This window comes from Candidatus Omnitrophota bacterium, from assembly GCA_026387175.1.
GTDB lineage: Bacteria > Omnitrophota > Gorgyraeia > 2-01-FULL-45-10 > 2-01-FULL-45-10 > CAIMPC01.
Map to the genome: position 1 here is coordinate 115,344 of JAPLME010000008.1, position 57,671 is coordinate 173,014.

Genomic DNA, 57,671 nt, shown 5'->3' on the forward strand with positions numbered 1-57,671 from the left:
CTTGGAAAATATCCGGCTCTTTGCGGGATAGACATGACGATCGAGAAGGGCCAGAAAGCGGTGATCATCGGCGCAAACGGCTCCGGCAAGTCAACACTTCTGCATATGCTCGATGGGCTCATATTCCCCAACAGAGGCACCATTACGGCTTTCGGCAGGGCGATGAGCGAAGAGGTGTTTAGCGATCAGGAGTTTTCTCGGGATTTCCGCAAGAAGGTCGGATTTGTATTCCAGAATCCCGATGTTCAGTTATTCTGCCCCAGCGTAAAAGAAGATATTCTCTTTGGGCCGCTCCAACTTAAAGAAGATAAAAAAGAGATCGAAAAGCGCCTTGAGAGGCTCATCGACATTTTGGACATTAAAGAGTTGCTCGACAGGTCGCCTCATCAGTTGAGTGTCGGTGAAAAGAGAAAGGTTACGATAGCCTCGACCCTGATCATAGATCCTGAAGTGCTCCTTCTGGATGAGCCGACGGCCGGACTCGACCCATTGACCACCAGGCATATCATGGATTTTCTTATCAATGAGAACAAAGCCGGAAAGACGATAATCACATCCACGCATGACCTGCATATCGTCGAAGAGATAGCGGATAAGGTCCTTGTATTCAGCCGAGATAAAAAGATAGTGAAGTCCGGATCCCCCGAAGAGATATTGAAGGATATGGCGCTTCTTCAGGAGCATAACCTGGTGCATATACATGCGCACAGGCATGACGGCCGGACACATGTCCACCCGCACGAGCACCCCAGCCATGATCATACTCACTGATCATCTAGTTAAATTATAAAAAAGTTATATTTAGGCTATTGCTATATGGTAAATTGTACTATATACTATATAGTACAATAAAAAGGTAAATCATGTATGATTATCCATTCTGTCAATAAACAGACCATATTAAATAAGATAATATCCCTCATAATGGTAGGGATATTTTGCTTTGCCAATGTCACCAGTTGGGCTGACCAGGCTTCTGACTCGACACTGGCACCCGCTTTATCTACCCAGCGACCGGAATTCCGTCAACGATTCTCCACAGCCGGAGCGCTTTTATCAGAAAATGCAGCTAACGCATACATTAGAAATCAGATAAAGAAGTTGAATATTAAGCCGGAGCTATATAAATATGAGTTTGAGACAAAAGAAGAAGTTTTGCTTGTGGTGATACCCGAGTTATTAGTAAACACCGGACAGTTTGCTCATATCGGCCTGGGCAGGTATTATGGAGAACCCGTCATATACATCGACAGTGAAGTTAATAATTATGAAGAGGACCGTAATGTTGTCCTGAAACACGAAATAGAAACTATACGAGAATTCGAAAAGATAAGAAGAATGATATCTCAGGCTACTGATTCAGAGATAAGGGCCAACGAAATGAAGGATGAGATCATTAAGTATCTTGATTTGCCGGATCCCAGGTTGGCAAATACAGAATATGAGGGCCGAACTTATCGCGAGATAGAAAGAGAGGTTCACGCTAAAGCAGAACCACTTGATAAAGTATGTGAAAAATATTCCCATAAGGTAAATATCAATACTGAAGATATAGCGGGCCTATTGTCGTTATACGGAGAGGATCCCGCCGATATATATTATGATCCGAAAACCAGCGGATCCCTAAACATAGCTGCCGGGCCCAGGGCAGTAGCCGAAGATAAGAATTTCTCAGTTCAGGATACAAATACTAAGGGGGGCTTGGGCGCTTACACCGGAGACAAGTATGAGGGCCTCTCCGCTATGAATGATAAAGGGAAAGAACCCGATGGCAGGAGTTGGATCATGGATAATGCGCCTGACTTGAGGGGAAAATTTCTCGTGACGCTTTCGATGGAGGGGAATATTCCTGAGGCCGGAGATGACGATGAAGCTGTAATTCCGGAATATGATAATCCGGACGTGGAAGGTTTTCTGGCAATGGGGATACAGCCCGGGTATTCTCACGTTCTGCATGATGGTAAAAAGATAAAGACCGATTACAGGCATCTGGTCAGGGCAGGAGTGTTGGAGCCGGTATTTGTAGGTAAAAATTCCATAAAGGTCCGGGCCTGGGAAGAGGATCCTAATGCTTTAACCTTGGATGAGGCAGATAATGATCCTAATAATCCGCTTATAAAAGTGGATGTATATAAGATTAATAGAGGCGGTACATGGTGCTATCTTCTCATGTCCGAGGTCTTCGATATACTGTACCCGGATCAAAGCTTATACGAAGGTAGCGGAGACGAGAAGATGATGAGGGGCAAGAGGCACAGATTTACGCAAGAGGTCGTCTTCGGTAAAGCCGCATTTGAGATAATAAAGAAACTTGACCGAAGACCCGATATACTTCATCTGAATGAAGCTCATACGGTTGTTGCCGCCGCGCTGATGCGTGCCGATAAGTCCTATGATAATACGGCGATAGTATATACTAACCATACTCTGGTCCCCGCCGGCCTGGAGAGATTCTCTACAGGAGTGATGAATACGGATGTAGACAGGATGACATATGTGCTCGGCTTTCCCGACGACAAAAGGGAGAAGAAAAAATTTGAAAAGTTCAGGTCCATGTTTGTCAAGACCGACAGACAAGGGCATGTCTACGTAGATTTTTGCCATGCGGCATTCCAGCTCGCCGATGTCATTAATGCCGTCAGTAATGAACATGCCAAGGCGACAGTAAAACTGTTCAAGATGATGTATGGCGACGAATTCAATAAACCCGTTATAGGGATATTGAACGGCTCCGGCGTGAGTTGGAAGTCAAAGGCTCTCAGCGAGTGGGAAGCGAAAGCCCCTCCTATTGCCGAAGCAGAAGATATATGGATGGATAAACTATGGGATATCCATGAAGAGAACAAGGCAGAAGCATTTGAAGAGATCAAGAATAGGACAGGTATATCGTTCGATCCCGAAAAACTGACGTTTTGGGCTGTCCGGCGGCTGGTAGATTATAAGAGCCAGTATCCGATGCTGAAATTCCTGGTCCATCTTATGACAGCGGACAGGAATGTTAGTTTCACTCGCGATGAACTGAGGGATACGTGGTTTCGGGACATAAGCGATCTGGAAGAGAATTACAGGAATAATGATTTTAACACAAAAACCATTGTTGATACTACCCTGGACAAGATATTTAATTACGGCGCGCGAAAAACGGTCAATGGATTGGGTGCGCAGGTTGTTGTAGGATGGCCGCCTCCCGCATACGAAGAGTTCTGGGCAAGTGAGTTCAAGAGATGGGAGAGCTTGCCGGACCTCGCTGGCCGATTTGCGGCAGTTGTCTCGGACTCGAAGTTTCTGAAGATGCAAGGGACATCGTCCGATGTCACCATAACGTCTCCCCGTCCGCTTGAAGAAGCCGCTGGCACTTCAGATCAGCGGACAGCCCTGAACGCAGGAGTCAATATATCGATAAAGGGTGCCGGGCCGGTAGAATGGATGGAGGACTATGACGAAGTAACCGAAAAAGGGAGCGGTTTCTTCATAGGCGCATATGTTAACGAAACAGGCGATGGGTTATCGGCGGATTCTAGGAAATTCTATCATGAAGCGCCCGCTGATATATTTGAAAAATCCGAAATAGCGTCCAGGCTGTTTTATGAAGATGGTAAAAAGAGATGGCGCCGCTTAATGTTAAATTCCTACAAGCGTGCCAATAAAATCGTTACCGCGCGTGCTATGGAGGAGAGATATGCGCTGGATGCGTATGTGCCCGCGATCATGGCAAGGCAGAATACCAGGATAATATCAGAAGTGGCTTTGAAGAACTACCGCGATGAAGAGCATAATCTATCCGGTCTCAAGGCCTTGCAAAAAGACCTGCCATTTATGACGGCGGCCGGTGTCAAATATGTGTATTTACTGGGCCTTATGAAGAATAACGGTCACCCATTTGAAATATTGGATCCTAAGAATATCGATAATCGGGTGGGATCAGTTGCCGACCTGAAAGAGTTCATAGATATGGCGCACCAACCCCGTCATGGCATAAATGTTATTATGGACTGGATCGCCAATCAACACGTAGCTAAAGACAGTGACATTTGCCGGGAGCATCCCGAGAGATTCTTATATACGAATGTCAGTGATGGCAATTATGGTTTGGATAGGGAAGTAAGGCCCTATCGAGGAAGCTCTATGCCTAAGGATGAGTTACTCAGGCGCATAGAAGTCGGAAGGAAGCTGAATGAAATAATATCAAGTATGACACCGGATGAACTGGCGGAAGAGGGGTCGATCGAGATCGACGGTCGCACTATATATTATAAATTGGGGGATGAGGATATAAGAGAGAAGGTAGCCGGCGCGAAGACGCCCTACAGGCCTGTCATAGTTTCCGGAGGAGATGCGCTTTTCCTAGTCTCCGCGACCGACCTGGTATCGTTAAAAGATAAGTTTCCGCGCAGGTGGAGTGCGCTGGCACAGCCGGACCTTTCCAATTCCGATGTGATACGGGAGGCGATCGAGATAGGCCGCTATTGGCTGAAGATGGGAGTGGACGGTTTTAGGATCGACGCGGCTATGGCTACATTTGCCGATAGAATAAAAAAGAATTGGGGAATAGATGTCCCGGTAAACCTTATAGCTACTTTCGTAGCCGAGATGCGTAAAATAAAACCCGATTGTTACTTAATGATGGGGGATCTTGAGAGGCAGCGGGAACTTCTTGAGCTCGCTGATAACAAGGATTGTTCGGCCTATTCAGATGAATGCAAAGGTTGTATGACAGATGCGCTTACGTCTTATGATAAGACGGCCGCGCTTCTTGCTTACTTGCGGAGTTTGGAAAGCGTGCCACGCGAGGTTCGAGAGAACATGATATATCTTGGCCCGGAGCATGATGCGTTTACTTTTGGAGACGCATGGTCCAACCTGAGCTACCAAGACAGTAATATTATCCATTTTCTCTGCACCTTTCTACCTGGCTACCAACTGATCTTAAACGGCGAGATCTACGGTTCCCGGAATTATCATAACGGTGAAGCGCTTAAAGAACCCCATATTTTGCGCCCGGAAGAAGCGGATCCCGTAACGAGAGAGGTCAGGAAAAAGATATTTTCTCTGCCCAGACAGTATAGGCAATTATTGGATGGAGAATATCACTATTTGGAGACCGATGCCCCCTGGCATGCTCTGGGCATAGCGCGTTTTGACAATGATACGATCGTTATAGGAGCGTTCAACACTACCGCAAATGACGGGTGGGCTACATTTGACATGAAGAGGGTCATCAATATACAGGTTAATCCTCTGGAGATAGATAAGGTGGAATACATTAAGGAGGGAATGCAGCTTAAAGGGGACGGAAAGACGTGGGTAACCGTAAGTTCGAAAAAGATTAAGGCGTCAGACTTGTTCAATGATGGTTTTGGCGTGAATGTGGGACCTAAGGGATGCGAGGTGATACGACTCAAAAAACTGCCAATTAATGCAAGCGTAGGAGCGGTTTCGAAAGAGCCAGTTAAGCCTGAGAGGAAAGGGTCACTCTCAAAGGGGCTGAGATCTTTAGGGGGGGCGGATGCAGAGAGCCGTATATTCAGGGAGAATGCCGTTACCGCCAGGACATTCGCGGAAATGAGAGGCTACTCCTTGACCACTGTGCGTTCAGAATTGAATGATCTGATCACACTGGGCATTGCCAGCGTAGAGAAGAAGGGCAATGCTAACCTATATTATCTGTCGGATCGGCTTGCAATGGCTCCTCCAGGGGCAGCAAATAAGGCGATTAGTAAAATTATAGATCTTTTAGAGACCGGCCTCCACATTAAAGACCCCGCCCGTATACCTGAAAAGAAAATGCCGCTAGTTAAGGCACGGGTAAATAAGATATTGGACTCCTTACCTGCGATAGCCGGAACCAATAGCCTGGGTTCTCAAATGGCCCAGGTTAAGGATCTTCCTGTGAGTGCGCCAAGTCCCGTTGTCAAAAAGTCCATCGAAGAAGATGTTGGGAGAGTTCTCTCGCTATTTTCGGAACTTGCCAAAAAATTTAATGAAGGCATGACTTACGAAATACGATATGACGAAAATAGGCTTTCAGGGTGCCCTCATAGCGAAGAGATACTGGACGCCTATAAACGATTGATCGAGAGACGAATGGGACGCGAAAATAAAGTAAAGTTGATTCCGTCGTTGGGCATGGAGGCGCTAATATCCGTTAAATGCTATAAAGATGAAAAATTGGCCGGAGAAGGTGCTGTCGATATTAATCATGATGTCGACCTTGCCATGCATCCTGTGCGTATCGTATCTCTACTGAATATGGCGTTTGCGGAAGCGCATATAAGGGGAGGCATTACTTACGACCAGATGGACTACTGGGAAAAAGGCCTCATTGCTTTAATTAAATCTGAATGCAAAGCTGTTACAGGTATGGATATATCCGAAGATACGGTGCGTGAATTTATCAAAAACCTGCCGAGAGTAGAGGCCCTTCCAATTGATAGCATAGAAGAATATAACCGCCTTACGGTGCTTAAGCTGCAGCAGTCCGCTTAACGTATATCCCTGATATATAGACTAATAAATTTTTTTCTTGACATAATGATACTAAAATGGTATCATTCTGCCATGAAACTTTTAACAAGAAATGCCGACTATGCTGTGCGCGCGATATGCTGTATGGCATCGAAGCCCGGAAGAGCGGTTACCGTTACGGAATTAACAGACGAACTGAAGATGCCCCGGCCGTTCTTAAGGAAGATACTGCAGAGATTAAATAAAGTAGGAATGGTTAGGTCGGCCAGGGGCAAGGATGGCGGTTTCAGGCTTGCGAAGGATCCTTATAAGATAACCCTCGCTGATTTTATAGAGACGTTTCAGGGGCCGTTCCGCATTAACGAGTGTGTATTTAAGAAGAAGGTGTGCCCAAATACAAAGATATGCTCTCTAAAGCGCAAGATAGACGAAATTGAAGATTATGTTGAAGCTAAATTAAGGTCGGTATCGATAGGCTCCATCTTAAATAAGGAAGCGTAGGATAATGGCAAAGAGGAAGATAATAAAGATAGATGAGGCTAAATGCAATGGCTGCGGGAAGTGCATACTGAATTGCCATGAAGGGGCGATACAGATCATAGATAAGAAGGCGCGCCTTATCGGCGACTTATTCTGCGATGGGCTTGGCGCCTGCATCGGCCATTGTCCACAGGGCGCTATTACTATAGAGGAAAGAGAGGCCGCGCCGTATGATGAGAAGAAGGCTATGGCAAATATTGTTAAGCACGGGTTTTCCGGATGTCCCGGATCGAGAGTTATCGATATGAATAAGGCGGCTGAACTCAAGACGTGGCCCGTCCAGATCATGCTTGTTCCGGTCAATGCGCCGTATTTTAACGGGGCAGACCTGTTGATAGCCGCGGACTGCGTGCCGTTCGCATACGCCGATTTCCACCAGGATATATTAAAAGGCAAGGTGCTTCTCGTGGGGTGCCCGAAGCTGGATGACCTTGCGGTATATAAGGAGAAAATCTCCGCTATAGTAAATAATAACGATGTTAAGTCCATAACATATGCCCACATGGAAGTACCTTGTTGTTACGGTCTCATCAATGTAATAAAAGAAGCGATCGAGAAATCGAAGAAGGCAATTCCTTTTAAGGATATAACCATTACGATAAGAGGCGAGAAGAGAGAATGATATTCAATTGTCCGGGTTCAAGTAGATTCAAACAGCCGAAGGCTGAGATCGTGAAATGCCCGTTTTGCGAAGGAGATGTGGAGATATGGGACGATGAGGCCGGCGCTTCATGCCCGAAGTGTAAGAGAACCGTTTCCCGCAGCGGCGTGCAATGCTGTATAGACTGGTGCAGGCATGCCCGGGAGTGCGTGGGCGTAGAAACTTATAAAAAGTATATGGAGAATAAAAAAGGAAAAGGAGGCGTATGATGTTTTGTTACCAGTGCGAACAGACAGCGGGAGGAACAGGCTGCACAAAAATGGGAGTATGCGGAAAGAATGAAGATGTTCAGAGCCTGCAGGATATATTGTTGTACGGCCTTAAAGGCATAGCGGCTTACGCTTATCATGCCAGAGAGCTTGGAGCAAAGAATGACGAGGTCGACGCGTTCATGCATGAGGCGCTCTTCAAGACCGTTACGAATGTGAGTTTCGACCTTGGCCAGCATCTCGATATGGTGCTTAAGTGCGGAATGATGAATCTGAGAGTGATGGAGCTCCTGGACAGGGCCCACACGCAGAAGTTCGGAAATCCCGTTCCGACAGAGGTCGAGACCGGAACCAGAAAAGGGCCGGGCATACTCGTCACAGGCCACGATCTCCTGGATTTATATGAGCTTTTAAAACAGACTGAAGGAACTGGCGTTGATGTATACACTCATTCCGAGATGCTTCCAGCCCACGCATATCCGGTGCTTAAAAAATTCAAACACCTTGTAGGAAATTATGGCGGAGCATGGCAGGAGCAGAAGAAGGAGTTTAAAGAGTTCTCCGGGGTGCTCCTGGCCACTACGAATTGCGTCCTTATCCCGCCGGATAACACATATCTTGACAGACTTTTCACTATAGGCATTACGGGAATTCCCGGAGCGAAACATCTGAAGACGAGGGACTTCTCGGAGGTCATCCGGAAAGCAAAGTCGCTTCCACCTTTACCGGAAGCGTCGGGTAAGAAGATCATGACAGGGTTCCATCATACCGCCATACTTGGCATGGCGGACAAGATAGTCGCGGCTGTCAAAGCGGGGAAGATAAAGCGTTTCTTCCTCATAGGCGGATGCGACGGCTCAAAGCCCGGGCGCAACTATTATACGGAGTTTGCCGAGAAGGTGCCCAAGGATTGTGTGATACTGACGCTCGCGTGCGGCAAATACAGGTTTAACAAGCTGGACTTCGGGAGCATCGACGGTATTCCGCGCCTGATCGATGTAGGCCAGTGCAACAATGCTTATTCGGCGATACAGGTTGCGCTCGCGCTTTCAAAAGCGTTTAACTGCGGCGTGAACGACCTGCCGCTATCGATGGTGCTGTCATGGTTCGAGCAGAAAGCGGTTGCGATACTTCTGACGCTATTGGCGTTGAACGTTAAGGGCATACGCGTTGGCCCTACGCCTCCGGCATTCATTACGCCAAATGTCTTTAAGGTGCTTCAGGATAAGTTCGATCTTAAATTGATAACCACCGCCGAAAAGGACCTGGACGATATATTGAAAAGAAGCGCTGATATAATAATCTGAAAGAGAGGATGCATATGGCACGAACCGTGATGTTCCAGGGTAACGCGCTCACTCTTGTGGGCAGGATAGCGAAGGTCGGAATGCGGGCCTCTGATTTCAAAGTCGTTTCACAGGAGATGAGAGATGTTAGCCTGTCCGATTTTAAGGGCAGGATAAAGGTGATATCCTCATTTCCTTCGCTCGATACTCCTGTCTGCGATCTGCAGGTGAAGGAATTCAACAAGAGGGCTTCGGCGTTTTCTCAGGATGTAGTCGTTATAGGCATATCTAAGGACCTGCCTTTCGCGCAGAAGAGGTTCTGCAGCGAACATAATATAAATAACGAGCCGGTCCTATCCGATTACAAGACGTCCTCCTTCGGTATAAATTATGGGATGCTTATAAAAGAGCTGAATCTGCTGGCGCGTTCTGTGAGAATTATAGATAAGAACGACATCGTCCGCTATATCCAGTTAGCACCCGAGATCACCAAGCCTTTAAATTATGATGACGCTGTCACGGCGCTTGATGAGGTCATGAAGAACCCGGCATCTGCCGTAAAGGAGGAACTGCCGTCTAAGTGTAAGCCGTGCGAGGGCATAGCGGCGCCTATTCCGAAAGCTGAAATCGAGAAGCTGGCTGCCCGGAACCCTTCCTGGGAGGTAATAGAAGGTAAGAAGATAGTGAAAGAATTCAAATTCAAAGATTTCCCGGAAGCTAAATATTTTCTTGATACCATTTCAGTGATTGCGGAAGAACAGGGCCACCATCCTACGCTTACTTTGATGTATAATAAGCTTAAAATTACGCTCACGACTCGAGCCGCGGGAGGACTCACAGAAAATGATTTTATAATGGCCGGTATTATAGACGGCATGCTTTGATCCGTGTAAATTGTCGAAAAATCCTGAAAAATCTGATATAATGATGCCGTTGCAAAAGTCTAAAATCTTAAGGAAGGAGGGATCGATAAGATGAAAGTAAAGATAGACGCTGATACCTGCATAGGTTGCGGCCTTTGCGTCAGCACATGCCCGGAAGTTTATAAGATGGAAGATGATAAGGCGGTAGTATACGTATCTGTTATCCCGAAGGATGTCGAAGATACCTGTAAAAAAGCTGCCGATGATTGCCCCGTAACGGCAATATTGGTGTCATAAAGGATATAGAGGCGCTTGATGAACGAGTTTTCAGTTCTTATAGGCGGCAAGGCTGGCTTTGGTATAGACAAAGCCAGCCTTATTATTGCCAGCCTTCTGGGCCAGCTGGGATACAGGAGCTATATATATCGCGATTATCCCTCGCTGATCCGCGGCGGGCACACTTTCTCTATCATCAGGGCATCGACAGAAAAGGTGGCTACGTACAGAGATCAGATAGACGCGCTTCTGGCTTTAAATCAGGAGACGGTCGACCTTCATAAAGCGAGACTGAAAGGAAGCGGCATTATCATCTATGATTCCGATTCTGTGAATGCCGGAACGGTTTCCGGCGTCAAGAACGCGATAGGCTTGCCGCTGACAAGCATTATCAAAGAAGAGAAGGCCGGAGAAATAATGCGCAACACCTGTATTATAGGCGCCTTCGCGAAGTCCATATCCATCGAGTGGAATACCCTTGACGCTACGTTCAGAAAGAACTTTTCGAAAGAACTGGACCAGAATTTGAAAGTGGCCAGGAGGGCCTTCGATACCTCGAAAGAATTTACTGCATTGAAGAAATTAGCAAAGGAGAGATTGCCGTTAGTCACCGGTAATGAGGCGGTTGCCCTCGGGCTTGTGAGAGCAGGGCTTAAGAGCTATATCGCATATCCGATGACGCCGTCTTCGCCTATACTGCACTATCTCGCGAACCTGGCGGAAGAGTTCGATCTGAAAGTCGTTCACCCTGAGAGCGAGATATCCGTTATAATGATGGCGCTCGGGATTGTCTATTGCGGCCATAAGGTCGCTGTAGGGACATCCGGCGGCGGTTTTTGTCTGATGACAGAGGGGCTCAGTTTCTCAGGAATGGCGGAGCTGCCTGTAGTGATAGTAATGGGGCAGAGGCCGGGACCGTCGACAGGGCTGCCCACCTATAGCTGTCAGACCGAACTTCAGTTTGTCTTAAGCGCCGGGCAGGGTGAATTTACGCGTTTTGTGATAGCACCCGGTGACGCCGAGGAAGCTTATTATGCTTCACAGCTGGCTCTGCAGATATCATGGAAATATCAGATCCCGTCTATAGTGCTTACCGATAAAGCGATGGCCGAAGGGACTTATAGTTTTGATATAGGTTCGTGCGATGAGATAAAAGAAGAGGCCGCGGCATTATGGGACGGCCGGCCGCCATACAAGCGTTACTCTAATACCGATAGCGGCGTATCGCCTCTGGCGTTTCCCGGTAAGCCCGGCGTGGTGATTAAGGCCAATAGTTATGAACATGACGAGGCCGGTATCTCTACGGAAGATCCGGCCGTTACGGTTAAGATGCAGGATAAGAGGCTTCGCAAAGAGAAATATCTGGCAGCGGAGCTGGAGAATTATGAGTCTGTGAAGGTCCACGGCAATAAGAATTCCGCTACGGCGCTATTATGCTGGGGATCTAACAAGGGTGTCTGCGTCGAGATCGCGAATATGCTGAATTTGAAAGTCATACAACCTGTTATTATGTCGCCTTTTCCGGCAGGGCGGTTCCGCAAGGCGCTCGAAGGCGTAAACAAAGTTATAGCGGTGGAAAATAACGCTATGGGACAGCTCACAAAAGTTATTAATACCTATGGGTTCAATGTCAATGCATCCATATTGAAATATGACGGCAGGGATTTCAGCCTCGAAGAACTGGAAGACAGGGTGAGGAAGGTGATAGGGTGATACTAAACACTAACGCGAAGAACACCTGGTGCATCGGCTGCGGAAATTTCGCTATCTTAAACGCGATCAAGGCCGTTATAAATGAGCTTGTGGCGGAAGGATTGCCTGTCGAGAATATCGTGCTGGTATCCGGTATCGGATGTCATGCGAAGATAGTTGATTACATTGATGTAAATAGTTTCTATTCTCTCCATGGCCGCGTTATCCCTCCGGCGACCGGCATCAAGATCGCAAATCCTCATCTCAAAGTGATAGGCCACTCAGGTGACGGAGACGCTTACGGGGAAGGCATCGAACACCTTATATTCGCCGCCAAGCGCAATATAGATATCACGGTTATCGTGCATAATAACAGGGTATACGGACTGACGACGGGACAATACACGCCGACTTCGCCTGAAGGATACAAGGGGCGATCGACGCCTTACGGCACGAAAGAGATGCCGATGAATCCTCTCGAGATAATGCTGGCCTCCGGTGCGACATTCATCGGCCGGGGCACATCGGGCGCGATGGAATCACTCAAGAAGATCATCAAGGAAGCGATAGCTCATAAAGGTTTCTCGATAGTCGACGTCCTCCAGACCTGCGTCACATATTACAATATGTACGATTACTACGATAAGAGAGTTTACGAATTAAAGGACCACGACCCGTATAATTACGATCAGGCGATAGGTAAGATAAGGGAATGGGACTATAATAAAGACGCCAAGATCCCGATCGGCGTATTTTATAAGAGGGAATCGCCGGTATTCGAAGAGAGCTTTAAGCCTTCCGGCGCCGAGGGCCGCGACAGAAGCAATGGTATAAAAAAGATATTGGCGGAATCCGTCTAATATGGATCCTAACGTTCTGCATAATTTAAGTTACGGGATGTATATAGTTTCGTCCAGTAAAGGGGACCTGTTGAACGCCCAGATAGTGAATACCGTATTTCAGATAACGAGCGACCCCGTGACGATAGGGATAAGCGTTAATAATAAAAATCTTACACATGAGTATATCGAGTCGAGCAGGCGTTTTGCGTTATCGATCCTGGATGAGAAGACGCCGCTGTCATTCATAGGTAAGTTCGGATTCAAGTCCGGCAGGACCGTGGATAAATTTAAAGGCACCAATTTTATTAAACTTACCTCAGGGTGCCCTGTGGTATTGGACAATGCCCTATGCTACATAGAGGCTAAAGTTATTAAGGAGCTGGACTGTTTTACGCATACCCTGTTTATAGGCGAGATGACGGACTCGAAGATGTTAAAGACAGGCAGGCCGATGACGTATGATTACTACCACCAGGAGAAACGCGGAACGACGCCATCGTCCGCGCCGACTTTTATAAAAGAAGAGATGGTTGGAATAAAAAGGGAGGTTACCATGCAGAAGTACAGATGTACCGTGTGTAATTACATATATGATCCGGCTATAGGTGATCCCGACAGCGGCGTGCAGCCCGGGACCGCATTCGAGAAATTGCCGGACAATTGGGTCTGCCCTGTATGCGGCGCGGATAAATCAGAGTTTGTGAAGGAGGGTTAACCGATGGTGCCGGTCGAAATAAAGAAAGGCATCTACTGGGTCGGCGTGATCGACTGGAATATGAGAAGTTTCCATGGACATACTTTCGCGACGAAACGCGGCACCACCTATAATGCCTATTTGATCGTCGATGAAAAGATAGCCCTGATCGATACTGTATACGGGCCATTTGCGAACGAATTAATAGAGAAGATACGGGCCATAGTGCCGCCTGAGAAGATCGACTATGTGATCGCGAACCACGTCGAGACGGACCATTCCGGAGCGTTACCTGCGCTTATGAAGTTATGCCCGAAGACTAAGGTATATGGCACTCAGAAGTGCAAAGAGGGCCTCTATAAGAACTATTATGGCAATTGGGACTTTCAGGTTGTGAAGACGGGCGATACATTGAAACTCGGAAAGCGCACCCTTACATTTATCGAGGCCCCGATGATCCATTGGCCGGACTCGATGTTCACCTATTGCCGCGAAGAAGAGCTTTTGATGCCGAATGACGCGTTCGGCCAGCATCTGGCGACGAGCGAGCGATTCGATGATGAGGTGGACCAGTGCGTGCTGATGGATGAAGCTGCCAAATATTACGCGAATATACTTATCCCGTTCGGAGCTATAATTTCGCGCAAGATCGATGAGATATTGAAGATGAATGTGCCGGTCAATATGATCGCCCCGAGCCACGGTATAATCTGGCGCAAGGATCCGGGGAAGATAGTCAAATCGTATGTTTCATGGGCGGGCAATGAGACGAAGAAGAAGGCTGTGATCGTATACGAAACTATGTGGGGATCGACCGGGAAGATGGCCGTTCGTATTGCGGAGGGGTTGAGGGACACAGGGGTAGAAGTGAAGTTGTATGATATAGCGCAGTCAGACCGGACAGAGGTGGTAAAGGAGCTCCTGGACGCGAAAGGATATATCATCGGCTCATCGACGCATGATAATGACATGCTGCCGTCGATAGCCGCATTTATGTCATTTCTTAAAGGCCTAAAGCCTAAGAATAGAGTCGCTGCCGCGTTCGGTTCTTACGGATGGGGTTCCGGTGCTGTCGCCTCGATAGAAAAAGAGCTTAAAGAAGCCGGTATAGAGATAGCTCAAGCGCCAATAGCTTTTAAGTACGTGCCGGACGACAACGAAAATAAGAAGTGTTACGAATTCGGCGTAGAATTCGCTAAAAAGTGCGGTTAACGGGTAAATAAAAAGGGAGGTAATATGGGTAAGAGAGCCAGAGAGATAACGGGATTGGATGTGAAAGATCTGATAAAGGATCTCGATAAAGCGTATTGCGACGAATGGCTTGCGTATTACGCATGGTGGTACATGGGCCAGGCTGTCGATGGCAAGGGATATGAGGATATGCAGGAGTTCCTGCTGGATATCGCTAAAGACGAGCTCGAGCATGCGACGGAGCTGGCGGAGAGAATAATAGAGCTCGGCGGGCTTCCGACTAATATCCCAACGCTCCTTGTAAAGGGGTCGAACGGCGGTTATCCCGGGGTCATGAAGAGCCTGAGCGATTACGATGAGATCATAAAGATCGTGACCAAAGCCGAGGCGGGCGCGATAGATGTGTATAATAAGCTTGCCAAGAAGACTTTCGGCAAAGATCATGATACATATCAGCTTGCTGTGCATATCCTAGGCGAGGAAATTGGACATGAAGAAAAATTCGAGAACCTCATAGGTAGTAAGTAAATTTTTAAGGACGAGAGAGGGTAGGCGAAAATATCTCTTCTGTATCGTCAGATGGCGGAACTTTCGGGCGATGCTGGAGCGACTTTCTGAAATTCCGATACCTATAGGCGGTTTAGGCTTCACCATCGGAATTTTAGCAACAGCGAGCGAGGAAGCCTATTCCGAGCGAGCGGCAAGCGGAAGCATTGACCGAAAGTAAACGCCGGATTGAGGTGCTTATAAGATATTTTCGCATTAACGAAGGAGGATGATATGGCAGAGCTTAAAGACTTGTTGCAGAGCGCTGACTGGAAGAAGGAGAAGCACGTTCCGGTTATAGATGCCCCGGACAGCGCGAAGAAGGGTGACGTGGTGAAGATATCGGTGACCGTGGGCAAAGAGATCGCCCACCCGAATACGACCGAGCACCATATAAGATGGATCGAGGTCTATTTTATGTCAGACGGCGAGAAGTTTCCGTGCCAGATAGGACGCTTCGACTTCACGGCCCATGGTGAATCGGCTCAAGGTCCCAACACGAGCACGATATTTACGAGCCCGGATGTTGCCCTTAGTTTTAAGACCGAGAAGAGTGGGGTCATAATGGCTTCGTCTTATTGCAATATACACGGCCTCTGGGCGAGCTCAAAGAGACTGGAAATTAAATAGCGCGTGGCATCGTTCGATACCATATTATTCGATGTCGACGGCACCCTCGTTGACGCGACGTCCGACATTGCCAATGCGATGAACCATGCTCTGCGCATGCTGAAGCTGCCAGAACTACCTAAAGAAACTATAGTGTCATACATAGGTGCCGGCGTTAAGTATCTGATAAGGAATAGCATTGGCACCGACGATGATGCGATCATCGAAAAAGGCACGAAACTTTACGTCGACCACTATCTTGCCCATGCGGCTGACGAAACCGTCCTTTATCCGCATGTGACGGATATTCTGGAATATCTAAAGGGCAAGAGAAAATTTATATTTACCAATAGATATGCGTCGTTCGCCGATGTGGCGCTTCGAGCCCTGGGCGTGCGTAATTATTTCGAGGCGATAATAGGCGGGGACGATGAGAACTGCATTAAACCTTCAGCCTGTTCAGTGGACAGGATAGTGAAAAAGTTCGGTATCGATAAGAGCAAGTCTTTGATAGTGGGCGATATGGATATCGACGTAATGACCGGAAAGAATTCCGGCATAAAGACATGCTGGGTTACGTACGGGCTGGGCAAGATAGAAGAGGTAGGCCCTCTGAGGCCGGAATATATAATAGATGATCTGATAGAGCTGAAAGATATAGTAAAATGAGGCCGATATCGGGGATATCGGCACTTAGCCTACGATAAGGCTGAATAAACTAGGAGGGGACTATGGCAAAAAAAGTGACAGTTTACTCGACGCCTACATGTCCGTTCTGCATAAGAGCGAAGCAGTACCTGAAAGATAATAATATCCAGTTTACCGAATATGATGTCGGCTCGGATCCGGCTAAGGCGCAGGAGATGATAGATAAGTCGGCCCAGATGGGAGTTCCGGTGATCGAGATCGATGGTAAGATCGTTATCGGGTTCGACAAAGAAAAGATAAATGAGGCATTAAGTCTATAATGGTCTACGACCTTATCGTGATAGGCGCGGGTCCTGCGGGCATAACCGCCGCTGTATATGCCGCGCGCAAAAAGCTGAATTTTCTGGTAGTAACCGGGGATATAGGCGGCCAGACCGCCTGGTCGGGCGACATAGAAAATTATACAGGTTATCAGTTTATCACGGGCCCGGAACTTGCCGCTAAGTTTGAAGAGCATATGCGCACATATGGCATATCGGTCAGGGAAGGCGAGGAAGTACGCGAGATCGCCAGGCGCGAGGACTCTATTTATGTCAGGACCGATAAGGCCGAGTATTTTGCTAAAACAGCTATAATAGCTTCCGGCAAGGCTTCAAAAGAGCTCGGTGTTCCGGGGGAGAAAGAATTTAAGAACAGAGGGCTGACATATTGCGCTACCTGCGACGGCCCGCTATTTTCAGGTAAGCAGGTGGCGATAATAGGCGGAGGCAATTCGGCGCTGGACGCCGGCATGCAGCTTATCAAGATAGCTAAAAAGGTCTATATGATCAATAATACCCCTCAACTTGGCGGAGATGCCGTGATGCGCGAGAAGATCGAGGCGAGTCCTGTAGTTCAAATCCTGAATGGCGCCGAGGTCCTTGCGATCGTCGGAGGCAAGATGGTGTCGGGCATAAGGGTGAAGAAGGATCTTAAGGAAGAACTGATACCGGTAGAGGGTGTATTCGTCGAGATAGGGCTCACCCCGAACTCAAAATTCGTTAAAGGCGTAGATAAGAACGAACGCGGCGAGATAAAGATAAATTCCAGAAATGAGACGAATGTCGCCGGCGTCTTTGCCGCGGGCGACGTTACGGATGTTCCCGAAAAACAGATCGTCATAGCGGCCGGCGAAGGATCGAAGGCCGCGCTCTCCGCATTCAAATATATAAGCCGCAATAGATGAAAAACTTTTTACCGTTTCCCGTACCAAGGCCCCGCTCGCAGGAAGATATCTCCCCCAAAGAGCTCATCGCGCATTATAATAAGATCAAACCCGAGATAAAACGGCGCATAGCGGAGTTCCGCAGTATAATAAAAAGCGGCAGCGAGCAGGATATTTTCGCGGAACTATGTTTCTGCATACTTACCGCGAACGCTAATGCCGTCAAATGCCATGAGGCCATAAAAGAATTATCCGGCTGCGATCTTTTAGCAGGCGCTCCGGCTTGCAGGATAAGGCCGAAGCTTAAAGGGCGCGCCAGATTCCACAATAAAAAAGCCGATTATATCGTCGGCGTCAGGAAGACCTTTATAGACCCCGGGGGTCTAGGCGGTCTGTGTATTAAAGCCAAGCTGGATAAGAAAGATATAATAGGTACCCGCGACTGGCTTGTAAACAGTATAAAAGGTTACGGATATAAAGAGGCCAGCCATTTTCTTCGCAATATAGGCCTCGGCTCGGACATAGCTATTCTCGACCGGCACGTATTGAAGAACCTGAAGAGATACAGCGTTATAGATAAGATACCTGCTTCAATGGGCCCGCGAAAAGTCTACATCGAAATAGAAGAGAAGATGCGCTCTTTTTCAAGGGACATCGGAATACCGATGGATGAACTAGATCTTCTATTCTGGTCGATGCAGACCGGATTTATATTTAAATAGGAGCGTTATGCACGGCGTTACATTGTTTACCGAATACGATATCCATCTATTCAGGGAAGGTAGCCACTTCCGTCTTCATGAAAAACTTGGATCACATATAATGACCGTGAATAAGGTCACAGGCGTATATTTTGCCGTATGGGCGCCTAATGCGGAATACGTATCGGTAGTCGGAGAATTTAACGGGTGGGACACGCAGTCCCATGCGATGGAAGTCAGGTGGGATGGTTCCGGGATCTGGGAGGCTTTCATCCCCGGTATAGGAAATGGGACCCTTTATAAATATTATATACGATCGAAATTCAATAATTATACCGTTGAGAAAGGGGACCCATTCGCGCTTCGCTGGGAAACTCCGCCGAAGACCGCCTCGATGGTGTGGGATACTACATATGAATGGGGCGATCGTTCCTGGTTAGATGAACGCCCAAAGCGTAACGCGCTATCTTCGCCTATATCCGTCTATGAGGTACACCTGGGGTCATGGAGGAGGGTTCCCGAAGAGGGCAACCGTTCCCTGGCGTATAGAGAGATTGCTCCTCTTCTCGCTGACTATATCAAAGAGATGGGATTCACTCATGTAGAGTTCATGCCCGTCATGGAACATCCATTTTACGGTTCTTGGGGATATCAGATAACCGGATTTTTCGCGCCGACTTCCCGTTACGGTACGCCGCAGGATTTCATGTACCTTGTAGATTACCTTCACCAAGAGGGGATAGGGGTGATCCTGGACTGGGTGCCTTCGCATTTTCCCGATGACCAGCACGGATTGATATATTTCGACGGCACGCATCTTTACGAACACGCGGACCCGCGTAAGGCCCTCCAACCCGAATGGAAGAGTTTCATATTTAACTATGGCCGCAACGAAGTCCGCAACTTCCTGGTCTCAAGCGCGATCTTCTGGTGCGACCGGTATCATGCCGACGGCATTCGCATCGACGCCGTCGCGTCTATGCTCTATCTGGACTATGCCCGGAAAGAGGGCGAATGGATACCTAACCAGTTCGGCGGCCGGGAGAATCTCGAGGCGGTGAGCTTTCTTAAGCATCTGAACGAAAGCGTCTATAAGGAATTTCCTTCCGTGCAGATCATTGCGGAAGAATCCACTGCCTGGCCGATGGTCACCCGTCCCATATATGACGGAGGCCTGGGGTTCGGCATGAAGTGGAACATGGGATGGATGCACGATATGCTCGAATATATTTCAAAAGATCCCATATTCCGAAAATACCACCATGGCTTGCTCACGTTCAGTCTCTTGTATGCCTTTACGGAGAATTTCATGCTGCCGTTATCTCACGATGAAGTGACGCACGGCAAAGGGTCCCTTCTGAATAAAATACCGGGAGACTTATGGCAGAAATGCGCGGGGCTTCGCCAGCTGCTCGGATACATGTGGACGCATCCGGGAAAGAAGCTTCTCTTCATGGGATGCGAATTCGGCTCTACGGGAGAATGGAACCATGATCAGAGCCTGGACTGGCACATGTTGAGCGATCCCGGGCATCCGGGTATTCAGCGCTGGATGCGCGATTTGAACCATTTTTATAAGAACGAACCGGCTCTGTATGAGATAGATTTTTCATATGAAGGGTTCGAATGGGTCGATATAAAAGATTACGAAGAAAGCGTTATCTCTTTCCTCAGGAAAAGCCGCTCCAACCCGGCCGATACGCTCCTCATAGTCTGTAATTTTACGCCTGTGCCGCGTTATAATTATCGTGTCGGTGTGCCCGCAGAAGGTTTCTGGAGAGAGGAGCTGAACAGCGATGCTCTGGAATATGGCGGAAGCGGCCAGGGCAATCTCGGCGGAGTCCTGTCCGAGTCCGTATCCTCCCACGGAAGGAGCCATTCCTTATCATTGATTCTCCCACCGCTTGGAATATTGATATTTAAAAGAGCATAATTTCTTGAACCAGCTTCAAGAAGGTAGATGGGCGTATATGAAGCTGGTTCAAAAGCCCCAAAAATTAGGCAATAAAAAAGTTAAATATTGTCTCTTGATTTTTCTGAAAGTCATGATATGCTTGATATGTCACTCTTTATTAACCTAAAAATGGAAATTCAAGTAACAAAAAGGAGGTGTGCCATGAACTTCTTAAAAAATTTAAAGATATACAGAGTAATAGCATCCATCCTTACAGTCGTGTTTTTTCTCTCCACTATCAACATAGATTTTGGCTATGGTTTACAAGCACCGCTTGGGACAACCGTCCCTGCTATGCAGCTAGACTATCAGGTACACTATAACATTGAACTCCTACGTGGAATCATAGATTTGCTCGAACGTAACCAATTTGGCGAAGCAACAACCATTCAGGAGATACGAAGTAGAGAAGTATTAATAGTCAAAAAACTGACGGGGTTAGAATTTGAAGTTACTGATGACGAAGTGATTGTCAAAGCTGCGGGAGGCAATATAATACTTAGATATTATAATCCAATCCAAGCACAGGCTTATCTTAACGACACTGTTAACGCATCACACTTGGGGCTTGATGCGAGATTGAATAATAACTTGGCACGGCAAGTTTTATATTCCAAAAGTCTTAACCAGCGCCTCTTGAATGAAGCAAAAGCCTTGCCGCCGGCAATAGAGCAAGAGAGCATAACACCGCCTGCTATAAACGCAGAAGAAAAGACCCCTGTTAATGAGGTAACTCCGAAGAGTGAGGAGATAGGTAACGCATCGCTGGAAATGCTTATTAGGTTATGCGGTATAAGTTTTGCGACGGCATTATATGGAATGGGGTATACTATTACAGGCCCTGTTGTGGGGGTGATAATTGTTGGTGGACTTGCCCTGCATAAAAAAATATCGTTTAATGAAATAGCTGCTTTGTTGGCGTTAGTATATACTTTATTTTTGCCCAGTGGGGTAACCAACGCGTCTTTAAATAAAATTGCAACACAGAGACATGTTCCTATGGTTTATAGTGTGGACAATGGGGGCACCCACTCTATAAAGACTGTCGACTCAGCGGGTAGGATAGATTCGGCTTTACCCCAAGTTCCAGAGGGGTGGAAAGCCACATCAAACCCTTACTATGCATACCGCGTAACGTCATCGACCCAAGGATATTGGACTACACATACTATTGAAGTTATGAACCTTAGTACCCAAGAGACGAAGGTTATAGATCATGCCTATTCCCCAGAGGATAGTTTTGAGGGGACACCAGACATATCTCCTGGAGATGATCCATATATTGTTTATGGGAGGTGGGATCACGTATCCAGTGGTAATAATCATCGCCATACACTCATTGTAAACATTGCCGATACCACCAAACAGTTTTGGCTTGATATTTATTTCCGATCCGTGAAATTTATACCAAACACAAATTTTGCTGTTATTACTGATATAAAAGGCACCAAATACAAGGTAGACGTTACCACAGGCAAGATACTTCCAATTTTGCCACCTGCTGTCATACAGTTGTTGCTTTCAAAAGGAGAGCCGCTGCCTGAATATGATAATTCGAGAAAATACGCAAGCTTGCCGGTTGGTAAAAAACTTTCTATTGATGATGTTCTTGCGCTATCCATGGCCACGACGCTTATTCCAAAAGGAACATCAGCAATAAATATTGGCGGTACAATTAGCGCTTACTTAACTGAAAACATAGCGCTTCTAAAAGACATGGCCAAGGATGATAATCCCATATTGATAAGGTTGCCCTTGGAGGTTTTAATCAAATCGGATGCTGAGTTGGTTTCAGCTTGGTTGAATAAGCTAAATAGCACACCCAATGTATATATTGAATTATATTCGGTTGAAAGCCCTGACATTATTGCCAGTGAAGAATACTATTCGCGCCATGGCTTGTCAGGCGTATACAATAAAAGATTCCCCATTGACAGGACAAAACAAAATACCCTTACATTGTATGCTGTATCTGCCGATATAAAGAAAAGCGATCTTGCAACGGCGTTGCAGATCAGCACAAGCCTGAAGAGTTCAGTAGTAGTGCCTATAGGAATGCAGGACGATGCTACAGGCTTGGTAAGGGGTACGTTATTTGGCTTCAGGCTAATATATATAGCAAGGCATAAAGATGACGTTGACTTTATAAAGAGTACCGTGTCCAATTATAGGGATTTGATCGCTTCCTATGGCATAAACCCGCCCGATTTAAAAGCGGACAATATCCTGGAGTTGTTTGGGGCGAACATAGTGAAGATTGTCGCAGTATTGATGTCGATCATAAGGTCATTACCTATAAGGCCTGTACCTACGGAACAGATACGCGCGGTGAGAGACCATATATTGCAATCGGCATAAAATTTATAACTTGCCGTAGGATCATTGACGATAGAGCTAAAAACCTGCTATTTTATTTAACCCGGAATTTGTAATAGGATTTCGGCGAAACGCTTCTAAATCTTTATCAATACCGCGTTATACTCGCAAAATCCGGGTTGAACGGCTCGTTATGCGATGATATAATTATCTGGTGGCCAAGCAGATTATAAGCGTCAGCAGGCGGACCGACATACCGGCATTCTATGCAGATTGGTTCATGGAGAGGGTGCGGGCGGGCTACTGCATGGTCCCGAACCCGTTTAACCGAAATCAGGTCTCCCGCGTAAGTCTTAAACCTTCCGATGTTACGGCTTTTGTTTTTTGGACGCGCAACCCGAAACCGCTTATGAAATACCTTCCGGAACTTGATCGGATGGGGTTTCATTACTATGTTCAATATACGATTATCGGTTATGCCCGCGAAATCGATCATTATTCGCCTCCCGTAGAAGAGAGTGTGCAAACACTGAGAGACCTGAGCTCAATGATCGGCAGGGAGAGGGTAATTTGGCGATACGACCCGATTCTCCTATCGGACATTACCCCATACGCATGGCATGAAAAGCGGTTGTCGTATTTAATCGGCAGCCTCAAAAACTATACAAATCGGCTCGTCATCAGCTTTGTTGACCCATACCGGAAGAATCGCATTCGCCTTGCCCCGGATGCCTTTGAGACGGAGTCGTATCGCGGCCTTGCGGAATTTATCGGTAAAGAAGCCTCCGGTTCAAATCTAGAGGTCCGAACATGCGCCGAAGCGACGGACCTTTTACAGTACGGCATTCACAAAGGTAAATGCATCGACGATGAATTGATAGGCGCCATTACCGGTGGTGCATTGAAATTAAAGAAAGACCCATCCCAGCGTAAGTTGTGCGGCTGCGTTGTCTCGAAAGATATAGGGGTCAATAATACGTGTCTATTCGGGTGCGAATATTGCTATGCGACATCGAATATCGGCGCAGCCGAAATAAATTATAAAAAACATGACCCTGCGTCGCCATCGCTTATTTAAAAGGAGGGATTATATATGAAGATAACAAAGATAGGTGTGATATTGATCTTATTGGCAGGAGCGCTGCCGGTTATCATCATGCCGCAGCGGCTCCGCGCTGACGACGCGGCTAAGGTTCGGACCGCCGGTTTTAAAAGAGAAGACGACGCAGTGAAGATCGCAATCAGGGCGGATAAGGCCAAGATAGACGATGAAAGGAACGCGATACTGGAGGACGGTAGGCAAATACACGAAGCAAAGAAGGCCGGCGATAAAGAAAAGGTGGAGCTGTTAAATCAGGATATTAAAAAACGCAAGGCCGTTATACGAACGCTTAAAGACGATATCAATCAGAAGGAAGGCGGCGGTATAGATTATGGAAGCGGCGTCAGGCGAAGAGCTCATTAACATTATGAGCGATTTAGTGAAATGCCAAAAATGCGGAAAAGAGACTAACAAATATTCGCCGGTTTGCGAGCATTGTCTTCAGCCTATAAAGCGGAATGATACGAAATCACCGCAGGCATCCGAAATCAAGGGACCGTTAAAAGAAGGAGAGCCCGCCGGCATAGAGGGGCAGGGGAGGGCTCTGTTTGAAAAGCTGGGCAAATATTCTGACAGTTCAATGAAGAGATGCCCTTTCTGCGCGGAATATATACAGGCCGAAGCAATTAAATGCCGATATTGCGGAGAGTATATTAAAGGCCCTGTTAAGGCTGCGGGAGGACATAAGAAGCTTCTCCCGCCATTATTGGCTGCCATAGGAATATTTATTGCCGTGGTATTAATATATTCCGCTACCACTTATATTTCAAAGGGAGGCTTTGTTTCTAATATAAAGATCAATGAATTAAGCGATGAATTAAAGAGCGACCCCGTTAAGGCAGATTATGTTAAAAAGTTTATCATGCTTACAGATGTCGGATCGCTTGACGAGGCCGATCCGAATTCTATCGCTATAAAGAAGTATATTTATGGGAGCGTTAAAAATACCGGAACGAGGCTCATTGTTAAATTAAGGGTCACCGTCTATTATTTGGATAAAAACAGCAAATGCATAGCCGAGGGTTCGATATGGCCCATTTTAGGGAATAAGGCTAAGCACGATTCGTTAAAGCCGAACGCCTCCAAAGATTTCAAGCTTGAAGTTACGAATATCAGTCCTGAATGGTCCCGCAGGATTAAAGCGAAGGTCTCCGACATTGAATTTCTGGAATAGGGGAACATGTAAATTATGCCTCGCTACGGCATTGATCTTTGCTGGAGGGGCTTATCGTTTATCTTCTGCGTCCGAAGAAGACGCTGATATGATATATCTGAATACAGGCGGAAGCATAAGCGGTATTATAACCAGGGAAAGCGCGACAGGAGTTGAGGCGGAGATCGGCGCCGGCACCATTGTGATAAACCGCGCCGACATAAAAAGCATGCATCATGCTTCAGCCGAAGCGCTAGCCGACTTACGCGATAAGTGGGCCGAGGAACGCTCAAGGCTTAAGTTACAGGAGAAGAGCTCCGAGGAAGACCGCGGCAGGCGGCTAAAGGCATATGAGAATTGGGTGAATGAAGAGGCAAAGAGTAAAACCGGAAAAGCGAGAGAAGAGGGCGAAGTCAAAGTGGTCCGTGACCCGGATTCGCAGGCTATCCTTGTCAGCGCGATTTTAGACGGCGAAGTGAAGGCGCTGCTTGAGCTCGATACCGGAGCGTCTCTGGTTATCTTATCGAAACATATTGGCGATAAGCTGGGAGTGGACATGTCTTCCGAGACGAAGAGGAATATCGTGGGATTGCGTTTGGTCGGAGGGCAGATAGTTAAAGCCAGGACGGTCATATTAAAAAGCATAGCCATTGAAGGAGTGGAGGAGAGAGATGTGCTCGCGGCGGTGATGCTTGAAGACGCCGGGCCCGCTGATTTGAAAGACGGATTGCTCGGAAGGTCGTTTCTGGGACGGTTTAATATCAGGCTTGATATGCAGAAGATGAGCATGTCGCTGCAAAAATTAAAATAGGAAATCATCCGGAAAATATATTAATGGCAAAGATCACAGATAGCCGGATAGTCCGGTCAAGGCGCAGGACGCTCGCGTTAGTTATTACGCCTGACGCGCGCCTTGAGATACGGGCGCCGCTACGCATGCCGGCAGAATTTATCAAAGCTTTTATAGATAAGAAGAGTCTGTGGATCAGCCGAAAGCTTGCCGAAGTCTCTGCCCGGCCAAAACCGCCTGTCATAGAATTTACGGACGGTGAAGAATTTCTGTATCTTGGGAGCGCTTACCGGCTATCCATTGTCGATGATGCCGATCTTCCTTTCTCATTTGAGCGGGGATTTCGTCTTGCCAGACCGCATCAGGCGTTTGCGAAAGAGCTCTTTGTTCAGTGGTACAGGCAGGAAGCCCTTATCACGATAAAAGAGAGGCTGGCCCTGCGCTCCTCTTCAAGCGGGATCAGATACAATAGTTTTAGTATTACAAGCGCCCGCAGCAGATGGGGGTCCTGCTCCGGCAATGGGGACTTGCGATTCAGCTGGCGCTTAATGATGGCTCCGCTTCACGTGGTCGATTACGTTATCGCGCATGAGCTCGCGCATATAAACAGGAAGGACCATTCGAAAGAGTTCTGGAAGAGAGTTGCGGACTTATTCCCGGGATACGGTGAAAGCGCGAAATGGCTTAAAGGTAATGGACATTTGCTTACAGGGATATTATAATATCGGTAAAAATAAGGATAAGGAAAAATGGCAAAAGAGAACTACTCATTCGATATAGTATCTGAGGCGGACCTTCAGGAGGTGGATAACGCCGTTAACCAGGCAAAGAAAGAGATGGCGCAAAGGTTCGATTTCAAAGGAAGCAAATCTTCCATAGAGTATAACCGCGCCGAGAAGAAGATAACGTTAGTGGGCGACGACGATCTCAAGTTAAATTCTGTAAGAGATATGCTGGCCAATAAACTCGCCAAAAGAGCGGTTTCGATAAAGTTTCTCACTTTCAAGGATCCGGAGCATGTTTTTGGAGGTTGTCTTCAGCAGGTGGCCGATCTGGCATCCGGGATACCCCAGGATAAGGCCAAAGAGCTCGTCAAAGTAATAAAGGGATTAGGTCTTAAGGTGCAGGCCCAGATCGAGGGTGAAAAGGTGAGGGTCTCTTCGCCGAAAAAAGACGACCTTCAGATGGTGATCTCGCATTTACGGAAGATAGATTTTCCTATCGCTATCACTTTCTGCAATTACAGGTAATCGGGACTACCGATTCTGTGGCATTATGGTATTTGGAGAAAAGGGGGAATGATGAAGAGTTTGTGCGCGGCATTGATGTTGACGCTAGCTCTAGCTTTTTTTGCTTTGCAAGCATCCGCGGTGGAGATGGCCATACAGAACGGCAGTAAAGTTGCTTTTGACTATGTGCTTACGGTCGATGGCAAAGTCGTGGATAGCTCACAGGCCAAAGGGCCGCTCGAATATACTCAAGGCGAGGCCAAGCTGATACCGGGGCTTACGAAACAATTGGAAGGCATGAAGGCCGGGGACGAGAAGACCTTTTCGGTAAAGCCTGAAGATGCCTACGGTAATCCGGATCCTGCCGGGATCAAAGAGATACCGCTTTCATCGGTGCCGAAAGATGTAAAGCCCGAAGTCGGGATGATGCTTAAGATGCAGGACCAGAGCGGCCAATCGTTTCCCGCGAAAATCATAAAGATAACCGAAAGCTCTGTCGTGATAGACCTTAACCATCCTTTAGCGGGCAAGACATTGACATTTAAAGTAAGGATAGTTTCAGTAAAATAACCGGCAGGCTTAATGGGGGTGTTACATGGTGAAAAGAGTAATGTTCACTGCATATGTGCTTTGCTTTATGTGCCTTGGGCAGGCCTATGCCAAAGGCATTACGATCGGCCATCTGTTTGAGGGGAAGTCCCCGGTCAAGGTACATGTCAGCGCGGTCACGAATGAATCGGGCCAAAGCCAGATATCGGCGGAAGTCTTCAAAAAGGCCCTCGAAGACAGCCTCAACAATAGAAAGGCTATGGATTTTGACACTGTGAGCGATCCCGCCGCAAGCGATATTCAGATAACAGCTGTCATTAAAAAGTATCAGTATCTGAATAGGGGACCCCTTAACCCAAATCCGGGAATAGCTACGATGCTTGCGGATGCGGCGGCTACAGCTACTTTAAATTACGTAGAGATGGATGTGTCATATACCATAACCGATGCTAAGAATAATAAAGTATTATGGGTGGATGACGTAAAAGAGTATATCAAAAAAACAATGACGCCCGAAGAGAGCATCCCTCTTATATATGACAAGGTCACCAGGACATTCTTATCACAATGTTTCGGAGAAGCGCATAAAGAGCCGGTAGTTAAGGATGCGATGTAATAGGTTAGACATTTGCCTATAATCCTATTGACATTATTATAGGCCGCTATTATAATTATGCTTTCTTAGGTAAAATAACAAAAAGAAGGATTGAAATGGACAAGAAGACTATCAAGGATGTTGATTTAAACGGCAAAAGAGTGCTTATGAGGGTGGATTTCAATGTTCCGCTCGATGAAGATCTTAATATAACCGATGATATAAGGATCAGGGCAGCTCTTCCTACAATAAAATACGCTATAGATAAAGGGGCCAAAGTTGTGCTGATGAGCCACCTTGGAAGGCCGGATGGGAAGGTGGTCGAGAAACTTAGGCTCGCGCCTGTGGCGAAGAGGCTGGAGAAGCTACTAGGTAAGAGTATCATTACGACTAAGGATTGTATCGGAGACGATGTAAAGAGGGCCCTTGCAGGCATGAAGAAGGGCGATGTAGCGTTATTAGAGAACTTGAGGTTCCATGCGGAAGAAGAAGCTAACGATCCCGGTTTTGCCAAGGAGCTCGCTTCGCTTGGCGATATATTCGTAAATGACGCGTTCGGCACGGCGCACAGGGCTCATGCTTCTACGGAAGGCGTTACTCACTATCTTCCTTCTGTTGCCGGATTCCTGCTCGAGAAAGAGATCCAGTATCTGGGTAATGCCGTCGATAATCCAAAGAGGCCGTTTGTAGCGATCCTGGGTGGGGCCAAGGTTAAGGACAAGATAAAGGTTATAGATAATCTATTGAATAAAGTCGATGCGCTCATTATAGGCGGCGGCATGGCATATACATTTCTTAAGGCCCAGGGTAAGGCCATCGGCAATTCCAAGCTCGATAAAGACGGTTTCGACACAGCCAGAGCCGCGCTGGATAAAGCCAAAAAAAAGAAGATTCCGATACTGCTGCCCATCGACCATATTGTAGCGGATAAGTTCGATGCCAATGCCCAGACACAGCTTGTCGGCGAGAACATACCGGACGGCTGGATGGGACTCGACATAGGCCCCGGTACGATAAAACTCTTTGAAGGTACGCTTAAGAACGCAAAGACCATAGTCTGGAACGGCCCGCTCGGAGTGTTTGAGATGGACAAGTTCGCCAAAGGCACGGAAGATATAGCGAAGTTTATCGCCGGCCTTAAAGGCGTCATCTCGATAATAGGCGGCGGCGATACGGCAGCTGCGATGGCGAAGTTCAAGGTCGAAGATAAAATGTCGCATATATCGACCGGCGGCGGTGCATCGCTGGAATATCTGGAAGGTAAGGGCCTGCCTGGAATAGATGCCCTCAATGATAAGAAATCGAGCTGCTGCTGTTGCGGGGACAAATAATGAGACGCGTCATAATAGCCGGCAACTGGAAGATGTATAAGACGATCAATGAGTCGATCGAACTTGTTAATTTACTGAAGAGATCGGTGGTCGATATAAATGATGTAGAGATAGTTGTCTGCCCGCCGTTCACTTCTTTGAGCGATGTGCATGAAGTGATCATGGATACCAATATTAAACTCGGCGCGCAGGATTGCTATTGGGAGAAGGAAGGCGCTTTTACAGGCGAGGTCTCCTGCTCCATATTAAAGAGCGCGGGATGCGAATATGTTATTATTGGCCACTCCGAAAGACGCCAATTTTTCGGCGAGACCAATGAGACTGTGAATAAGAAAGCAAAGGCGAGCCTGAAAGAGGGATTGAGGCCCATTATCTGCGTCGGCGAAAAGCTTTCCGACAGGAATTCCGGCAAGACATTCGATGTCGTGAAGGATCATGTGATGAATTCGCTCTCCGGGCTCACGAAAGAGGATATGTTGAAGGTCGTCATCGCTTATGAGCCGGTATGGGCCATAGGTACGGGCGTCAACGCGACAAAAGAGCAGGCAGAGGAAGTCCACAGATATATAAGAGGACTCTTGAAGGAGATGTATGATGCCCAGACCGCCAATTCCGTCCGTATTCAGTACGGCGGAAGCGTGAAGCCCGAAAACATAAGAGAACTTATCGCGGAAGAGGATGTGGACGGGGCCCTTGTGGGCGGGGCCAGTCTTAAAGCGGATTCGTTCGCTCAGATAATCAAGGGTTGTTTGTAAACCATTAAAAGGACGGGACTATAAATGATACTGTACGGATTGGTTATAGCTATACATGTGATCGCTTCCCTCGTGTTGATAGCCGTAATCCTGCTTCAGGCAGGCCGCGGCGGAGGTTTAAGCGAGTCTTTCGGCGCGAGCTCGACGCAGAGCATCCTTGGTACCAAGACATCGGTATTCTTGAAACGCGCAACGGCGGCATCCGCGATAATATATATAATCACCTGCCTCAGCCTGGCGGTAATGACGAGCCATAGAGGCAGGTCGCTTGTTGCCAGAAGCCTTGTTACGACGCCGGCTGGCGCTCACGGCCAGGCGCCTGCGGGTCAGGCCCCATTTGCCAATGAACCCGTAGATTATTAAGAGAAAGGTTTTGATGAAGACCAAGATACCGCTAATATTTTTAGCGGTATCTTTTTTGTTTGTAAGCGCAATAATCCCCGCCGAAAATTCAGACACCCCGTATGGCGACGCTATCGTCGTAAGCTCTATCGCAGACGCCCGTACACTTATTCCCATACTTTCCTCAGACTCATCTTCAAGCGACATATGCGGAATGGTCTTCAATGGCCTCGTGAAATATGATAAGAATATAAATATAATAGGGGACCTTGCCGAAAGCTGGGATATCCTGGATGATGGGCTCGTAATAGTATTCCACCTCAGGAAGGGAGTGGCCTGGCATGACGGGGCTCCATTCACCGCGAAGGACGTCGAATTCACATACAGAAAACTAATGGATCCGGCTGTCAAGACGCCTTATAGCGGAGACTTTGACAGGATCCGGAAGCTGGAGATACTGGACGACTATACCGTCAAAGTCACTTACAAAGAGCCGTTCGCGCCGGGGCTCTCCAGCTGGGGCATGTGGATCATGCCGGAACATATTTTAAAGAACGAAGACCTGAATAATACCGCGTTCAGCCGCCATCCTATAGGCACGGGGCCTTATAAATTTAAAACATGGAAGACAGGAGAGAAGATAGAGCTTGTCTCGAATCACGGCTATTTTGAGGGCCGCCCATATATAGACAGGTATATTTACAGAGTTATTCCCGACGATGCCACGGTATTTTTAGAACTTCAGACACAGGGTGTAGACCTGTCGACGCTATCGCCGTTGCAGTATACGAGACAGACGAATAATGGTTACTTTAAAGAACATTATACGAAATTCAAATATCCCGGTTTCGGCTTTACGTATATGGCCTATAATCTCTCTGATCCGAAGTTCGGCGATCCGCGGGTCAGACAAGCGATGAATTACGCGGTCAACAAACAGGAGATCGTGAATACAATATTTTTCGGATTAGCCAGTGTAACGACAGGGCCGTATATGATGGATTCCTGGGCATACAATAAGGATGTGATGCCGGCGCCGTATGACCTGCTCAAGGCGAAGTCGCTCCTGGCTGAAGCTGGATGGGAGGATGGTAACCGGGACGGCTGGGTAGAGAAGGACGGCAAAGATTTCGAGTTTACGCTTATCGTGAATCAGGGAAACGCCGAGAGACTGAGAACCGCGGAGATGATCCAGAAATATTTGAAGGACGTCGGCATAAGGATGAAGATAAGGGTCCTTGAATGGAGCGCTCTAATAAACGAGTTCATAAATAAAAAGAGATTCGAAGCGGTGCTGATGGGCTGGTTTTTATCGCGGGATCCGGATAATTATGACATATGGCATTCTTCGAAGACCCGCGAAGGCGAGTTCAATTTTATCGGATATAAAAATCCCGAGGTAGACAGGCTTCTTGAGGAAGGTAGGCGCACTTTCGATCAGGCCAGGCGCCAGGCAGCGTATCATGGGATTCATCAGATACTGTACGAGGAGCAGCCATATATGTTTTTATATTCCGGAGAAACCTTGCCTATAATAAATAAGCGCTTTAAGAACGTCGAAGTATCGCCGATAGGGATCGGGTATAATTTTATAAAGTGGTACGTTCCAAAGTCGGAGCAAAAGTACAAATGATGCTGACTTACATAAGTCGACGATTGCTGGGATTGCTTCCGGTCTTTCTGGGGATAACGCTCATTTCGTTCTTCGTTATACATTTGGCCCCCGGTAAGCCTACTGATATACAGACGAGCCTGAATCCGAAGGTTTCGTACGAGGCAAGGGTTAGGCTCGAGAAGCTCTATGGCCTCGACAAGCCTGTATATATCCAATATCTTAACTGGCTTAAAAGATTTACGACATTCGACTTCGGCAGGTCTTACGTAGACGACAGACCCGTCTCTGAAAAGATCGCCGAACGCATACCGATAACCATCCTTATCAACGTTCTTGCGCTCGTAATGATATTGGCTGTGGGCATACCGCTAGGTGTCCTCTCGGCGGTGAAGCGCGGCTCGTTCTGGGACAGATTCACTACCATCTTTGTATTTATAGGGTTTTCGACGCCTGAGTTCTGGCTGGCGCTTTTATTGATGAGCCTCTTTGGAATCAGCCTGGGTTGGCTGCCGGTCTCCGGAATAAAATCGCTCGACTTCGAATATTTCGGATTCTTCGGTAAGGTCTTCGATGTCGCGAGACACCTTGTATTGCCGGTCTCGATCTCCGCCTTCGGCGGTCTTGCCGGCATCTCCCGTTATATGAGGACCTCTATGATAGGTGTAATACATCAGGACTTTATACGGACCGCGCGGGCCAAAGGGCTTAGCGAAGGGGCCGTTATCTATAAGCACGCGTTAAAGAACGCCATGCTTCCCGTCATCACGCTTCTCGGCCTTTCCGTACCGGGCTTGATCGGAGGAAGTGTCATATTCGAATCGATATTCGCGATCCCGGGGATGGGCAGGCTCTTCTATGAATCGGTCATGTCGCGCGATTATCCGACTATAATGGGAGTGCTTTCGATAGGCGCTATCCTCACGCTTTTAGGGAATCTTCTTGCGGATATCGCGTACTCTTACGCTGATCCAAGGATAAGCCTTGCGGGTAAGGAGGAATTGTAGCGTATGATAAAGGAATTTGCCAAAAATAAAATGGCAGTCGCGGGGCTCGTCTTTATAATAGCGATCCTCGCCTTTGCGGCATTCGCGCCGTTCATCGCGCCGTATGACCCCGCCCATATCGATATGAAGAATATACTGGCCGCTCCCTCGGGCGCGCATATCTTCGGAACCGATACGCTGGGACGCGACATATTTTCGCGCATCGTTTACGGGTCAAGGATATCTCTCTCGATAGGCTTCATCGCTGTCGGTATCGCCATAATGATCGGAATAATCTTTGGGGCGATTGCCGGATATTACGGCGGGCGCGTGGATTCTATCATGATGAGATTCGTAGACATAATGCTCTGTTTCCCGACGTTCTTCCTGATACTCGCGGTTATAGCGGTACTGGAGCCTTCGATATTTAATATAATGGTCGTGATAGGAGCGACCGGCTGGATGAGCGTCGCCAGGCTGGCCAGGGCGGAAGTCCTATCGCTGAAAGAGCGTGACTATGTCATATGTGCGCGTGTGATGGGCGCAGGCGATATATGGATAATAGCCAGGCATCTCATACCTAATGCCATAGCGCCGGTGCTAGTGAGCGCGACTCTCGGTATAGGAGGGGCCATCCTGGTAGAATCGGCCCTCAGCTTTTTAGGGATAGGAGTACAGCCGCCTACGCCGAGCTGGGGTAATATACTGATGGACGGCAAGTCCACGCTGGGTGTTGCCTGGTGGCTTACCATATTTCCGGGCATATTTATAACGCTTACAGTTCTTGCGTATAATCTGTTAGGGGAGGCCTTAAGAGATATGCTGGAGCCGAGGCTTAAGGAGCGCGCGTGAAAAGCGAAAATGTGCTGGAAGTAAAAGGCCTCGAGACATATTTTCACACGCCCTCAGGAGAGGTGAAGGCGGTGGACGATATCAGTTTCGATCTGCGTAAAGGCGAGGTCTTCGGCCTTGTCGGAGAATCCGGATCGGGCAAGACACTGACAGCGCTATCAATATTGAGGCTCATAGCGCCTCCGGGGGAGATCGTCTCCGGCAATATAATATTTAATGGAACGGATATTATGCGTATGGGTGATGATACCTTGCTAAAGATAAGGGGCTCGAAGATCTCGATCGTTTTCCAGGAACCCGCGAGCGCATTTAATCCGGTCTTCACTGTAGGATATCAAATCGCGGAATCCGTAATGGTCCATCAGAGATTGGGTAAACCGGAAGCCGCCTACGCCGCGTTAAAATTTTTAAGAAGAGTGCATATTACAGACCCGGAGAGAGTCTATCATAGTTATCCGCACCAGCTTTCGGGCGGGACAAAACAACGCGCGATGATCGCCATGGCATTGGTGAATTCTCCAGAGCTCCTTATCCTGGACGAGCCGACGACCGCGCTCGACGTCACCATACAGGCTCAAATTTTAGATCTGCTCAAGGAGCTTATAGATCGGAATAAGATGTCGGTCCTGTTTATAAGCCATGATTTCGGAGTCATCGCGAAGATGTGCGACCGTGTCGGTGTCATGTATAAGGGAAAGATGGTTGAGACATCCGGCATAGAGGCGATATTAAATTCTCCCAAAGATCCTTACACTATCTCGTTAATAGAATCGGTGAAGGCGTTATCATGATAATCGCGGAATGTAAGAATATAAAGAAGAGTTTTCCGATAAAACGCGGTTATCTGCAGGATGAGATTGGCAGGGTGACGGCTGTAGATGGCGTATCGCTCGATATCGGGAAAGGATGTTCTTTCGGCATCGTCGGCGAATCGGGCTCGGGCAAGACTACGCTCGGCAAGATCATGCTGGGTGTTTTAAAACCTGATTCAGGCGAAGTGAGGGTCTATACCGATAAACTTCAGGTGATATTTCAGGATCCGTACAATAGTCTCGATCCTAAGATGAAGGTATTCGATATACTTGCGGAAGGACTGATCTTAAAAAAAGAGACTGATCAAATATCAAAGAGGGTAGAGGATATCATGGACATCATAAAGTTGCCAAAGCCCGCCCTCCATAGATATCCCCACCAGTTTTCCGGCGGTGAACGTCAGAGGATAGCTATAGGAAGAGCTCTCATTACAGAGCCTGAATTCATAGTATGCGATGAGCCTGTATCGAGCCTTGACGTTACGATCCAGCTGCAGATATTAAGGCTGCTTAAAGACGTTCAGAAACGATTTAATATAACCTACCTATTCATAAGCCATGACCTGCGGGTCGTGCGCTTCATCTGCGACCGCGTTGCCGTCATGAAAGACGGCAAGATTGTAGAAGAGGGAAGCGCCTCCGACATATATTCCCGCCCGGCGCACCCATACACTAAGCTGCTCCTCTCATCCGTTCTCCACATCTACCCCCGAAAAATCTCCTGGGGAAACGTGGGCGAAAATATCGTATAGGTGATGCCCCAGACGAGATCCTTCAGGCAGCGGAACTTCTGCGGGAAGCCTGGAGCGACTTTCGTAAAATCTTGATACTTCTAGGCGATATACCAGGACAATGAAACTGCACAATAGCTTTACGCATATGCAGGTTCATTGGCCATCAAGATTTTACAACAGCGAATTTACATGCCTAATGTAAATTCGCGACAAGCGGAAGGCTTACCGCAGAAGTTTCGCTGCTGTAGGAGAAGCGAAGGGACAGGGCCCGAGGGATGTTTTCGCTCTTGATTAGCGGGGGAGTCTGCATTATAATTAGGGCCATAATTTATGAATACCGCCAAGAAGATAATTACAATATCTAAACTGTTAAAGAAGGCCTATGGGAATCCGAGGCCATTCAAGGCCCTGGATCCTGTCGATGAGCTGATAAAGACGGTCCTTTCGCAGAATACGAATGACCGGAATTCGCTTGGCGCGTTTGCGGTTTTGAAGGAACATTTCAGTTCCTGGGGCGCATTGATGAAGGCCGATACGCGGCACGTCGCTCGGCTCATAAAGCATGCCGGACTTGCAAATATCAAGGCCGCTCGCATAAAAGAGATCCTGGCCGAGATAAAACGCCGCGAGGGAAAAATAAGCCTGGCGTTTTTGGAAAGGGCAGATCTCAAAGTTGGTATTGAATACCTTAAATCGCTTAAAGGCGTTGGCCCGAAAACGGCGGCATGTGTGCTGCTATTCAGTTTTCGTAGGCCCGTGATGCCGGTAGATACGCATATATTCAGGGTGACAAAGAGGCTGGGTTTAATCGGCTCGAAGACCGGTATAGAGGAAGCTCACGATATCCTTACAGGGATGACGCCTAAGCACTTGATATATGAATTGCATTTAGGTATAATAGAACACGGTCGCAGGACCTGTAAGGCGCAAAATCCGCGATGCGGGTTTTGCGTTTTGTATAATCTGTGCAAATTCAAGGATAAGCGTTTATATAAAGAGGGCCATAAGTGATAAGAAAAGCCACGGTAGAGGATGTCAAGAAGATACAGAAGCTCATCAATTATCATGCCAGGCATGATAAGATGCTTCCGCGTTCGCTTAATGAATTATACGAGAGCATAAGAAATTTCTTCGTATATACCGAAGGAAAGAACATCTGCGGGGTCTGCGCCCTCAACGTTGACTGGGAGGATCTTGCGGAGATAAAGAGCCTGGCGGTGGCGCCGTCCAAGGCGAGAAAAGGCGTCGGTTCCAAGCTTATGCAGGAGTGCCTTAAGGACGCTAAGAAATTGAAGATAACGAAAGTTTTTGCGCTTACCTACGTGCCGGAATTCTTCGAGAAATTCGGCTTTGAGGTGATAGATAAGAAGGATCTTCCGCATAAGATATGGAGCGAGTGCATAAAGTGCATGTACTTCCCTAACTGTAAAGAGATAGCAATGATGAAGGAGATATAGAGCAAAATGGGTCACACGATAACGGAAAAGATCCTCTTAAAACATACCAAATTGAAGGATATCCACCCAGGGGAATTTATCGACGCGAAAGTCGATCTCTGTCTGGGTAACGATATAACCGCGCCTTTTGCGATAGAGGAGTTTGAGAGCTTAGGCGCGAAGAAGGTTTTCGATAAGAAGAAGGTTGTGCTCGTCCCCGATCATTTTGCGCCCGCTAAAGATATGGCGAGCGCGAACCAGTGCAAGAGGCTGGCTACTTTTTCCAAGAAGTACGATATAAAGCACTATTTCGAGGTGGGATCGATGGGCGTTGAACACGCGCTTCTGCCTGAGGTCGGACTGGTGTTGCCCGGAGATCTCGTGATAGGCGCGGATTCACATACTTGCACCTACGGCGCGCTCGGCGCGTTCTCGACCGGAGTCGGCTCGACGGATCTTGCGGCTGCCATGGCGACGGGCGAGGTATGGCTGAAAGTGCCGGAGTCGATGAAGTTCGTATTTTATGGAAAGCTCAATAAATGGGTGGGCGGCAAGGACCTGATCCTGCATACTATAGGGAACATAGGCGTTGACGGCGCGCGTTATTGCGCGATGGAGTTTTGCGGAGAGGTGATCGATAAACTGCCTATGGAGGACCGTCTGACTATGTGTAATATGGCGATCGAGGCCGGCGGAAAGAATGGGATAATCGCTCCGGACAAGATAACGTCCGGCTATATAAGATCGATAAAGAATAAGGCTAAGCCGGGTATCGGTAAAGTTTACTCAAGCGATAAAGACGCAAAATATCGCGATGTCAGGGAATATGATTGCAGCTTGATCGAACCGCTCGTCGCATGTCCGAGCCTTCCCAGCAATGTGAAGCCGGTCAGGGCACTGAAAGATGTGGCGATAGATCAGGTAGTGATAGGCTCATGCACTAACGGCAGGATATCGGACCTGAGGATCGCGGCAAAGATCCTGAAAGGAAAAAAGGCGAAATCTAATATAAGGCTTATAGTGATCCCGGCCACCCAGAAGATATATCTGGACGCGATGAAGGAAGGGCTTGCTAAGATATTCATTGACGCAGGAGGCGTATTCTCGACCCCGACATGCGGGCCATGCCTCGGAGGTCATATGGGCATATTGGCGGCGGGAGAGCGCGCCATATCCACCACGAACCGTAATTTTGTCGGAAGGATGGGTGATCCGACGAGTGAGGTATATCTGTCCAATCCGGCTGTGGCAGCCGCAAGCGCGGTAAAAGGCAGGATAGCCCACCCTGAAGAGGTGATATAAATGTCTAAAGGCAGAGCGTATAAATTCGGCGATGATATTAACACAGATGAGATAATACCGGCGCGTTATCTCAATACTACCAATAAAGAAGATCTCGCGAAACACTGCATGGAGGATGCCGATAAGAATTTTGCGAAGAAGGTAAGGCCGGGTGACGTGATCGTTGCGGGGAAGAACTTCGGATGCGGTTCCTCGAGAGAGCATGCTCCGGTTGCTATAAAAGCGGCGGGTGTATCTTGCGTGATAGCGGAAAGTTTCGCCAGGATATTTTTCCGTAACTGTATCAATGTCGGTCTGTCGATAGTGGAATCCCGGGAAGCCTCGAAAAATATAAGAGACGGCGATCTCCTGAGCGTGGATACGGCATCAGGGGTGGTGAAGAATATAACGAAAAAAGAGAGTTACAAAATAGAGAAGTATCCGTCGTTTATGCAAAAGATAATAAAAGCCGGAGGCCTTATCAATTCATTAAGAAAGAAAGGATCAAAATGAGTGGAAAGGAATATAGGATAGCGGTGATACCGGGGGATGGCACTGGCCCGGAGGTTGTGGCGGAAGGGATGAAGGTCCTGAAAGCGGCTTCCAAGAAATTCGGATTCTCATATAAGGATGAGCTCTTCGATTACGGCGGAGAGAGATATCTGAAGACGGGGAAGACCATAGACGATAAAGAGCTGGATAACCTGAAGAAATTCGACGCGATATTTTTGGGCGCCATCGGGCACCCTAATGTGAAGCCCGGCATACTCGAGCAGGGGATACTCCTAAAGACCAGGTTCTCTCTTGATCAATATATCAACTTGAGGCCTGTCAAGCTTTACGATTCCCGTTTCTGTCCCCTTAAAGATAAGAAGCCTGAGGATATAGACTTTGTAGTTGTGAGAGAGAATTCCGAAGGCCTTTACAAGGGCATGGGCGAATTCCAAAATAAGGGCAAGAAGGATGAAGTCGCCATACAGATCTCGTATAATACGAGAAAAGGCGTCGAGAGGTGCCTGAGATACGCGTTCGAGTTTACCAGGAAACGCAACAGGCGCAAAAAATTGACTCTCTGCGGAAAGACCAATGTCCTGACGTATGCATGGGACCTCTGGCAGAGGACGTTCGATGAGATCAAGAAAGAGTACCCGGACATAATGACAGATTACGCCCATGTTGACGCCACCACGATGTGGTTCGTCAAAAATCCCGAATGGTTCGACGTCATCGTCACCGACAATATATTCGGCGACATCATAACGGATCTGGGGGCCATGATACAGGGCGGTATGGGCATAGCCGCCGGAGGCAATATAAATCCTGAAAGCGTATCGATGTTCGAGCCTATAGGCGGGTCCGCTCCGAAGTATACTGGAAAACATGTCATTAATCCACTTGCGGCCATCTGCGCGGCCGGGATGCTTCTGGATAATATCGGTGAAACGAAGGCCGCGAAGTCGATCGAGAGTTCGGTCATGAAGATAGTCTCGACAAAGATGAAATCGCTTGCGGCAGGCAAGATGGGTTATTCGACCGAAGAAGTCGGAGACCTGGTAGTTGAAAATTTATAAGAGGCTGGTATGAGCAAAAAATACAATGTAGCCGTAATGGGCGCTACAGGCGCAGTCGGCACATGTTTTTTAAATATACTTGCGGAGAGAAAATTTCCGATAAATAATTTAAGGTTGCTTGCGTCGGAACGTTCGGCGGGGAAGAAGCTTAAATTCAACGGCAAGCTATATCCTGTAGAAAAGCTCACCCATGATTCGTTTAAAGGCATAGATATCGTCCTGGCGAGCGCGGGCGCCTCACGAAGCCTTGAGTTTTTGCCCAGCGCTGTAAAGGCGGGAGCGGTGTGTGTCGATAACTCCAGCGCCTTCCGGATGGATAAGGACGTGCCGCTCGTGGTCCCCGAAGTGAACCCTGAGATGATAAAGAGACATAAGGGCATAATCGCTAACCCGAACTGTTCGACCATCCAGATGGTCGTTGCCCTCTGGCCGATACACAAGGCCGTCGGCATAAAGAGGATCGTTGTCACCACATTCCAGTCGGTCTCAGGCGCGGGCCAAAAAAAGATCAATGAATTATTTGAGCAGTCTAAGGCCTTTCTTGCAAAGAAAAAAGTGAAGCCGGTAGAGTTTGCTCATCAGATAGCGTTCAACCTGATACCGCAGATTGACGTCTTCCTCGATAACAAATATACCAAGGAAGAGATGAAGATGGTAGGCGAAACCCGCAAGATCATGGGCGACCAGTCTATCAATATCAACGCGACCTGCATCAGAGTACCCGTCCTATTCGCTCATTCCGAGAGCGTCAATATCGAAACCGAAAAGCATATCAGTGCTCTTGAGGTGGCAAGGCTTATGGCCGGCGCGCCGGGTGTCAGGCTTATAGACAATCCGGCGAAACAGTTGTATCCGATGCCTATAGATGCTGAAGGACAGGATGACACTCTGGTAGGACGCATACGCCAGGACGAGTCGATAAAGAACGGTATCTCCATGTGGATCGTTGCCGATAACATTCGTAAAGGCGCCGCCCTTAACGCTATCCAGATTGCTGAATATCTAATAAAATAAGATGGATTTTTTGGCTTCGTCAGATGGCAGAACTTTTTGGCACCTTACTGGAGCGACTTTCTAAAATTTCGATACCTATAGGCGGTACAGGCTTCACCATCGAAATTTTAGCAACAGCGAGCGAGGAAGCCTATTCCGAGCGAGCGGCAAGCGGAAGCAGGTGCCAAAAGTGAATGCCATCACGTTGCAGCCAAAAAATCAAACGAGATATGCGTAACATAAAGCTCACTATCCGCTACGACGGGACGAACTATTCCGGATGGCAGTTCCAGAAGAACTCCACATCTATCCAGGAGACCATCCAGGATGCGGTCAGGAAGATCACGGGCCGCAAGTCCAGCGTCGTCGCATCCGGCAGGACCGACGCCGGCGTGCATGCATTGGCCCAGATAGCGAACTTCAAGACCGCCTCGAAGATCCCTCTCAAAAATCTGCGTATGGCGTTAAATACAGCCCTGCCGGACGACATAGTAGTATCCCGGGCCAAAGAGGTTGCTCTCGACTTCGATTCGCAAAAGAACGCCAAATCAAAGTTGTATCGTTATGTGATCTATAACAAAGATTTCATGGACCCGTTCTTAAGACGTTACGCCGCGAAGTCTTTTTTCAAAATCGATACCGCTCTAATGAGAGAGGGTGCGAAATATCTGGTCGGCCGGCATGACTTTACGTCGTTCAAAACGAAGGACGATGATGAGGGGGCCAACGCGGTCAGGACGATAAAGTATATTAGAATTAAAAGAGACGGCGATGTGATATATATCAATATCGAGGCCGACGGATTTTTGTATAACATGGTCCGGAACATCGTCGGCACATTGATCGAGGTCGGTCGCGGTAAATTTAAGACCGAATATGTTAAAGAGATACTGAAAAAGAAGGATAAGCGCTCATGCGGCCCGACAGCGCCGGCAAAGGGCCTCTCGTTGGTAAAGGTAAGGTATTGATATGAAGAATAGATACGAATATATGGTCTTTGACCTTGGCAATACATTGATCCGATTCGATCATAATATATCGGCGGGAAAGATCGCGAAACTCTTTAATGTCGACGCAAAGAAGGTATATGACACATTCTTTGATTCCGATATTACGCGGCCTTTCGAATGCGGGAAATTATCTCCAGCGGAATTTCATGTTCAAGCTTCGCGGCTTCTGGGTTTCGATATTTCTTATGATGGTTTTGTAAAAATATGGAATAATATATTCTGGCAGGATGACCAGATGTGCGCGCTGGCAAGGGAGCTCAAGAGTAAGTATAAATTGATCTTACTTTCCAACATCAGCAAACTTCATTTCGAGCACATTAGAAGTAAATTTGATATCATCGATATATTTGATGAGCTTGTCTTATCGTATCAGGTCGGGGCTATAAAACCCGAGCGGAAGATATATGATGAGGTGGTAAAGCGCGCAGGCGGCAACAGGTCGGAGATCTTCTATATAGATGACAGGGAAGACCTGATAGAATCCGCGCTTCGACTCGGGATCGATTCGGTAAGATTCGAAAATATCGATAAATTACGAGATATAATGAAAGAAAAAGGCATACTGCCTTGACTTTTATGCAATCCCATGATACACTTCTTTACAAGTTTATGTAAGCTTCTATAGTTTATATATTCTGGTATATTTTATACTTTTTTATACGGACTTATAATATAATTATATGCACTTTAAATCCCTAGAGCTGGTGGGTTTTAAGTCTTTTGCCGAAAAGACGAAGCTTAATTTTGAGCCGGGCGTTACCGCTGTAGTCGGCCCCAATGGCTGCGGAAAATCCAACATAGCTGACTCTATCCGCTGGGTGCTCGGCGAGCAGTCAGCAAAAAGCCTGCGGGCGTCCAATATGCAGGACGTCATCTTCAACGGCACCGACACCAAAGATCCTATCAATTTTGCCGAAGTATCCTTGACATTTTCCAATGAAAAAAGAACTCTCCCGATAGACTACGATGAAGTCACGATAACCCGCCGCGTATTCCGCTCAGGCGATAGCGAATATCTTTTAAACAAAACCCCCGTAAGGCTGAAAGACATAGCGGACCTTCTGATGGGAACCGGTATAGGCACGGAGAGCTATTCCATTATCGAGCAGGGAAAGATGGACCTGATACTCAGCTCGAAGCCGGAGGACAGGCGCTATGTATTCGAAGAGGCCAGCGGCATCACTAAATATAAATCCAAGAAGAAAGAGGCCCTGCGCAAACTCGAGCAGACCGAGCAGAACCTGCTGCGCATAAATGATATTATAACGGAAGTGAAACGCCAGATAAACTCTATCGAGCGCCAGGCGAAGAAGGCGGAACGCTATAAGGTCGATTACGAAAAGCTGAAGGATATGGAGGTCAAGCTCACCTGCCGCGAGTACAAGGGCCTGAAGATGCAGGAAGCCACGTTTACCGTAGAGAATGAAGATACGAAGGCAAGAGAGAGGGACCTTTCCGGTGAAATAAACGCGATCGCCCTGAAGATTTCCGAAGAAAGGCAGGCGCTGAACGAGGTAAATAATAAGATTTTGAATTTAAGGAACCGCTCTTCGGAGATCTCGAATTCGCTCGATATGAATAAGCACAAGATCGAAATAGATAAAGAGAGGATCGAGGAGGCCCGCATATTACAGGAGGGCCTGAACAGAGAGATCAAATCGGCAACCGATAAGATAAATAACGCTAAGGAGCAGGTAGGTAAATTAAAGATCGATCTTGACAGGGCGGTATCGGAGAGGGCCCTGAAGCAAAAGACCGTTGAAGAACATGAACTGCTTTTATCGAATATCGCCAGAGAGCTGGAGGAGACCGAAGAGAAGGCCAAGGTCTTCAAGATACAGATAGTGGAATTCCTGGCAAAAGAGACACATATAAAGAACGACCTGATAAAGATAGGCGCCGATGTTCAGAACAGGAAGATGCGTCAGCGGAGGCTCGAGATAGAAAAAGATGAGGTGGGGAAGGAGCTGGAGTCCACTGAGGGAGCCTTGTCGGGTGTGCTGGTGGAATTTAAGACCATAGAAGACAAAGTCGTCGGACTCAAGACGGGCCTCGAGGCGAAGAAGCTTGCTAATGAAGAGGTCATATCCGCGATAGAGAATATAGAATCGGATATAGCCAGGGAAGAAAACAATAAAGCCGCGACAAGGTCGAAGATCGAAATGCTGGAAGAGAGCCTGAAGACGCACGAGGGATTTAAGAGCGGGGTGAAGAACCTGCTCATTAAGGCCAATGAAGATAAGGTTTCATTCAGCGGGGTCCTCGGGGTATTGGCGGATATAATAAAAGTCGAAAAAGGTTACGAAGAGGCTGTAAGTACGCTCCTGGGCGATGACGCTCAGCTGATAATTACGGAAAATGATAATGACATAGTGAGGGCTATCGAATATTTGAAGAACGGCAGGTTTGGTAAAGCAAGCTTTGTCTCTCTTGAAACATTGAGGAAGGTAAGCCGAAGCGCGGATCTCCGGCTTAACGAAGCTCTCCATAAGCCATTGAGCAGTTTTGTTCATATAGATGAGCGGCTTAAACCGGTTATTGAATATTTCTTCGTAAATTCTTATCTGATAGAATCTGTAGAAGAAGGCATGAGGAGTTGCGGCGCCAGCCCCGCGGTATTTGTAACAAAGTCCGGGCACATGTTCGATAATTGCAAGGTTTCGGGCGGAAGCGCGAGCGAAGGCGAAGAGTCGCTGCTGATAGGGCGCAGACAGAGACTGGATGACCTGAGGAACGAGCTTAGGACCTGTGAAGAGAGAGGCATAGCGCTTGTTGCCGTCAGGGATGAAAAGAAATCGGCCGGCAGGGCCCTGGAGACCGAGATAGAGTCCACAGATTCCGCGCTAAGGCAGGAAGAGATAAATTACGCCAATGCCAAAACTAAAAAGGACGCTCAGGAAGAAGCGGGCAGGAAACTCGCGGACGAAATGTTCCTCCTTGGATCGGAGCTGGATGAGGTGAATCAGATCATAAACGATCTCACCGCGAAGGGCACGGCGCTGAATATTGAGCTGAATAAGATCGAGGTTGAAAAGACCTCGATGCAGGAATTTATAGATCGATCCCAGGCTTTTATACTTGATAAAAAGTCTGAACGGGAGAGGACCGCGCTGGAGATGGCGACATTGAGAGCCGAGGTCCAATCGCAGGAAAAGGAAGAGGAGAATGTCCGTAATAATCTCAAGTCGCAGGAAGCCATAGTTTTCGAACTCGAGGATACATTATATGCCAAGGACGCCTTAGCGAAGGAATCGAGCGAGAAAGCTAAGTCTCTGGAATGCGAGATAGGTAATCTGACCAGCCAGAACCAGATATTAGAAAATGACCTAAAGATCCTTAATGAGGAATCCTCCGCCGTAGAGGGCTCGAGGGCCGATATCGGGGCGAGGCTCAATATGGACGAGACGCAGTTGAAAGAAAAAGAGGCGCAGCTGGAGACCTTCCGTAACCTTATAAGGGATCTTGACGTAAAATTGACAGAGCTTAATTTCAAGAAGTCGAATTTAAAGGACAGGATGCTTCAGGCGCACAAGTTCGACCTTGAGATGACACCTGTGGAACTTGATGAGCAGATAGACTGGGAATCGATAAGCGTGCAGGTCTCGGAGCTTAAGGAAAAGCTCGATAAGATGGGACCAGTGAACCTGGTTGCCATAGATGAGCATAAAGAGCTGGAGGAGCGGTATAATTTTCTGGTCCATCAGCAGGAAGATCTGGTCAATGCCAAAGATTCGCTGTTAAAGGCCATTCAAAAGATAAATAAGACGACGAAGGACCTTTTCCTGGAGACCTTCCAGAAGATACAGGTTGAATTCAAGAACTTCTTCAGGATGCTCTTCGGCGGAGGCCAGGCCGAACTGGTCCTTATAGATGAGCAGGATATACTGGAATCCGGCATAGAGATCGTGGTGCGCCCTCCCGGTAAAAAATTACAGAATATGATGTTGTTGTCCGGCGGCGAAAAAGCCATGACGGCGTGCGCGCTGCTCTTTGCGATATTCAAGGTTAAGCCGAGCCCCTTCTGTGTGCTGGACGAACTGGATGCGCCTTTAGATGAATCTAATGTCATGAGGTTCACCAGCGTCCTGAAAGAGTTCATCAAAATATCACAGTTTATCATCATCACGCATAATAAGCGCACAATGGAACTTGCCGATATCATCTACGGTATCACAATGCAGGAACGAGGCGTCTCGAAGATAGTTTCGGTAAAGTTTCTTGATGATCGTAAGAAGACGGAAAATATCGAAAAACCGGCTTTAGAACCGCAGCCAGCCGGTCAGGCCGCCCAGCCGGCGGCATCCGCGGAACCTCTGGTCAATCCTTCGTAGGCCTGTTATCTTTCATTGCGCTGGAATACAGGAAGGTCTTATTCTTTCCGGCATGTTTCGCTTCATATAACGCGATGTCGGCGCGGGATATCAGGTCGCCCTTATTGGCGGCGTCATCCGGATAGGTGGCTATGCCGCAGCTTACCGTGAGCCTATGGCTCGCGTCAATCCCCGGCTCATTCGCGAATGCGTTTTCGACTTCGACGCGAAGCCGTTCTGAAAATAATCCCGCGCTCTCCTTAGAAGTGCTTGGCATGATTATGCCGAATTCCTCACCGCCGTATCTTGCGGCTATATCGCATTTCCTGGACTTATTTTTCAGCACAAGGGCGAGCTTTTTAAGCGCGTCATCGCCTTTCATGTGGCCAAGAGTGTCGTTATAGTGCTTAAAATTATCGACATCTATCATGATAAGGCTCAGCTGTGTCTCGCTGATCTTGGATTTCTCAATTTCATATGAAAGGTGCTGGTGGAATTTACCGTAGTTCCAGAGCTTAGTGAGCCAGTCTGTATTCGACAGATAGACGGTTTCTTCATAAAGGCGGGAATTCTCTATGGCCAGGCCAGCATGGCTCGCGAACATCGTCAGCATCTTTATATCGGACTTTGTTATGGGTTTCTTATTAAAGATGTTATCGACCAGGATCGCGCCCACGACCTTGTCTTTAGCTTTAAGCGGTACAGTTACGAAGAAGTCGGTGTTAAGATTCCTCTGCATCTCGGGGTCGACGATCTTTTTGGCCTCGTGAGTTGTGATCTCAAAGGTCATGCCTTCGAGAATGGTGAGCGCGAGTATCCCCATATCCTCGCGAAGAGGTATCTTTATCCCTTTGACTATCTGATTTAATTTCGAATCGGGGTCTCTCTTGAAGGTATCGTAGGATGAAATAAAATCGTCGAGGGTCATCTTGCTCTCGGATATCGCGTGCCAGATCTTGCCGGCCTCTTCGCCGGTGTGGGGGCCTATGCCCATGATGCCTTCCAGGACGCTTTCTTTGTCGTTAACCAGGAAGAGCATCGCGCGGTTGAATCCGAGCCCTTCATGAGAAGTCAAGGCGGTAAGTATTATATACAATACCTGATCCAGCTTGAGGGTGGTCCTCATCGCGTTAGAGATCTCGAAGAGCATCGAAAATTCCCACTCGAGCCTCTTAAGTTCCTGCTTTAAAGTGTTTTCGTCGTATTTTTCTGTCAAGGCGTGGCTGCTTTTTTGGGGGCCGGAAGTTTTTTCAAATTGCCGAACATAACTCCTATGGCAACTTCTTTGTCGTCGGTTTTCCTTGCCATTACCCTTACGGGGTCGCCGACTTTAAGCTCGGATATATCCGTAACCTTGGTTACGCTGGTCGACGGCGCGATCTCTACTATATGGAGCTGGTTATCGCGTTCGCCGTTCACTTCGATCTTTATCCTTGACGGGTCCGCCGTATCTATTTTTGATATATTGCCCAATATCATGCTAAATCCGGATTTTACAGCTCCTCTGGGATTCACGAGTTTCTGTTCCGCCGCCATTTGGCCGTTTTTGCCGGTGTTTTCGTCAACCGCTGATCCTGCCGCGGTGAATGTAAGTGAGAAAGCTATGGCCAATGCAAAAGTAAATGATCTCTTCATCTTTAACCTCCAAAATATAGCTGATTTTATCATATATGGCTTGACAAGTCATTAGAAATCGATATAATGAAGGGGTCTTCGGGGTGGGGTGACCTGCATTGGCGGGAATTCCCCGGCCGGCGGTAAAGCCCGCGAGTCCCTGTGTCCGAGGGGCAGAACTTGTGAGATTCAAGTGCCGACAGTACAGACTGGATGGTAGAAGACGCCTCGGCAGATGCTGTGCCGTACAAAAAGAGAGATATCTTGTAACCCCCGAAGCTTTTTAGGGGGTTTTTTATTTTGAGGAGCGAAAAAACATGAAACTGAATACGATTCCAGAAGTTCTCAGCGACCTTAAAAAAGGCAAGATGGTCATAGTCATAGATGATGAGGACCGCGAAAACGAAGGTGATCTCATAATGGCGGGACAATTTACCAGGCCCGAAGATATAAATTTCATGGCCCGTGAAGGTCGCGGCCTGATATGCGTCCCTATGGAAGGAGCCAGGCTGGATGAGCTTGACCTGCATCCGATGTCGTCCAGAGCTTTTGACCCGTATAAGACCGGCTGGGCGATATCCTGTGACGCGAAGAAAGGAATAACTACAGGCATTTCAGCAAACGACAGGGCGCGCACCATAAATATTTTGGCAAGTTCCAAATCGAAGGCATCTGATCTGGTCAAGCCCGGGCATATCTTTCCGTTAAGAGCTAATGAAGGCGGCGTCCTCGTCAGGGCCGGCCACACAGAGGCATGCGTTGATCTGATGAAGCTATCCAGGCTGTATCCAGCCGGTGTTATATGCGAGATAATGAAGGACGACGGCACGATGGCCAGGACCCCCGATTTAATAGCATTCGCCGGCACGCACTCCTTGAAGATATGCACCATGGAGAGCCTGATAGAGTACAGGCGTAAGTCTGAAAAGCTGATCAAGAGAATAGCGCAGACAAATATGCCTACGCCTTTCGGCAATTTTAAAGTCTTTGTTTACGAGTCGCTCGTCGATAAACAGCATCACCTCGCCCTTATCAAGGGAAGGCCCGACAAAAATGACGCGCTGGTCAGGGTGCATTCGGAATGCCTGACAGGAGATGTATTCGGATCCAAAAGATGCGACTGCGGCGAACAGCTTCATACCGCGATGAAGCTGGTAGATAAGAACGGAAGCGGCGTTATACTATATATGAGACAAGAGGGTCGCGGCATAGGGTTGGCTAATAAGTTGCGGGCTTATGAGCTGCAGGACAAAGGGATGGATACCGTTGAGGCCAATGAAGCCCTGGGTTTTAAGCCCGATCTGAGGGATTATGGTATAGGGGCGCAGATACTCGCGGATCTGGGATTGAAGAATATAAGGCTCCTTACGAATAACCCGAAAAAGATAGTGGGTCTGGAGGGGTATGGCCTTAAGGTGATAGAGAGAGTGCCGATACATGTCCTGGCGAACAAGGCCAACGCAAAATATCTTAGGACCAAGAGGGAGAAACTGGGTCACGACTTGAAAGTGTGATGTAAATAAAAGGCCGATATCAGGGATATCGGCACTTAGCCTACGATAAGGCTGAATAAACTAGGAGGGTAACATGGTAAATGTGATAAAGGCGGATTTGGTTGCAAAGGGGAAGAAGTTCGCGATAACCATATCGCGGTTCAACGAGTTTATATCATCGAAGCTTCTTGAGGGATGCATCGACACACTTAATCGTCATGGTGTCCAGGAGAATTCGATAGATGTGGTGTGGGTGCCGGGGGCATTCGAAATACCGATGATCGCGCAAAAGTGCGCGAAGTCAAAAAAGTACGACGCGGTTATATGCCTAGGTACGGTCATAAGAGGCGCGACGCCTCATTTTGAGTTTGTGGCGAGCGAGGCCGCCAAAGGTGTCGCGAAGATATCGCTCGATACTAATGTGCCGTGCATATTCGGCATCATCACAGCCGATAATATCGAGCAGGCGATCGAGAGGGCTGGCACGAAGGACGGCAACAAGGGCCGCGACGCGGCGCTCTCGGCCATCGAGATGGCTAATCTGTACGCGAAGCTATAGATTTTTCGGCTGCAAGCGATAGTCTAGAGCCTTCGGGCACTTGCTTTCGCTTGTTGCGGTTTATCCCTCGCGGGGCGGTGCTTCGCAGGGACGCGAAATTTCCCCTGCGAGGAAATTTCGCTCGGAAAGATCGCTCGCTCTTTTTGGCATACAGGTATACCAGGGCCAAAAATCCGTGCCCGCTCGCGACTTTCGACGCCCTGCTTAGCACCGCCCCCGCGAGGGATAACTGAGTAACGAAGAAGATAGTGCCCAAAAGCTCCCTGCACTATGCAAGGAGCCGAAAAAATTACTGGGGGTAGTGAGCAGAGAGTGAGATTGTAACAGTGAACGGAGGCGAAAATATCCTTCAGTACGTCAGATGGCGGAACTTTTGGGCGATGCTGAAGCGACTTTATAAAATTTCGATACCTATAGGCGGTACAGGCTTTATCATCGAAATTTTATCAAGAGCGAGCGAGGAAGCCTATTCCGAGCGAGCGGCAAGCGGAAGCATTGACCGAAAGTAAACGCCGGACTGAGATGTTTCTAGGATATTTTCGCTGTAGTGAGGATATTTTCAGTGCGAACCATAACTTCGGTTTAGGTCCAAACTGGAATTTGAAGGATGCTGTTGCCGTAGTTGCAAATGAATGAGGAGGGAAGATGAGGAAGCGAACAGTCGCGAGAGAATCTGCGCTTAAGATACTATATGCGGTCGATATTACGAAAGAAGCGCCGGACAAATGCATAGATAATTTTTGGTTGTCGCAGGATAAAGTGGAAAAAGAGGTGATGAGTTACGCTAACGATATTGTCCTTGGCGTCTGCCATAATAAAGCGCGTATCGATAAGGTGGTATCGGAATGCGCGACGAATTGGGAGCTCGACAGGATGGCGGTTATAGACCGCAATATACTACGATTAGGTACGTACGAGCTTATATTTATGGAAGAGGTCCCGCCGAAGGTCGCCATCAATGAAGCGATCGATATCGCAAAGAGATACGGCGATAAAGACTCCGGAAAATTCGTGAACGGTGTGCTCGACAAGATCAGTAAGGAAAAGAGAAAACCGTCCGAATGAAGTACGCCGATCTGCATGTCCACACGTTCTATTCCGATTCGACTTTTTCGCCGGAGGAGGTGGTTTCCTGCGCCAGGGACAGGGCGCTTGCGGCCATAGCCATATGCGACCATGACTCCGTGGACGGAATAGAGCCTTGCCTGGCGATCGGAGATAAGCTGGGTGTTGAGATATTACCGGGTATCGAGCTTAGCGCGGAGAAATCCGACGCCGAGATCCATATACTCGGATACTTGATGGATTATAATCTCGGCTGGCTTCGCAAACGGCTCAAAGAGCTTCAGGAAGCCCGCATAGACCGTATCCATAAGATGGTTGAGAGACTGAACTCCAAAGGCATCGACCTGAAAGCTGAAGATGTCTTTAAGATCGCGGGCCGCGGCACGGTCGGAAGGCTGCATCTGGCGCTTGCGATATTAAATACGGGAAAAGTGAAGACGATAAAAGATGTTTTCGGAAAGTATATAGGTTTTAGAAAGCCCTGTTATGTGGCAAATTTGAAATTAACTCCGGAGGAGGCTATAAGTATTGTCCTGAGAGCCGGAGGGGTTCCGGTGCTGGCCCACCCCGGTTGTATGGGCAGGGACGAGTATATACCGGAACTGATCGGGCATGGACTTCGCGGAATTGAGGTTTATCATACGGATCATGGCGCAGGCGCGGTTAAACGATATCAGAAGATAGCAGAAAAGAACGATCTCCTTGTCACGGGCGGATCCGACTGCCATGGCCTCGGAAAAGGGAGGATTCTGCTGGGGGAAGTCAGGGTGCCTTATACGCTTGTAGAGAGATTGAAGGAAGAGTCGGGAAAGATCAAGAATGAACACAGATAAGAAATATATGTCGCTGGCCATAGAGCTCGCTAAAAAAGCTGAGGGACGGACGAGCCCCAATCCGCTCGTCGGAGCCGTTATAGTAAAAAGAGGCAAGATAGTCGGGAAAGGTTATCATAAAAAATGCGGCCTCCCGCACGCGGAAATGAATGCTATAAAGGCCGCCGGAGATGCGGCTGGAGGCTCTACGCTGTATGTCACGATGGAGCCCTGCGATCATTACGGCCGGACCCCGCCCTGCACTGATGCGATCATAAAGAGCGGGATAAAAAGAGTTGTTATAGCGATGAAGGACCCTAATCCGATAACTGACGGACGCGGTATAAAAAAACTTAAAGCGCATAAGATAAATACGAAAGTCGGCGTCCTGGAAAAAGAGGCGCGGGCCATAAACAGGCCTTTCATAAAATTTATTACAAAAAAATTGCCGTTCGTCAGGGTCAAAGTCGCTGAGTCGATCGACGGCAAGATAGCCACAAAGAGCGGAGATTCGAAATGGATAAGCGGGGAAGCGTCGCGCCGGTATGTGCACGGCTTGCGCAGCAGAGTAGATGCCGTTATGGTCGGCTCCGGGACTGTGCTTAAAGACGATCCAATGCTTTTATGCAGGATACCTGGAGCAAAACAGCCTCTTAGGATAATAGCGGACAGCAGTTTAAAGATGCCGTTTACTTCAAAACTGTTTTCCACGGCCGGCAGCCATTCGGTCCTGATCGCCACCACGAAAAAGGCCCCTTTCAAGAAAGCCGAAGTGTATGCGAGAAACGGTATAAGCCTGTTATTCTGCAAAATAAAGAATAACAGAATAGATCTTAAGGACCTATTGAAAAAACTGTCATGGCTGGGCGTTACCGATCTTTTAGTCGAGGGCGGAGGCGAGCTGGTGGCGGGCCTCGTCGAGAAGAAGCTCGTAGATCAATTCATATTTTTCATATCTCCGAAAATAATAGGCGGCAGGGACGCGAAGACAGCCGTGGAGGGCACAGGCGTCGATAAAGTCGCCGACGCGGTAAAGCTTAAAAATATTTCGATACGGATGTTCGAAGACGATGTAATGATAGAGGCGGAGGCCGCTTAATGTTTACTGGCATTATACAAGAGTTAGGAAGCGTGCAGAATATCAATAGAGTCGGCAATATTTACAAACTCGATATCCGCTCGAACAGCATATATAAAGACGTCAGGATAGGTGACAGCGTCGCTGTCAACGGTGTCTGCCTGACTGCGGTCTCTAAAAAGAAAGATATATTGAGTTTCGATCTGATGGCAGAGACGATACGCAATACGAGCTTTGCCGGATTGAAGAATAACGACAGGGTCAACCTGGAAAGATCTCTGAAAGCGGGTGAGACGCTGGACGGGCATTTCGTCTTGGGGCACATCGATTGCGCGGGAGTAATAAAAAATATCAGGAAGATAGGCGATGATTTTATGATAAGTATCGCCTTTCCCGGCGGCTTCGACCGTCTTGTGGTCGAGAAGGGATCGATCGCGGTAGATGGTGTGAGCCTTACGGTAAGCCATGCGGGCAAAGATACGTTCGATGTCCACATCATACCGCATACATTGAAATCCACGATACTCGGTACAAAAAAATCGGGTGACAAAGTGAACCTCGAATTCGATATACTGGGGAAGTATATCGCAAAAGAAAGGGATGCCGGCAGCCGGCCGCGCGTAACGGAGGAATTCCTGCGAAGCAAAGGATTCTAAAGTATTATTTGAAAATAGCTATATATAATGATATATTTAGCTATAAAGAAGGGGAGGTATGATATGGCGATAAGGAAGATGATTGCATTGGTGATCGCGGTTACTTTTATGGTGAGCATTACCTCGCCGGTATTATTCGCGTCTTGCGGGACTTGCGGTAAACCTGCATCGGATGCCGAATGCGCTAAGGTGATGGCGAAGGATACGTGCGATAAACCCAAAGGAGACCCGCTGAGGAAATTAGGCCGAGGATTGGCCAATTGCCTGACTTTCCCCATTGAGATACCGAACCGTATATCCGACGTAAATAATTCCGACGGCCCGATGGCTGCGGTTACATACGGCCTGGTCAAGGGCACTGTAATGAGTCTCTTTAGAGCGATGATCGGGGCATATGAAGTCCTGACCTTCCCGATCCCGTTTCCGGGCGGTTACAGGCCTATAATTAAAGATCCTGAATTTATACTGGAAGACTGGAACGCCTAAGAATCATAAACTGTTTGAGTAATTTATGCCCCGGGCAGATGATGCTCGGGGCATTTTTGCTGCCCAAAATATCTTTGTATATAGTCCCTAATATGATATTATATTATACTAAATGAGCGGGGCGTAGCGCAGCTGGCTAGCGCGCTTGGTTCGGGACCAAGAGGTCGGCGGTTCAAATCCGCCCGCCCCGACCATCCAGTCACATAAGAGATGCCATCGGAAACTATACATTTGCTGCCGGGCGGGCCTGCCCGCATGCGGCCATATCCTTGCTGGCAGGCGGGCTTACCCAGCGCCATAGCCGGTGCCTCCTGCCTATGGAAAAATTAAATGTCCGACAAAAGAGCTCATATATATTATGAAGGTATGGTCCAGGGGGTCGGTTTCAGGTTCTCGGCCCAAGAACGCGCAACCTCTCTCGGTCTCAAAGGATGGGTTAAAAATCTTGATGACGGCAGAGTCGAAGTTTTATGCGAAGGCGCTGAGCGGGATATAAAGGCATTCCTGGAAAAGATGGCTTTAGCTTTCGGAACATATATAAGTAATACCGATATTGAGTGGGCAGAAGCTGTCGAAGAGTATAAAGGATTTGACATAAGTTTCGATTAATTCGATTGAGTTTAAGGAATATATACATGGCAGTCAAAGACTTTAACGAGATAAACAAAGAGATCAAAAGTTTAAGAAAGATGATAAATCGTCATGACAGGCTGTATTATGTCCTGGCAAAGCCTGAAATATCCGACCAGGAATACGATAAACTGTACAGGAGGCTTAAAGATCTCGAGGGTGAGCATCCGGAGCTTATAACGCCTGACTCTCCGACGCAGAGAGTCGGCGGCGAGCCGATCAAGGGGTTTGCCGTGGTAAAACATATATTACCCATGATGAGCCTGGATAACACTTATTCGGCGGATGAGATAAGGCAGTTCGATGACAGGGTAAGAAAGAACCTGAAGGGCGAAGCGGTAGAATATGCAGTGGAACTGAAATTTGACGGGGTGAGCGCATCGTTGCTTTACGAAGACGGTAAATGGGTGCGGGGCGCGACACGCGGCGACGGCGAGAATGGAGATGACGTTACCGCCAACTTGAAGACGATACACTCCATCCCGCTTGAATTCGGCGATGATGCGGAGCGCGCCCCAAAACTGATAGAGATTCGCGGTGAAGTTTACATGACGAAGAGATCTCTTGATGAGATAAATAAGAATAAAGATAAAAACGGCGAGGAGCCGTTCGCAAACCCGCGGAACGCGGCCGCCGGGTCGCTTAAGCTGCTCGACCCCAAAATGGTTTCGGGAAGGCATCTTGACATGTACATCTGGGGCATAGGCCACTGCGAGGGCAAGAGGTTTAAGACCCATGTCGAGGTCCTCGACTATTTAAAGAGTAACGGATTCAAAGTGAATCCCCACTGCAAACTGTGTAAATCGATAGAAGAAGTAATAGAATATTGCGATTCATGGGAGCCGAAGAGGGATAAGCTGGATTTTGAAATGGACGGTATGGTGCTCAAGGTAAACGATCTCGCTCAGCGCCAGAGGCTGGGCAGCACTTCAAAAAGCCCGCGCTGGGCCATCGCGTATAAGTTTCCCGCGGAGAAGGCGCTTACCGAAGTGCGGGATATAATTGTTCAGGTGGGCAGGACGGGCGCCATAACGCCGGTCGCGATATTGAAGCCGGTGCATCTATCGGGCACCACCGTTTCAAGAGCGACGCTTCATAACTTCGACGAGATAGACAGGTTGGGCGTCAAGATAGGCGATAAGGTCTATGTGGAGAAGTCAGGAGAGATAATACCTAAAGTCTTAAGCGTTGCGAAAGAGAAGAGGTCCGGTAAGGAGAAAGATTTTGTTGTTCCGGTGAAGTGCCCTGTATGCGGCGCACGCCTTACAAGGCTGCCTGAGGAGGTAGCGCTCAGGTGCCCGAATGCCGGATGCCGCGCCCAGATAAAAGAGGCCATCCTGCACTTTGCATCAAGAAATGCGATGGATATCGAAAATATGGGCGAAGCGATAGTGGATCAGCTTGTCGATAAAGAATTGATAAAAGATTATGGGGATATATATCGTTTAAGCCTGGAAGACGTAAAAGACCTCGACAGAATGGCCGAGAAGAGCGCCCGTAATCTCATTGATGCCGTCGAAAAATCGAAGTCGAATGGCCTTAATCGGCTCATATACGGTCTTGGTATAAGGCATGTGGGAGAGAATTCCGCATGGGTGCTTTCGGAACATTTCGGTTCTATGGAAAGATTGAAAGGCTCCGGAGTCGAAGAGCTTACCGCGATAAGGGAGATAGGTCCCGTGATGGCGGAGTCGATACGCTCCTTTTTTCAAAATAAAGAAAACATCAAAATACTGGAGAAACTTAAGGAGGCCGGGCTTAAGATGGAGCTTTTGGAGAAGAAAAAGGAACCCGGCAGATTATCGGGCAAGACGATCGCAGTAACGGGCGTGTTAAGATCATACTCAAGGCCCGAAATAGAAGAGCTTATACGAAAGCTCGGAGGTAATCCATCGTCCAACGTCAGCAAGAATACGGATTTTCTGGTATGCGGTGATGAAGCGGGATCGAAACTTGATAAGGCGAAAGCTTTAGGGGTCAAGGTTATAAGCGAAGAAGATTTCAAGGAGATGATATGAGAAAGATGTGTGCTTTGGCAATGGTTTTTTTTATCGCCCTGACACTCACAGGCTGCGATTCGCTGCAGAGGAAATTTACGCGCAAAAAGAAGGAGACGAAACCTATTCCACGGCTTTATCAGCTTAAAAAATACGATATTAAGCCGTCCGCCGCGCTATACAGCAAACACTATGCCTATTGGCAGTCCTGGATGTCCGAGCTGATACAGGATCTCGGCGGGAACCGTAAGAAAGATATAAGATGCGTCGAGGAGGCGCTGAATCAGCTTCATGATATGCGCAATATACTCGTTCAGGAGAAAGCAGACGCCTTAACGAAGCATATGCACAGACTAGAAGGTGTTCGAGACACTATCGTAAATGAGGAGCTTAGCCAATATAACAGAAGTCAGGTGCTTATGACCCTCGAACGCGAGGACAGGACCATAAAGCGCGAATTCGATGTCGCCAGCATCAAAAAATATATAAAAGAGAGTTTCGATGAGATGCCTTCGGTTAAAGACGGGGCATCGCCTGCACCATCTACTTTTGGCGCCAGCTTACCGAGAGACGCAGAATAAAGAACGGATATGAGCAGAAAATTTACACTGAAGAGGTTCGTTGTCGGTTTACTCGGAACGAACTGTTATCTTGTCGCGGACGCCCTGACCAAAGAGGCGTGCCTGATCGATCCGGGCTCAGGACCGTATCCGATAAAGAACTTCATAAGCAAAGAGGGCCTCGATTTGAAGTTCATAATAAATACGCACGGACATGGTGACCATATAGGCGCGAACGCATTTTTCGATGTGCCGATATTCATACATAAACTCGATAAGGATTTTCTGACGAATCCCGGAATGAACATGTCGCGCATGTTTATGCCAGGCATAGTATCGCCCGGGGCCGAGAGATTGCTCGAGGAAGGGGATATTCTAAATCTCGGAGGGCTTGAATTGAAGATATTGCACACGCCCGGACACACTCCCGGATCGGTCTCGGTGGTCCTGGACGGAGTCGTCTTTACCGGAGACGCGCTCTTTGCCGGCTCGGTCGGCAGGACCGATTTCGAATACGGCGACCAGGACAGCCTCATCCGCTCTATAACGCAGAAGCTCTTTACGCTTAAAGACGATACTAT

The 57,671-nt window shown here is 47.9% G+C and carries 58 protein-coding genes, 1 tRNA gene and 1 riboswitch (2 of these 60 cut by a window edge); of the genes, 57 read left to right on the forward strand and 2 right to left on the reverse strand.

The genetic code is table 11. The annotated features are described in order from the left end of the window. From NTY76_04865 to smc, 45 genes are all read left to right on the forward strand, one after another. A protein-coding gene (locus tag NTY76_04865; GenBank protein ID MCX5678422.1) for an ATP-binding cassette domain-containing protein crosses the window boundary here: on the forward strand, positions 1 to 771 show its 3' portion. 45 nt of this gene lie to the left of the window's left edge; 771 of the gene's 816 nt are visible here — the last part of the coding sequence; its start codon lies off the left edge, out of view; its stop codon occupies positions 769 to 771. A gap of 96 nt (positions 772 to 867) precedes the next feature. After that, positions 868 to 6,486, forward strand: a complete 5,619-nt coding sequence (locus NTY76_04870; protein MCX5678423.1) for a glycogen/starch synthase — start codon at positions 868 to 870, stop codon at positions 6,484 to 6,486. A 72-nt stretch (positions 6,487 to 6,558) separates the two neighbouring features. Next, positions 6,559 to 6,966, forward strand: a complete 408-nt coding sequence (locus NTY76_04875) for an Rrf2 family transcriptional regulator (protein MCX5678424.1) — start codon at positions 6,559 to 6,561, stop codon at positions 6,964 to 6,966. A gap of 4 nt (positions 6,967 to 6,970) precedes the next feature. Continuing rightward, a complete protein-coding gene (locus NTY76_04880) occupies positions 6,971 to 7,627 on the forward strand; it encodes a 4Fe-4S dicluster domain-containing protein (protein MCX5678425.1) in 657 nt (218 codons plus the stop codon). Then, the gene (locus NTY76_04885) at positions 7,624 to 7,875 is read left to right on the forward strand and encodes a hypothetical protein (protein MCX5678426.1); all 252 of its coding nucleotides are present in this window, start codon (positions 7,624 to 7,626) and stop codon (positions 7,873 to 7,875) included. The genes NTY76_04880 and NTY76_04885 overlap by 4 nt, the downstream gene beginning before the upstream one ends. Continuing rightward, positions 7,875 to 9,182, forward strand: a complete 1,308-nt coding sequence (gene hcp / locus NTY76_04890) for a hydroxylamine reductase (protein ID MCX5678427.1) — start codon at positions 7,875 to 7,877, stop codon at positions 9,180 to 9,182. Before NTY76_04885 ends, hcp begins: the two co-directional genes overlap by 1 nt. A 14-nt stretch (positions 9,183 to 9,196) precedes the next feature. Continuing rightward, a complete protein-coding gene (gene tpx / locus NTY76_04895; protein MCX5678428.1) occupies positions 9,197 to 10,045 on the forward strand; it encodes a thiol peroxidase in 849 nt (282 codons plus the stop codon). Between the two features lie 90 nt (positions 10,046 to 10,135). Continuing rightward, positions 10,136 to 10,321 (forward strand): ferredoxin, encoded by a 186-nt coding sequence (locus NTY76_04900; protein ID MCX5678429.1) that lies wholly within the window; start codon positions 10,136 to 10,138, stop codon positions 10,319 to 10,321. A gap of 18 nt (positions 10,322 to 10,339) precedes the next feature. Beyond that, positions 10,340 to 12,013, forward strand: a complete 1,674-nt coding sequence (locus NTY76_04905; GenBank protein ID MCX5678430.1) for a 2-oxoacid:acceptor oxidoreductase subunit alpha — start codon at positions 10,340 to 10,342, stop codon at positions 12,011 to 12,013. Continuing rightward, positions 12,010 to 12,852 (forward strand): thiamine pyrophosphate-dependent enzyme, encoded by an 843-nt coding sequence (locus tag NTY76_04910; protein MCX5678431.1) that lies wholly within the window; start codon positions 12,010 to 12,012, stop codon positions 12,850 to 12,852. The genes NTY76_04905 and NTY76_04910 overlap by 4 nt, the downstream gene beginning before the upstream one ends. 1 nt (position 12,853) lies before the next feature. Next, on the forward strand, positions 12,854 to 13,549 hold the full coding sequence (locus NTY76_04915; GenBank protein ID MCX5678432.1) for a rubredoxin: 696 nt from the start codon (positions 12,854 to 12,856) through the stop codon (positions 13,547 to 13,549). A 3-nt stretch (positions 13,550 to 13,552) separates the two neighbouring features. Further along, positions 13,553 to 14,740: a flavodoxin domain-containing protein gene (locus NTY76_04920; protein MCX5678433.1), complete on the forward strand. Its 1,188-nt coding sequence runs from the start codon at positions 13,553 to 13,555 to the stop codon at positions 14,738 to 14,740. 24 nt (positions 14,741 to 14,764) lie between these two features. Beyond that, the gene (locus NTY76_04925; GenBank protein ID MCX5678434.1) at positions 14,765 to 15,247 is read left to right on the forward strand and encodes a ferritin-like domain-containing protein; all 483 of its coding nucleotides are present in this window, start codon (positions 14,765 to 14,767) and stop codon (positions 15,245 to 15,247) included. A gap of 252 nt (positions 15,248 to 15,499) precedes the next feature. Then, entirely contained in the window at positions 15,500 to 15,895 is a 396-nt protein-coding gene (locus NTY76_04930; protein MCX5678435.1) for a class II SORL domain-containing protein, read from the forward strand. 3 nt (positions 15,896 to 15,898) lie between these two features. Next, complete coding sequence (locus tag NTY76_04935) at positions 15,899 to 16,543, forward strand: HAD-IA family hydrolase (protein ID MCX5678436.1); 645 nt, start codon at positions 15,899 to 15,901, stop codon at positions 16,541 to 16,543. 62 nt (positions 16,544 to 16,605) lie between these two features. Further along, complete coding sequence (locus NTY76_04940) at positions 16,606 to 16,842, forward strand: glutathione S-transferase N-terminal domain-containing protein (protein ID MCX5678437.1); 237 nt, start codon at positions 16,606 to 16,608, stop codon at positions 16,840 to 16,842. Further along, complete coding sequence (locus NTY76_04945; protein ID MCX5678438.1) at positions 16,842 to 17,747, forward strand: FAD-dependent oxidoreductase; 906 nt, start codon at positions 16,842 to 16,844, stop codon at positions 17,745 to 17,747. The genes NTY76_04940 and NTY76_04945 overlap by 1 nt, the downstream gene beginning before the upstream one ends. Beyond that, positions 17,744 to 18,448 carry an N-glycosylase/DNA lyase gene (locus NTY76_04950; GenBank protein MCX5678439.1) on the forward strand — a complete coding sequence of 235 codons (705 nt, stop codon included), beginning with the start codon at positions 17,744 to 17,746 and terminating at the stop codon, positions 18,446 to 18,448. The genes NTY76_04945 and NTY76_04950 overlap by 4 nt, the downstream gene beginning before the upstream one ends. A gap of 7 nt (positions 18,449 to 18,455) precedes the next feature. Continuing rightward, positions 18,456 to 20,360, forward strand: a complete 1,905-nt coding sequence (glgB, locus tag NTY76_04955; GenBank protein MCX5678440.1) for a 1,4-alpha-glucan branching protein GlgB — start codon at positions 18,456 to 18,458, stop codon at positions 20,358 to 20,360. Positions 20,361 to 20,543: 183 nt separating this feature from the next. Next, positions 20,544 to 22,739 carry a hypothetical protein gene (locus NTY76_04960; GenBank protein ID MCX5678441.1) on the forward strand — a complete coding sequence of 732 codons (2,196 nt, stop codon included), beginning with the start codon at positions 20,544 to 20,546 and terminating at the stop codon, positions 22,737 to 22,739. Between the two features lie 172 nt (positions 22,740 to 22,911). Beyond that, positions 22,912 to 23,775: a DUF1848 domain-containing protein gene (locus tag NTY76_04965; protein ID MCX5678442.1), complete on the forward strand. Its 864-nt coding sequence runs from the start codon at positions 22,912 to 22,914 to the stop codon at positions 23,773 to 23,775. 15 nt (positions 23,776 to 23,790) lie between these two features. After that, positions 23,791 to 24,162 carry a hypothetical protein gene (locus NTY76_04970; GenBank protein ID MCX5678443.1) on the forward strand — a complete coding sequence of 124 codons (372 nt, stop codon included), beginning with the start codon at positions 23,791 to 23,793 and terminating at the stop codon, positions 24,160 to 24,162. Beyond that, positions 24,131 to 24,973 (forward strand): hypothetical protein, encoded by an 843-nt coding sequence (locus NTY76_04975; GenBank protein ID MCX5678444.1) that lies wholly within the window; start codon positions 24,131 to 24,133, stop codon positions 24,971 to 24,973. The genes NTY76_04970 and NTY76_04975 overlap by 32 nt, the downstream gene beginning before the upstream one ends. A gap of 88 nt (positions 24,974 to 25,061) precedes the next feature. Further along, positions 25,062 to 25,763, forward strand: a complete 702-nt coding sequence (locus tag NTY76_04980; GenBank protein MCX5678445.1) for a retropepsin-like aspartic protease — start codon at positions 25,062 to 25,064, stop codon at positions 25,761 to 25,763. 23 nt (positions 25,764 to 25,786) lie between these two features. After that, positions 25,787 to 26,464, forward strand: a complete 678-nt coding sequence (locus tag NTY76_04985; GenBank protein MCX5678446.1) for a SprT family zinc-dependent metalloprotease — start codon at positions 25,787 to 25,789, stop codon at positions 26,462 to 26,464. A 27-nt stretch (positions 26,465 to 26,491) separates the two neighbouring features. Then, positions 26,492 to 26,992 carry a YajQ family cyclic di-GMP-binding protein gene (locus tag NTY76_04990; GenBank protein MCX5678447.1) on the forward strand — a complete coding sequence of 167 codons (501 nt, stop codon included), beginning with the start codon at positions 26,492 to 26,494 and terminating at the stop codon, positions 26,990 to 26,992. Positions 26,993 to 27,040: 48 nt separating this feature from the next. Further along, a complete protein-coding gene (locus tag NTY76_04995) occupies positions 27,041 to 27,541 on the forward strand; it encodes a peptidylprolyl isomerase (protein MCX5678448.1) in 501 nt (166 codons plus the stop codon). 25 nt (positions 27,542 to 27,566) lie between these two features. Continuing rightward, positions 27,567 to 28,136: a hypothetical protein gene (locus NTY76_05000; protein ID MCX5678449.1), complete on the forward strand. Its 570-nt coding sequence runs from the start codon at positions 27,567 to 27,569 to the stop codon at positions 28,134 to 28,136. A gap of 95 nt (positions 28,137 to 28,231) precedes the next feature. Then, a complete protein-coding gene (locus NTY76_05005) occupies positions 28,232 to 29,446 on the forward strand; it encodes a phosphoglycerate kinase (protein ID MCX5678450.1) in 1,215 nt (404 codons plus the stop codon). Next, on the forward strand, positions 29,446 to 30,201 hold the full coding sequence (gene tpiA / locus NTY76_05010; GenBank protein ID MCX5678451.1) for a triose-phosphate isomerase: 756 nt from the start codon (positions 29,446 to 29,448) through the stop codon (positions 30,199 to 30,201). The genes NTY76_05005 and tpiA overlap by 1 nt, the downstream gene beginning before the upstream one ends. 24 nt (positions 30,202 to 30,225) lie before the next feature. Beyond that, positions 30,226 to 30,564, forward strand: coding sequence for a preprotein translocase subunit SecG (secG, locus tag NTY76_05015; protein ID MCX5678452.1), 339 nt, complete (start codon positions 30,226 to 30,228; stop codon positions 30,562 to 30,564). 13 nt (positions 30,565 to 30,577) lie between these two features. Beyond that, positions 30,578 to 32,176 carry a peptide-binding protein gene (locus NTY76_05020; GenBank protein ID MCX5678453.1) on the forward strand — a complete coding sequence of 533 codons (1,599 nt, stop codon included), beginning with the start codon at positions 30,578 to 30,580 and terminating at the stop codon, positions 32,174 to 32,176. Further along, entirely contained in the window at positions 32,176 to 33,162 is a 987-nt protein-coding gene (locus NTY76_05025) for an ABC transporter permease (protein ID MCX5678454.1), read from the forward strand. Before NTY76_05020 ends, NTY76_05025 begins: the two co-directional genes overlap by 1 nt. Positions 33,163 to 33,165: 3 nt before the next feature. Continuing rightward, the gene (locus NTY76_05030) at positions 33,166 to 33,993 is read left to right on the forward strand and encodes an ABC transporter permease (protein MCX5678455.1); all 828 of its coding nucleotides are present in this window, start codon (positions 33,166 to 33,168) and stop codon (positions 33,991 to 33,993) included. Next, positions 33,990 to 34,784, forward strand: a complete 795-nt coding sequence (locus NTY76_05035) for an ABC transporter ATP-binding protein (GenBank protein ID MCX5678456.1) — start codon at positions 33,990 to 33,992, stop codon at positions 34,782 to 34,784. Before NTY76_05030 ends, NTY76_05035 begins: the two co-directional genes overlap by 4 nt. Further along, positions 34,781 to 35,557, forward strand: a complete 777-nt coding sequence (locus NTY76_05040) for an ATP-binding cassette domain-containing protein (protein MCX5678457.1) — start codon at positions 34,781 to 34,783, stop codon at positions 35,555 to 35,557. Before NTY76_05035 ends, NTY76_05040 begins: the two co-directional genes overlap by 4 nt. 312 nt (positions 35,558 to 35,869) lie before the next feature. Next, a complete protein-coding gene (locus NTY76_05045; GenBank protein MCX5678458.1) occupies positions 35,870 to 36,550 on the forward strand; it encodes an endonuclease III in 681 nt (226 codons plus the stop codon). Next, a complete protein-coding gene (locus NTY76_05050) occupies positions 36,547 to 36,996 on the forward strand; it encodes an N-acetyltransferase (GenBank protein ID MCX5678459.1) in 450 nt (149 codons plus the stop codon). Before NTY76_05045 ends, NTY76_05050 begins: the two co-directional genes overlap by 4 nt. A 6-nt stretch (positions 36,997 to 37,002) precedes the next feature. Continuing rightward, a complete protein-coding gene (gene leuC / locus NTY76_05055) occupies positions 37,003 to 38,277 on the forward strand; it encodes a 3-isopropylmalate dehydratase large subunit (GenBank protein ID MCX5678460.1) in 1,275 nt (424 codons plus the stop codon). Next, positions 38,278 to 38,769 carry a 3-isopropylmalate dehydratase small subunit gene (leuD, locus tag NTY76_05060; protein MCX5678461.1) on the forward strand — a complete coding sequence of 164 codons (492 nt, stop codon included), beginning with the start codon at positions 38,278 to 38,280 and terminating at the stop codon, positions 38,767 to 38,769. It begins immediately after the preceding gene. Then, on the forward strand, positions 38,766 to 39,827 hold the full coding sequence (locus NTY76_05065) for a 3-isopropylmalate dehydrogenase (protein MCX5678462.1): 1,062 nt from the start codon (positions 38,766 to 38,768) through the stop codon (positions 39,825 to 39,827). Before leuD ends, NTY76_05065 begins: the two co-directional genes overlap by 4 nt. 9 nt (positions 39,828 to 39,836) lie before the next feature. Next, positions 39,837 to 40,841: an aspartate-semialdehyde dehydrogenase gene (locus NTY76_05070; GenBank protein MCX5678463.1), complete on the forward strand. Its 1,005-nt coding sequence runs from the start codon at positions 39,837 to 39,839 to the stop codon at positions 40,839 to 40,841. Positions 40,842 to 41,050: 209 nt separating this feature from the next. Continuing rightward, positions 41,051 to 41,788, forward strand: coding sequence for a tRNA pseudouridine(38-40) synthase TruA (truA, locus tag NTY76_05075; protein ID MCX5678464.1), 738 nt, complete (start codon positions 41,051 to 41,053; stop codon positions 41,786 to 41,788). A gap of 1 nt (position 41,789) precedes the next feature. Continuing rightward, a complete protein-coding gene (locus NTY76_05080) occupies positions 41,790 to 42,401 on the forward strand; it encodes an HAD family phosphatase (GenBank protein MCX5678465.1) in 612 nt (203 codons plus the stop codon). A gap of 109 nt (positions 42,402 to 42,510) precedes the next feature. Continuing rightward, positions 42,511 to 46,161 (forward strand): chromosome segregation protein SMC, encoded by a 3,651-nt coding sequence (gene smc / locus NTY76_05085; protein MCX5678466.1) that lies wholly within the window; start codon positions 42,511 to 42,513, stop codon positions 46,159 to 46,161. Here smc and NTY76_05090 read toward each other — a convergent pair. Both NTY76_05090 and NTY76_05095 read right to left on the reverse strand, forming a co-directional pair. Then, positions 46,148 to 47,356, reverse strand: coding sequence for a diguanylate cyclase (locus NTY76_05090; protein ID MCX5678467.1), 1,209 nt, complete (start codon positions 47,354 to 47,356; stop codon positions 46,148 to 46,150). The genes smc and NTY76_05090 overlap by 14 nt on opposite strands. Continuing rightward, the gene (locus NTY76_05095; protein ID MCX5678468.1) at positions 47,353 to 47,775 is read right to left on the reverse strand and encodes a hypothetical protein; all 423 of its coding nucleotides are present in this window, start codon (positions 47,773 to 47,775) and stop codon (positions 47,353 to 47,355) included. Before NTY76_05095 ends, NTY76_05090 begins: the two co-directional genes overlap by 4 nt. 70 nt (positions 47,776 to 47,845) lie before the next feature. Further along, a riboswitch (FMN riboswitch) is annotated at positions 47,846 to 47,983 on the forward strand. A gap of 88 nt (positions 47,984 to 48,071) precedes the next feature. Between NTY76_05095 and NTY76_05100 the strand changes: the two genes are divergently transcribed. The 12 genes from NTY76_05100 to NTY76_05155 all read left to right on the forward strand — a co-directional run. Then, positions 48,072 to 49,268, forward strand: coding sequence for a bifunctional 3,4-dihydroxy-2-butanone-4-phosphate synthase/GTP cyclohydrolase II (locus NTY76_05100; GenBank protein MCX5678469.1), 1,197 nt, complete (start codon positions 48,072 to 48,074; stop codon positions 49,266 to 49,268). Between the two features lie 73 nt (positions 49,269 to 49,341). Beyond that, complete coding sequence (ribE, locus tag NTY76_05105; GenBank protein ID MCX5678470.1) at positions 49,342 to 49,806, forward strand: 6,7-dimethyl-8-ribityllumazine synthase; 465 nt, start codon at positions 49,342 to 49,344, stop codon at positions 49,804 to 49,806. Between the two features lie 645 nt (positions 49,807 to 50,451). Then, positions 50,452 to 50,871: a transcription antitermination factor NusB gene (nusB, locus tag NTY76_05110; protein MCX5678471.1), complete on the forward strand. Its 420-nt coding sequence runs from the start codon at positions 50,452 to 50,454 to the stop codon at positions 50,869 to 50,871. Then, on the forward strand, positions 50,868 to 51,704 hold the full coding sequence (locus tag NTY76_05115) for a PHP domain-containing protein (GenBank protein ID MCX5678472.1): 837 nt from the start codon (positions 50,868 to 50,870) through the stop codon (positions 51,702 to 51,704). Before nusB ends, NTY76_05115 begins: the two co-directional genes overlap by 4 nt. Then, positions 51,691 to 52,782: a bifunctional diaminohydroxyphosphoribosylaminopyrimidine deaminase/5-amino-6-(5-phosphoribosylamino)uracil reductase RibD gene (gene ribD / locus NTY76_05120; GenBank protein MCX5678473.1), complete on the forward strand. Its 1,092-nt coding sequence runs from the start codon at positions 51,691 to 51,693 to the stop codon at positions 52,780 to 52,782. The genes NTY76_05115 and ribD overlap by 14 nt, the downstream gene beginning before the upstream one ends. Beyond that, positions 52,782 to 53,417 carry a riboflavin synthase gene (locus NTY76_05125; GenBank protein MCX5678474.1) on the forward strand — a complete coding sequence of 212 codons (636 nt, stop codon included), beginning with the start codon at positions 52,782 to 52,784 and terminating at the stop codon, positions 53,415 to 53,417. The genes ribD and NTY76_05125 overlap by 1 nt, the downstream gene beginning before the upstream one ends. Positions 53,418 to 53,480: 63 nt before the next feature. Further along, positions 53,481 to 53,903 (forward strand): exosortase system-associated protein, TIGR04073 family, encoded by a 423-nt coding sequence (locus tag NTY76_05130; GenBank protein ID MCX5678475.1) that lies wholly within the window; start codon positions 53,481 to 53,483, stop codon positions 53,901 to 53,903. Between the two features lie 117 nt (positions 53,904 to 54,020). Next, positions 54,021 to 54,097, forward strand: a tRNA-Pro gene (locus NTY76_05135). 136 nt (positions 54,098 to 54,233) lie between these two features. Then, a complete protein-coding gene (locus NTY76_05140; protein MCX5678476.1) occupies positions 54,234 to 54,512 on the forward strand; it encodes an acylphosphatase in 279 nt (92 codons plus the stop codon). A gap of 26 nt (positions 54,513 to 54,538) precedes the next feature. Continuing rightward, the gene (ligA, locus tag NTY76_05145) at positions 54,539 to 56,551 is read left to right on the forward strand and encodes an NAD-dependent DNA ligase LigA (protein MCX5678477.1); all 2,013 of its coding nucleotides are present in this window, start codon (positions 54,539 to 54,541) and stop codon (positions 56,549 to 56,551) included. Further along, the gene (locus tag NTY76_05150) at positions 56,548 to 57,111 is read left to right on the forward strand and encodes a hypothetical protein (GenBank protein ID MCX5678478.1); all 564 of its coding nucleotides are present in this window, start codon (positions 56,548 to 56,550) and stop codon (positions 57,109 to 57,111) included. Before ligA ends, NTY76_05150 begins: the two co-directional genes overlap by 4 nt. A 9-nt stretch (positions 57,112 to 57,120) precedes the next feature. Continuing rightward, positions 57,121 to 57,671 carry the 5' portion of an MBL fold metallo-hydrolase gene (locus tag NTY76_05155; GenBank protein ID MCX5678479.1) on the forward strand. Its footprint extends 70 nt past the window's final position, so only the first 551 of its 621 coding nucleotides appear in the window; its start codon is at positions 57,121 to 57,123; the stop codon falls past the right edge of the window.

Bases quoted from the DNA above. Each gene is read 5' to 3' on its own strand.
- NTY76_04870 (MCX5678423.1), top strand. From the start codon at position 868: ATGATTATCCATTCTGTCAATAAACAGACCATATTAAATAAGATAATA.
- NTY76_04875 (MCX5678424.1), top strand. From the start codon at position 6,559: ATGAAACTTTTAACAAGAAATGCCGACTATGCTGTGCGCGCGATATGC.
- NTY76_04880 (MCX5678425.1), top strand. From the start codon at position 6,971: ATGGCAAAGAGGAAGATAATAAAGATAGATGAGGCTAAATGCAATGGC.
- NTY76_04885 (MCX5678426.1), top strand. From the start codon at position 7,624: ATGATATTCAATTGTCCGGGTTCAAGTAGATTCAAACAGCCGAAGGCT.
- hcp (MCX5678427.1), top strand. From the start codon at position 7,875: ATGTTTTGTTACCAGTGCGAACAGACAGCGGGAGGAACAGGCTGCACA.
- tpx (MCX5678428.1), top strand. From the start codon at position 9,197: ATGGCACGAACCGTGATGTTCCAGGGTAACGCGCTCACTCTTGTGGGC.
- NTY76_04900 (MCX5678429.1), top strand. From the start codon at position 10,136: ATGAAAGTAAAGATAGACGCTGATACCTGCATAGGTTGCGGCCTTTGC.
- NTY76_04905 (MCX5678430.1), top strand. From the start codon at position 10,340: ATGAACGAGTTTTCAGTTCTTATAGGCGGCAAGGCTGGCTTTGGTATA.
- NTY76_04915 (MCX5678432.1), top strand. From the start codon at position 12,854: ATGGATCCTAACGTTCTGCATAATTTAAGTTACGGGATGTATATAGTT.
- NTY76_04920 (MCX5678433.1), top strand. From the start codon at position 13,553: ATGGTGCCGGTCGAAATAAAGAAAGGCATCTACTGGGTCGGCGTGATC.
- NTY76_04925 (MCX5678434.1), top strand. From the start codon at position 14,765: ATGGGTAAGAGAGCCAGAGAGATAACGGGATTGGATGTGAAAGATCTG.
- NTY76_04930 (MCX5678435.1), top strand. From the start codon at position 15,500: ATGGCAGAGCTTAAAGACTTGTTGCAGAGCGCTGACTGGAAGAAGGAG.
- NTY76_04940 (MCX5678437.1), top strand. From the start codon at position 16,606: ATGGCAAAAAAAGTGACAGTTTACTCGACGCCTACATGTCCGTTCTGC.
- NTY76_04945 (MCX5678438.1), top strand. From the start codon at position 16,842: ATGGTCTACGACCTTATCGTGATAGGCGCGGGTCCTGCGGGCATAACC.
- NTY76_04950 (MCX5678439.1), top strand. From the start codon at position 17,744: ATGAAAAACTTTTTACCGTTTCCCGTACCAAGGCCCCGCTCGCAGGAA.
- glgB (MCX5678440.1), top strand. From the start codon at position 18,456: ATGCACGGCGTTACATTGTTTACCGAATACGATATCCATCTATTCAGG.
- NTY76_04960 (MCX5678441.1), top strand. From the start codon at position 20,544: ATGAACTTCTTAAAAAATTTAAAGATATACAGAGTAATAGCATCCATC.
- NTY76_04970 (MCX5678443.1), top strand. From the start codon at position 23,791: ATGAAGATAACAAAGATAGGTGTGATATTGATCTTATTGGCAGGAGCG.
- NTY76_04975 (MCX5678444.1), top strand. From the start codon at position 24,131: ATGGAAGCGGCGTCAGGCGAAGAGCTCATTAACATTATGAGCGATTTA.
- NTY76_04980 (MCX5678445.1), top strand. From the start codon at position 25,062: ATGATATATCTGAATACAGGCGGAAGCATAAGCGGTATTATAACCAGG.
- NTY76_04985 (MCX5678446.1), top strand. From the start codon at position 25,787: ATGGCAAAGATCACAGATAGCCGGATAGTCCGGTCAAGGCGCAGGACG.
- NTY76_04990 (MCX5678447.1), top strand. From the start codon at position 26,492: ATGGCAAAAGAGAACTACTCATTCGATATAGTATCTGAGGCGGACCTT.
- NTY76_04995 (MCX5678448.1), top strand. From the start codon at position 27,041: ATGATGAAGAGTTTGTGCGCGGCATTGATGTTGACGCTAGCTCTAGCT.
- NTY76_05000 (MCX5678449.1), top strand. From the start codon at position 27,567: ATGGTGAAAAGAGTAATGTTCACTGCATATGTGCTTTGCTTTATGTGC.
- NTY76_05005 (MCX5678450.1), top strand. From the start codon at position 28,232: ATGGACAAGAAGACTATCAAGGATGTTGATTTAAACGGCAAAAGAGTG.
- tpiA (MCX5678451.1), top strand. From the start codon at position 29,446: ATGAGACGCGTCATAATAGCCGGCAACTGGAAGATGTATAAGACGATC.
- secG (MCX5678452.1), top strand. From the start codon at position 30,226: ATGATACTGTACGGATTGGTTATAGCTATACATGTGATCGCTTCCCTC.
- NTY76_05020 (MCX5678453.1), top strand. From the start codon at position 30,578: ATGAAGACCAAGATACCGCTAATATTTTTAGCGGTATCTTTTTTGTTT.
- NTY76_05025 (MCX5678454.1), top strand. From the start codon at position 32,176: ATGCTGACTTACATAAGTCGACGATTGCTGGGATTGCTTCCGGTCTTT.
- NTY76_05030 (MCX5678455.1), top strand. From the start codon at position 33,166: ATGATAAAGGAATTTGCCAAAAATAAAATGGCAGTCGCGGGGCTCGTC.
- NTY76_05040 (MCX5678457.1), top strand. From the start codon at position 34,781: ATGATAATCGCGGAATGTAAGAATATAAAGAAGAGTTTTCCGATAAAA.
- NTY76_05045 (MCX5678458.1), top strand. From the start codon at position 35,870: ATGAATACCGCCAAGAAGATAATTACAATATCTAAACTGTTAAAGAAG.
- leuC (MCX5678460.1), top strand. From the start codon at position 37,003: ATGGGTCACACGATAACGGAAAAGATCCTCTTAAAACATACCAAATTG.
- leuD (MCX5678461.1), top strand. From the start codon at position 38,278: ATGTCTAAAGGCAGAGCGTATAAATTCGGCGATGATATTAACACAGAT.
- NTY76_05065 (MCX5678462.1), top strand. From the start codon at position 38,766: ATGAGTGGAAAGGAATATAGGATAGCGGTGATACCGGGGGATGGCACT.
- NTY76_05070 (MCX5678463.1), top strand. From the start codon at position 39,837: ATGAGCAAAAAATACAATGTAGCCGTAATGGGCGCTACAGGCGCAGTC.
- truA (MCX5678464.1), top strand. From the start codon at position 41,051: ATGCGTAACATAAAGCTCACTATCCGCTACGACGGGACGAACTATTCC.
- NTY76_05080 (MCX5678465.1), top strand. From the start codon at position 41,790: ATGAAGAATAGATACGAATATATGGTCTTTGACCTTGGCAATACATTG.
- smc (MCX5678466.1), top strand. From the start codon at position 42,511: ATGCACTTTAAATCCCTAGAGCTGGTGGGTTTTAAGTCTTTTGCCGAA.
- NTY76_05095 (MCX5678468.1), bottom strand. From the start codon at position 47,775: ATGAAGAGATCATTTACTTTTGCATTGGCCATAGCTTTCTCACTTACA.
- NTY76_05100 (MCX5678469.1), top strand. From the start codon at position 48,072: ATGAAACTGAATACGATTCCAGAAGTTCTCAGCGACCTTAAAAAAGGC.
- ribE (MCX5678470.1), top strand. From the start codon at position 49,342: ATGGTAAATGTGATAAAGGCGGATTTGGTTGCAAAGGGGAAGAAGTTC.
- nusB (MCX5678471.1), top strand. From the start codon at position 50,452: ATGAGGAAGCGAACAGTCGCGAGAGAATCTGCGCTTAAGATACTATAT.
- NTY76_05115 (MCX5678472.1), top strand. From the start codon at position 50,868: ATGAAGTACGCCGATCTGCATGTCCACACGTTCTATTCCGATTCGACT.
- ribD (MCX5678473.1), top strand. From the start codon at position 51,691: ATGAACACAGATAAGAAATATATGTCGCTGGCCATAGAGCTCGCTAAA.
- NTY76_05125 (MCX5678474.1), top strand. From the start codon at position 52,782: ATGTTTACTGGCATTATACAAGAGTTAGGAAGCGTGCAGAATATCAAT.
- NTY76_05130 (MCX5678475.1), top strand. From the start codon at position 53,481: ATGGCGATAAGGAAGATGATTGCATTGGTGATCGCGGTTACTTTTATG.
- NTY76_05140 (MCX5678476.1), top strand. From the start codon at position 54,234: ATGTCCGACAAAAGAGCTCATATATATTATGAAGGTATGGTCCAGGGG.
- ligA (MCX5678477.1), top strand. From the start codon at position 54,539: ATGGCAGTCAAAGACTTTAACGAGATAAACAAAGAGATCAAAAGTTTA.
- NTY76_05150 (MCX5678478.1), top strand. From the start codon at position 56,548: ATGAGAAAGATGTGTGCTTTGGCAATGGTTTTTTTTATCGCCCTGACA.